Here is a 57,671-nt window from a genome sequence, read left to right on the forward strand (position 1 = left end):
TGTTATATTTCCGGCTGGCTCGGCTCACGCCATATTTCTCCACATACTTCATTAGGGATTGTCTGTACTTCATGTCTTGTGTTATGCTGTTCATGAGAGATGAGGTCTCCTTTCGGCTTGTTAGGTGTGGTAACTCAACAATAACCGATTTCTCCTCATCTTTCATCTTTTTTTATCTACTGTCCAATATGTATTGTAGTCCTACACCGCTCAGATTGGCCGTACTGATGGCTTTGCAGAAAAGATGAAGGCCTTCCCAAGCTGGAAAATGCTTGACAAGCAGACCGGTGAATTCACACAGGATAAGGGCCAAGAGGTTATGGAGTCCTTCCTGAAGTCCTATAAAGATATCGATGTTGTTATTGCTGAAAACGATAATATGGCGTTTGGCGCCATCAAGGCCATTAAAGCTGCCGGTAAGACCTGCGGACCTAAGGGCGATATCACCATCGTTTCTTTCGATGCTGTTAAGGCTGCTTTTGAATCCATGATTGCCGGAGACATCGATGTTGATGTTGAGTGCAACCCGTTGCACGGCCCCCGTGTTGCCGGTATTATCGAGGCACTTGAGGCCGGTAAGTCGGTAGATAAGATTGCGTATGTTGAAGAAGGCACCTTCTATGCAAAAGACGCGAAAGAAATTCTACCTAAGCGTGCTTACTAATCATAAGAAATAAAAGAATCATATTACTCAGCTACAGAACCGCCGGAGAGCCAGACTACAGTTGGTTCTCCGGCGAAACTTTTAAAGGGGTGAGCATAATGGCCTCTGGTCGTGAGATTTTGACAATGCGCCATATCAGCAAGAATTTCCTTGGTGTACGTGCGCTGAATAATGTCGACTTTACACTCAGAGAGGGAGAAATTCATGCCCTGATGGGCGAAAACGGTGCAGGGAAATCAACGCTGATCAAGGTACTTACCGGTGCCGAGGAGTTTGAATCGGGTGAAATACGCATCACCGGTATTCCCCGCCCGATTATCAACCGCTCGCCTCAGGAAGCACAGCAAAACGGCATTAGTACCGTGTATCAGGAGGTAAACCTCTGCCCCAACCTTTCTGTCGCAGAAAACCTGTTTCTTGGCAGAGAACCCAAAAGGCTTGGGACAATTGATTGGAAAACTATGAATAAAAAGGCTGTTGAAGCCTTTGCCGCGATGGATATCGACATAGATGTTACCCTAAACCTCGAAAACTACTCGGTTGCAATCCAGCAGATGGTGGCGATAGCCAGAGCGGTAGAAATCTCCTCTCGGGTGCTTATCCTTGACGAACCAACCTCCAGCTTGGATGATTCCGAGGTTAATAAGCTATTCTCTATTATGCGCAAACTTAGTAAAAGTGGTATCGGCATTATCTTTGTTACCCATTTCATCGAGCAGGTATACGAGGTTTGCAACCGTATTACGGTGCTTCGAAACGGTGAGCTGGTTGGTGATTATGATGTTGAATCGCTTCCCCGTCTGCAGCTGGTAGCAAAAATGTTGGGGAAGGACTTTGACGACCTGGCCGAGGTAAAACGGGAGGGTTCGGATAACACGAGTGATGATACCGAAGTTGTAATTGAAGCCGAGAGCTTGAAAAGCACCAGCAGAATCAGGCCCTTTGACCTTGCAGTGAACAGGGGTGATGTTATCGGGCTTTCCGGTCTGCTTGGTTCGGGGCGCAGCGAACTTGCCCGTGCAATATACGGTGCGGATGCTGCCAAGGGCGGCAGGCTTAAGATGAAAGGCAAACCACTGAATATACATAAACCGCTTGATGCGATGAAGGCAGGTATGGCATTTCTGCCCGAAAACCGTAAAGAGGAAGGCATTATTGCCGACCTTTCGGTGCGGGAGAATATTATTCTGGCGTTGCAGGCTCGAAAGGGTGCTTTCAGGCAGCTTAGCAGGAAGGAGCAGGAAGAGCTTACCGACCGATATATTGATATTTTAAAGATTAAGACCTCAAGTCGCGATACCCCGGTAAAACAACTCAGCGGCGGCAACCAGCAAAAGGTTATACTTGCGCGCTGGCTGCTGACCAACCCGGACTTTTTGATTTTGGATGAACCAACCCGAGGGATAGACGTGGGCACTAAGGCAGAGATTCAAAAGCTGATAGTGAACCTTTCTGATCAGGGGAAAACCGTGATGTTTATCTCTTCAGAGATTGAAGAGATGTTACGAACCTGTAACCGTATGATTGTTATGAGGGATTGTGTAAAAATCAGCGAACTGAACGGTACCGATATCACTCAGGACAATATTATGAAAGCGATAGCGGGAGGTGGCGTAGAATGAAAACGCTTTCTTCAGTATTTAAACGTATTACTAGTTTCCGGTTATTTCTGCCACTGCTTTGTCTGGCGCTGGTACTGATCGTAAACTTAATTCAAACGCCCTCCTTCTTTGAAATAACCATACAGAACGGGGTATTTTATGGCTTTATCATTGATATTCTAAATCTCTCCAGCCGCCTGATCATCATGGCTGTTGGCATGACGTTAGTCGTAGCCTCCTCAGGCGGAACCGATATTTCGGTAGGCGCTGTAAGCGCGCTTGCCGGTGCGGTTTGTGTGGCGGTACTGGGTACCGGTGAAAGCTATCAGATGCCTTACTATGTCAGCATCCTGTTAGCCCTGCTGATAGGTGTAATATGCGGAGCCATGAACGGTTTCTTGGTTTCATACATGAAGGTTCAGCCAATGGTGGCAACACTGATTTTGCTTACTGCAGGACGCGGAATCGCACAGCTTGTAACAGGCAGCTTTATTCTCTATGTTAAGCCTGCGGAATTTGGGTATTTAGGCGCCTTCCTTCCGGGGGTACCTATCCCGACACCCTGTTTTGTTGCGATATTCGTGGTATTGGTAACCTGGCTGATTCTAAAGAAGACAGCATTCGGTATGTACATTGAATCTATTGGAATCAACCGCAAGGCCAGCCGCCTTGTTGGGCTAAATTCCAAGTTGATTATGTTTTTAACCTATGTGTTCTGCGGAGTATGTGCCGCATGCGCCGGATTGATCTCTGTTTCACGCACATCCTCTATCGATGCGAATAATGTGGGAAAATACGCCGAACTGGATGCAATTCTTGCGGTGGCAATAGGCGGTAACAGCCTGGCGGGCGGAAAATTCTCGCTGATGGGCAGCGTTATCGGCGCTATAACCATTCAGGCGCTTACCACCACCCTTTACGCAATGCATGTTTCGGCAGACCAGTTGCCTCTATATAAGGCTGTGGTAGTAATAATTATTGTTGCATTGCAGTCACCGGTATTGATCAAATGGGTTCGTTCCTTTACAGGCAACTTTCTGCCTGCCAAAGTCGCAAAGGAGGCGAACTGAATGAGTAAGACCGCAACTGCACCACGCAGACTAGACACAATAAAAAAGGTTAACCGTGTAAAAGATATCCTATTGGGCCATAACTTCTTACTGTTTGTTACCATCGTACTTTTCGTTTTAATGTACATCGGAGGGTTAGCCGCTTACAGCGGAAAAAACTTCGGGAATCTGCAGGTACTGCTGAATCTGTTTATCAGTAATGCCGGCCTGATTATCACCTCGGTAGGTATGACAATGGTGCTGATTATCGGCGGTATCGACATCTCCGTCGGTTCGGTGGTTGCCGTTACTTGTATGATGCTTGCTGCGATGATGGAAAAGCTGCATATGGACGCATTGCCGGCAATGGGTATTGTACTGTTGTTCGGTATTGCATTCGGGGCCGTACAGGGGTGGTTTATTTCATACCTGCGCCTGCAGCCGTTTATTGTAACACTCGCAGGTATGTTTTTTGCGCGCGGCCTTACGGCGGTTATCAGTCTTGATATGATCACCATTACCAACAAAACGTTTCTTTCTATCGCCCAACAAAAGATATACCTGCCCTTTTTCGGTGTACTCAATAAAAGAGGCGTAATGGTTTACCCTTACATATACCCTACGGTTATCATTGCGCTGGTGGTTCTTGTGATAGCATTTTTAATGCTGAGATATACCAAGTTCGGCCGCTCAATCTACGCGGTGGGTGGCAGTGAGCAGTCGGCGATGCTGATGGGGCTGAATGTAAAGCGTACAAAATTAATGGTATATATCATTAACGGCTTCCTTGCAACGCTTGGCGGTATCGCATTCTGCTTCAATACGTCAGGTGCCTTCGTAGAGCTTGCAAAGGATTTTGAGATGGATGCCATCGCGGCAACGGTAATCGGTGGTACACCGTTAACCGGCGGCGTAGGCAATGTATTTGGCACCCTGTTCGGTGTACTGATCAAGGCGCTCATCGAAACCTTTGTATCGTTCCAGGGCAATCTTTCTTCCTGGTGGTCAAAGATTATTATTGCGTCACTGCTTGCCTTCTTTATTGTTTTGCAAAGCCTTCTGACAATGCGCAAGAGTAAAAACGATTAAAGTTTTATCTTGAGCAGTCAATTCTTTTATGTACCCCAAAGAGCCTCTGCATTTGCAGAGGCTCTTTGGGGTTTATATAATGTTAAATTATCAGGTCAAGTGCACCACTTTATATAGGAAAACTTGAATAGACCTGCCCTTTCAATTTAAATCTTTGATAATTAATATCTCGGCTTTGGTGCTGTTCCAAAAACATTAGAGGCACCGAACATATTGGCTATACCAAATATATTGGATGCCGCTCCGGCAACATTGGAGGCACCTGAAGTACTAGTGGTACCTGCTGCGTTTGGCGTTCTTGCTGTGCCTGCTGCATTAGAAGTACCGGCTACGCTTGGCATGCTCATCCCGTTGGTTGCGCCTGAAACGTTAGTGGCTCCAGCTACATTAGGTACTTTAGGAGTGGTTGCTGTCGTGCCTGCAGCATTAGAAGCACCGGCTACGCTTGGCATGCTCATTCCGTTGGTTGCGCCTGAAACGTTAGTGGCTCCGGCTACATAGGGGGTTCGCAGCGCGTTGGCGGCACCTACAACATTTGCTGCACCTGCTGCATTAGAAGCCCCAGCTATGCTCGGGGTAGTCGTTGTGTTGAGAGTACCGGTTCCTGCAGTATTCTGCAGGCCAGCAACATTCATAGCTCCCGCTACACTTGGCGTTCCCATCATATTACCTGCCCCTGCAACGTTGGCGATATAGGGGGTATTACTGGGTGCCGCGCTCTTTACCTTGTCAAAAGCGGGGTTAAACGCGTAGAAGTTCGCTGAATTCAGATGATCCTGTGTTATGCGTAAGCCCTCACCGAACCTTTGAAAATGCACAATCTCACGCTCACGTAAAAACTTAATGGCATCACGAACATCGGGGTCATCGGCTAATCGCAGGATATTGTCATATGTTAACCTTGCTTTTTGCTCTGCAGCCATATCCTCATGAAGATCCGTTAGTACATCTCCGGAAGAATCAAAGGTGCTTGCATCAAAGGGTACTCCGGAGGCCGCAATCGGATATAAGCTTGTGGTATGATCTACAAAGTAGGTATCGAAACCACTGTCCTTAATCTCCTTCTCCGAAAGGTTTCTGGTAAGCTGATAAACGATAGCGCATACCATTTCTATGTGGCCAAGTTCTTCGGTACCGATATCGGTTAATAGGGCTTTTAGCTCGCCGTAAGGCATGACATAGCGTTGCGAGAGATAACGGTTGGCGGCACCCAACTCACCGTGCGGCCCACCAAACTGCGAAATTACAACCTTTGCAAGCGCCGGGTTTGGCCTTGCAATCTTTACAGGATATTGAAGCTTTTTTTCATATGTCCACATATACTACACCTCACTTGCCCTTTCCCACGGCCACGGATTCTCTACCCATCTCCATACAGGGCCTCCGTCATACTGCCCCGCGCTGATAGGCCCAAACCGTTTAAGATACTCATCCATTGCCTTACTTCTGAGGTCAAGAAACTTGCTGTAGTAAGCCAGGGCATCTTTATCGGTAGGATGAGTATCAAGGAACAGCTGAGTTTCGAACAAAACGAAATCGCAGATCTGTATCCTTCTTATCAGTGTATTTTTATCTTCCATTAGGGGTTACCTCCTCACCTAAAAAGGGCTTATCCAGGCTTGGAAAGATGGTGGCACGCTCGAAGCCAACCTCTGGCTCATAGGGCCTTTCCCACGTTTGATACGCAACATATGCGATAGCATAGGAAATCGGTTGGCTGGTGAACGCATCGCAGCTTATTGCGGCTTGGGCACTGCCTTCGTTTGCATTGTTATACCTAATCACGTTCTACCTCCATCGCTTTCATGTAAGATTCGGAAGACATAAAGTCTTCAACACCATCCTATGCTTTAAGGAGGCATGCTGTTACATAATTATACAAAAAAGGCTTTGCTTAACATCCTAGCTAAGGAGGTTTTGTCGATTATATACTAATCTCTTGATAAAACCTTTCTGAGTAATTCTCGCAAAAAGCCATGAATTAAAGCTTTTGGCTTGATTTTTAGAGGTTTTATAACCGGGATAAGTACAAGGCGGTTGGAGTAATTGTTCTGAAGCAACTACATACAACATAAAAAGCCTGCGGATAGCAGGCTTTTTGCTTAATCATTTTTCTTTTTAATGATTGAAAGTATAACCCTGAGCAGGATAATCAAAATTAACACTCCGGCCGCTGTACCGATGATAATCTCCATGCCAAGCGGTAATACATCGCCGGCAAAGGCGGTACTTTGCACTGTTTCAGCAAACAACACAGGTGAAAGCGCCGATAGTATCATAAGGATAGCCAGTATAATGCAGAATATTATCACTATTCTGCGCTTCATAATATGACCATTCCTTTCCCCGTCAGGAATTTAAGCTTTAGTACCGCTTATTATTAAAGATTTTCAGTAGGTCGATATAATCCTTGTCCTCTTCCTCAGTCTCTTTGGGAGGAATCGGATCGGAATTATTATTAAACGAAAAATCCATAATAGGGCTGGAAATTTTTTCGTTATCAAAGCCTGTGGCAATTACAGTAATACGCATCTCGTCATCTAAAGAATCATCAAACGCCGCACCCCAAATGATGTTGGCATCCTTGTGCGCTGCGTTGGAGATCATGGTGGAAGCCTTCTCAACCTCATCGAGCTCTACCTCTTTGGAGGAGGTAATGTTGATGATTACACCGCGGGCCCCCTCAATGGAGGTTTCCAGAAGCGGGCTGGAGATAGCGGCAGCGGCGGCCATCTCGGCCTTATCCTTACCAGAAGCCACACCTACACCCATGTGAGCATAACCTGCATCCTTCATTACGGTACTGATATCGGCAAAGTCAAGGTTTACAAGGCCAGGGATATTGATAAGATCGGAAATACTTTGAACACCCTGCCTCAACACATCGTCGGCTGCGGCAAAGGCAGAAAGCAGACTGATTTTTTGCTGGGAGATAAGCTTTAAACGCTCGTTTGGAATAACCACAAGAGCATCAACCCGTTCACGAAGGTTGGCAATACCCTCCTCGGCCTGTGCCATACGGCGCTTGCCCTCAAAGTCGAAAGGCTTAGTAACAATACCAACAGTAAGGATACCCATATCACGGGCGATCTCGGCAACCACGGGTGCAGCGCCTGTGCCGGTGCCTCCGCCCATACCCGCAGTAATAAATACCATCTGCGTACCCTTTAAGGCCGCCGCTATCTCCTCACGGCTTTCCTCGGCGGCGCGCTGCCCCTTTTCGGGGGAACCGCCGGCGCCGCGGCCCTTGGTAAGCTTTTCGCCAATCTGAATTTTATGGGGCGCAAGAGAGCAGGAAAGTGCCTGCTGATCTGTGTTCACAGACAGAAACTCCACGCTCTTGATGCCGTTCTCAATCATGCGGTTTACGGCGTTACCACCGCCGCCGCCTACACCGGCAACCTTTATATTGACTACCTTTTCAAAATCCTCGTTAAACACGAATTTCATCGGCATGAAAGCTTCCCCCTACGTACTCATATACACAATTCGGCAACCGCCAACTCATATATACTTATAATTATAATTTATCAGATTTTAGATAAAAAAACAACATATCAACACTAAATTTATGAAAAAAAGCCCTGTTTTTTATCCAAAAAGCTCTATATTTAGTGTTTAGGCCTATCATGCAGCCATTTGCAGCCGTTTCTGCTGCTTTTAGAAGATGGTACGGATGCAAACGCTAACAATGGTCAGGATGAAGATGCGGAAGCGGTAGCGGAGCCCGCCTCTTCGCTTGTTTGTGATTTTGTGCTTTCAGCCTGTTTGGAAGAGGATTTGCTGCTGGAAGCATCAGCCTGTCCGCCTTGCTTTGAGGAATCAGCTTCCTCATTTGAACTGCCCGGTGGCGTGGAACTTGTATCTGTATAGATGGTTGTTGCCGGTAAAACGCTTACGTAAGGGTGCGCCTTGCTGTCGAGTGTCTGAGCGTTAATGGTTAATCCGCCCGTGTTATTCGACTCTGCGTTTTTATTCAGCACCTCTTTCACAAACCTTATTTTATATGTCAGTTGGCTTGGTCCACCAAGTAAAATCTTATTCTCATTTCCATACTTAAGTGAGATGTTGGAGATATCGGAGATATCAATCAGCTTTACATCTGGGAAGGTATATTCCGCGATTGCATCGAAAAGTTCTTGAATTACGGTGATGTCTTCGCCTTTTTCAGCCTTAAACAGCTCTCCCTGCTTTACCTCTTTGGGTTTTAGGCCTCGGATAATCGGCACATTTGCGTCTGCCATCGGCGAACCGGCCTGCAGTATCTTGAATTTATCGCTTAGCAGGATATACCCGTCGGCGGTTTCTAGCGAGCAGGCCACCGAAGCCTCCGATACCGTTAGAATCACTGTTGAAGGAAGCTGAAAGCTGAGCTTCGCCTCGCCAATATAGCTGAGCTTCTGCTCGATAGCTCCGGTTACGGCACTGGGCTTAATTTTAAACATCTTATCCCCCGCCTTAAGCCCTGAAGCAGACAGTATCTCATCTGTTTGGTAACGCGTGGTGCCCTCAACGAGAATAGTTTCAACCTTCAACAGGTTGTACAATAATACGCCAAGAGTGATAGTCATGAGCAGCGCTATGGGAACCGTATAAAAAGCCAGGCCATGACGGCGCCTATGGCGTTTTTTTCGATTGTCCGATGCGCTTTTTGTTCTCATGACATCCTCCGGTAAGTAATGCTTTATGTGCTAAATTCATTCCACACGCCTAATCTGTGCCCCAAGTGAAGCCAGCGTGTCTTCCATCTTTTCATACCCGCGGTCGATATGCCTTACTCCGCTTATTTCGGTTGTGCCCTCGGCCACCAGAGCGGCTACCACCAATGCGGCACCTCCGCGAAGATCGGTACATTCTACACTGGCGCTGTATAGCCTTGGCGTACCCTCTACCACCGCTACCCGCCCTTCCAGCTTCACCTTTGCGCCAAGCCTTATCAGCTCGGTAACGTGCTTAAAGCGGTTTTCAAAGATATTCTCTACAAAGATGGTAGTGCCATCGGCAATAGCGGCAACCGACATGATAGGTGCCTGTGCGTCGGTTGGAAAACCAGGATAGGGCATTGTTCGAATTGTCTGCATCGCCTTCGGCCTTCCGCAGCTTAACAGATGGATGCTGTTGTGAGAAAGGGTTATCTTACATCCGGCCTGCTCCAGCACGGGCACAACCGCGCCGATATGCCGTGGGTGAATCTCGTTGAGCCAAATTTCACCGCCGGTAACCGCCGCGGCACTCAGAAAGGTTGCGGCCGCAATACGGTCCGGTATCACCGCGTGATGGGTGCCGGTAAGCTCTTTGACACCTTCAATAAATATGGTACTCTCGCCTGCGCCCTTGATTTTTGCCCCACAGGCATTAAGGTAGTTTGCAAGATCAACGATTTCCGGCTCTCTGGCGGCGTTGGCGATAGAGGTTTCGCCCTTGGCCAGCGTTGCGGCTATCATGACATTCTCGGTGGCACCAACGCTGGGAAACGACAGGTTGATGTGCGCCCCCTTAAGCCCGTTGGGAATGGTGCAGTCTATATAACCGTGATCCTCGGCAATCTCGGCGCCTAACTGCCGCAGGCCGTAGATGTGCAGATCTATTGGGCGCGGCCCTAGCTCGCAGCCGCCCGGGTAGGATATTCTTGCCCTGCCGGTTCGTGCAAGGATGGCGCCTAAAAAAACGATGGAAGATCGCATTTCACGCATGAGGTGTGTGGGGATATCACTTCTGGACAAGCCGCCGGTATGTATGGTAATTACATCGCCGGCAACCTCTGTGGTGCAGCCGAGATAATCAATAATATTTCTAGCTGCGTCGATATCTGAAAGGCACGGGCAGTTCTCAATAACGCTGCTTCCGGTGCACATAATACTGGCGGCTAATATCGGCAGCGCGCTGTTCTTGGCGCCTTGAACCCTGATTTCGCCTGAGATACGCCTTCCGCCGTCTATCAAGTATTTATTCATATCTTCGCACCCCTCTAAATAAGCACAGAAAGGGAACACTCCCTCACAAGTCATACTATGCTTACCAGAACGGGTTTGTGAAAAAACGGATAATATCCTCAATTTGATATATCAAGAGTTAAGTATTAAATAATGGTCACAGAAGTTTTTTTATTTCACTGTAGATCCGTTCGTTGGCATCTATGATGGCAAGCTCGCCGGCGCGTTTTGCAATGCAGCGGATGGTTTCGGGTGTTTCGATCAGTTCAGATACTGTTTGAATAAGCTTGTTACCGGTTAGGTCCTTCTCCTCAATCACAACGGCGGCATTGCGCCTGCCAAGCACCATGGCGTTGTGATACTGGTGGTTTTCCGTTACATTGGGCGACGGAATGAGGATGGAGGCCTTGCAGGAGGCCTGTATCTCGCTGAGGGTGATAGCTCCTGCTCTGGAGATTACAAGATCGGCGGCTGCGTTGCAGCGGGGCATATCGTCTATGTATTCCCGCACGATGATTTGGGGGTTTTCTGCAAGGGTTACGCCTCTATCCTGGAGAAGCGTTAAAAAAGGTTCGTATCCCTTCTTCCCCGTGCCATGAATATGGTAAACCTGCTTGTCCTTACTATGCCAAGCCATCAGGTCTGCCACTGCCTCATTGATAGCACGGGCACCCAGACTGCCACCAAAGGAAAGAATGCACAGTCTGTCATCCAGTGAAAGCTCCTTGCGGGCAACCGCTTTATTATAGAAGATAATCTCCTCGCGGACAGGGTTACCGGTAACCACAAAATTGCATCTGGGACTTAAGAACTTCTTAGCTTCTTCCACGGCCAGAAGTACGGTATCTACATGCCTGGACACCAGTTTAGTGGTGATGCCCGGGAAGGCATTTTGCTCGTGTGTGAGGGTATGAACCCCCATGGAAGCAGCCTGCATAATCACCGGCGCGCTTACATAGCCGCCGGTACCGAGCACTAGATCCGGCTTAAACTCGTTTATAAGTCGTGCAGCCTCCCTGCGCCCTTGATACAGCTGTATTACCGCGTCAACATTCTTCTTTATCGCAGACAGACCACTTCTTCTGATAATGCCACGGGAATGGATACCCTCAAACCGAAAACCTGCGGCGGGCACCAGCCGCGCTTCCATGCCGTCTTTGGAACCGATATAGAGTATCTCGGCCTCGGGGTGGCGCGCCCGAACATAGCTTGCTATCGCCAGTGCCGGGTTAATATGCCCCGCGGTACCTCCGCCCGTAAAGATGATACGCATCTGATTAACCATTCCAATCGTTGAAGGTATTTCTACCAAAATCTAAAACGAGATATCCCACTATGTTTTTTCATATACAGAGTATCGTGACACCGAAAGGATAACTCCCATCTGCAAAAGCAGCATAACCAGTGAGGAACCGCCGGAACTGAAGAACGGCAGGCTGATACCGGTATTGGGGATGGTGTTGGTTACAACGCCGATGTTTAGAATCGCTTGTATACCAATCTGTGAGCTGAGCCCCAGCACCAGCATGGAGCCAAATTTATCTCTGGCGCGCATGGCAATAACAAAGCCGCGCCACACAAACAGCGCAAATATGATGATAATCAGAGAAGCACCGATGAAGCCAAGCTCCTCACATACTATTGAAAAGATAAAATCGTTTTGCGGCTCGGGAACATATAGATATTTCTGCCTGGAGTTACCCAAGCCCTGCCCGAGCAGCCCACCGGAACCGATGGCATAGAGTGATTGCAGGGTTTGGTGGCCCTTATCACTGGGGTCAGAAAACGGGTCTAGCCATATCTTGATACGGCTCATGGCGTAGTCCACCTTGCCGCTGAACAGGATATAGGCAGCACCCGCGCCGCCAACCGTACCACCTGCAAGTGCAAACCAGCGAAACTTGGTTCCGCCGATAAACATCATGACAAATGCCATCAAAACAACCAGAATTGTACCGGAAAGGTGCGGTTCTATTGCTATTAACCCAACAACCGGCACCAGAAAGATGGCAAACGGCAGAACACCCTTTTTAAAGGTGCCCATCTCTGATGCGTTAAGTGAAATCATGTGGGCAAACATAAGGATTATTGCAAACTTGGCAAGCTCCGACGGCTGAAACTGCCTTCCCGCTATCCATATCCAGCGGTGTGCGTCATTAACCGGCTTTGAGAAAAGTGCCAACACCAGCAGCACAAGCGACAAGCCATAGAGCGGCAACGCAAGCTTATGCAGCCAGTGATAATCGAAGTAGGAGACGATAATCATCCCCGCAAGACCGATTACCGCAAAGACCAGCTGGCTTTTAATAAAATGAAAGCTGTCATCGTAATAATGAAGTGCATAAGCATAGCTGGCCGAGAAGAGCATGATAAGCCCAATACCCAACAGGGTAACGGTAAGTACGAAAAAGGTTATGTCCATGCCGCCACGTTTCGGCTTCTCTACTGCAACGCCCTTGTTTTTCAATGGACACACCCCAATCCGGCACGAACTGCTTACACTAATATCCGATCAAAAAGTATATAGAAATTAAATTGAGACCTTTCGTATATGGGCTTTGACACGGATTTTATCGGAGATTAGTATTAACTATACAAGTGCTGTCGCCCATAGGGACAAGGCACCCCCCACAACGCCAACCAAGGAGAATACTAAAACAATCTTTACCTCGCTCCAGCCGCTCATTTCATAATGATGATGAATCGGGCTCATTTTGAATATCCGCTTCTTCGTCAACTTAAAGCTGATAACCTGAATTACCACCGAAAGTGCGTCGAGCACATAAACAATGCCTACCAGTGCCAGAAAAGCCGGCATATTGATACCGAAGGCAATTGCCACAACCGAACCGCCTAAAAACATCGAGCCGGTATCGCCCATGAACACCTTGGCCGGGTGGAAGTTCCAGATTAAAAACCCGATGCAGGCAGCAGCCAGCGAGATGGCAAACAGCCCCTCTTTATCCTGGTGCAGCACACCGCACATCAGCATTAAAAAGATTCCGCAGACAAAGGTAACAGAGGCACACAAACCATCAATCCCGTCTGTAAGATTTACGGCGTTTACCATGTAGTAAATAATCAATGCTGCAAAGGGATAATAGAAGATGCCCAGATTCCACTGGCCGATAAACGGCAGCACCAGTACAGTGCTGTGGTCCCCCGCAAGGTAGATGGTCATTAGATATAATATGGCCACCACAAACTGCATTATTGTTTTTTGCGAAGCAGTAAGGCCAAGATTTCTTTTCTTAACCACCTTGATATAGTCGTCGGTAAAGCCGATAAATCCGTAGGCCAAAGCCATCACGCACCCGGCAAGCAGCTTGATGTTTTCAAGCCTTGCTGTCTCGGGAAAGGCATCCGGCTTGGTAAACGAGAGCACCAGTATGCCCACCGCAAGCGCCGCCAGAGTGCCGACAATAAACATAATACCACCCATGGTGGGGGTACCCTGCTTGTTCTTGTGCCATGTGGGGCCGATATCGTTGATAGTCTGCCCGTATTTCAGCCGCTTTAAAAAGGGAATGAGCTTTTTACCGAGTAAAGAGGATACTACAAAAGCTGTTAACGCGGCTACGATTGTCGCAATTCCACTCATTGTTGTTCCACAGTCCTTCTAACCGTATTCGGGCAATGCTGATACTTATACCCGATTAAAGTATATAAAAATCAAATCAAGACCTTTTGTATCTGGGTTTTGATGCAGATTTTTATAACGATGCCAGCGCATCGTCTGAATACATTTTATCGGAGATTAGTACTATCTGCAAGCCCCGCGTAAAACTGCTCCATCATCTCTTCGAGTTTCATACCGCGGCTGCCCTTAAAGAGTATTATATCATCTTTCTGGGCGAGTGCCAGTAATTTTTCCCCAGCTGCGTGTTTATCCCCAAAGCTGTATACCTGTTCAATACCGGCACGATTGGCTGCCCCTGCGATATATTCAGCCTTTTCACCATAGGTGATTAAGATATCGGTGCCGCTTTCGCCCACCATCTGCCCTACCCCCTCGTGCGCCTTCCGGGAGTAATCACCAAGCTCCAGCATATCTGCCAGCACTGCAATGCTTCTGCCGTTTTTCTTCAGTGTCTGCAGGGTGGCAAGCGCAGCTCGCATGGAATCGGGGCTTGCATTATAGCAGTCTTCTATCACCGTAATGCCGCTTTTGTGTACTACACGCTGGCGCATACCGGCAGGGGTATATTGTTTGAGTGCCTCCGTTCCCTTGTGCAGGTCGAGCTTTAACGCCACTGCTGTAGAAAAGGCTGCGAGGGCGTTTAGGATATTATGCCTGCCTACACATGGGATGCAGGCCGGATAGAGGTTATTTTTATATGAGATATCAAACGCTGTTTCATCTGCGGTTTCGCGAATATTCAACGCACGAACCTTCGCATGAGAATTGATGATGCTATAGGATATTATATCAAAGCCGCAATAGTCTTTTATGTCGCAAAGCAGGTCATCATCATAATTCAGTACCAGTGAGCCGCCTGCGGGCAGGCCTTCGGTAATCTCCAGCTTCGCTGAAAGGATATTCTCGCGGCTGCCAAGGTTCTCAATATGTGATACCCCTATATTGGTGATTACCGCAACCGAAGGAAGCGTTGCCGCCGTTAACACCGAAAGCTCACCCTTGTGCGTCATACCCATCTCAATCACGGCACACTCGTAGCTTTTATCCAGCCGTAAAAGGGTAAGCGGAAGCCCAATTTCATTGTTCAGGTTTCCCTCAGTTTTAAGGGTTTTTAAGCAGGAACCTAAAACACAGGCAATCATCTCTTTAGTGGTGGTTTTCCCCACGCTGCCAGTAACCGCCACCATGGGGATATTGTATTTTAAACGGTACGCGCAGCCGAGGGTTATCAACGCGCGCTGGGTGTTTTTCACCATGATGACGGGCTTATCCGTCGCTTCTATCGGCTTGTGGCATATTGCAGCTACTGCGCCCTTTTGAAACGCCTCTGTTACGAAATTGTGCCCGTCAAACCGTTCACCTTCAAGAGCCACAAAAAGGCTGTTCGGTGTAATCGCCCGGGTATCGGTGCAGATATTTTCAATCTCTGCATCGATGGGCAGCTTTGCGCCGAAATAACGTGCAATATCACTGAGCAGCCACTTTTCCAAAACCTATTCCTCCATTTTTTCAGCAGGGCTTTCGTCCTTGTACTCCTGCCGTTTTTTGTCTCGCTTAGCAATGAGCTCTTTTACAATGGTATGCTCATCAAACGCTATGGTGCCGAAATTCAATACCTGATAGTCCTCATGCCCTTTTCCGGCTAGCACGATGATATCATCCTGTTGAGCGTTATCCAGTACCCATTTGATTGCCTCCATACGGTCAGGTATTACCCTATATTCCGTATCCAGCCCCTCAAACCCCGGAACCGCATCGTCTAATATCTGCATAACGTCTTCATCGCGTGGGTTATCGGAGGTTAGCACCGCTAGGTCGGAATACTGCGCAGCCATATGCGCCATCTTCGGGCGCTTGGTACGATCACGGTTTCCGGCACAGCCGAACAGCACCACCACACGGGCGGGGGCAAATTCGCGAACGGTGGAAAGAACCTTTTCCAAGCCATCCGGCGTATGGGCATAATCACAGATAACGGTAAAATCGTCACCGGAATAGAGCACCTCGGTACGTCCCTTTACACCCTTGCAATCGCTAAGGCCCTTTGCAACCACCGACGGTTCAAAGCCCAATTCGATGGTACAGACAGCAGCCGCCATCGCATTGGAAACCGAAAAGCTGCCCGGCATGCCGAACGAAACACGCTCAATGATGCCGCTGCCAACCAGCGCGAAGTTTACGCCATCTCGCCGTTTAACGATATTCTTGGCTGTGAAATCAGCCATATCGTTACCAGCCGAGTAGGTAACCGCCTTGCAGGGAATCTCACTCAACAGCCTTTTGCCGTACTCGTCGTCAAGGTTGATGATAGCTATATCACTCATATCAAACAGCTGTTTTTTTGCGCTGTAGTAGTTTTCCATCGTGCCGTGATAGTCCAGATGATCCTGCGTAAGGTTGGTAAAAACCCCAGCCACAAAGTGACAGCCGTCCAGCCGGTGCTGGGCAAATGCGTGGGAAGAAGCCTCCATAACCACATACTCACACCCGGCGTTCACCATGCGTGAGAACAGACTGTGCAGCTCTGCGGGATCGGGCGTCGTATGCTTTGCGGGGATGCACATATCGTCAATCTCTACCTGAATGGTACCGATAAGCCCTACACTCTTACCTGCAGACTCTAAAATCTGCTTGAGCAGATAGGTGATGGTGGTTTTACCGTTGGTACCGGTTACCCCGATAAGCTTGAGCTTCCTGGAGGGGTGCCCGAACAGTGCTGCATTCAAAAGAGCATAGGCACTGCGGCTGTTTTTAACAATAACCTGTTTTTCCAGGCCTAAATCTCGCTCGGTGATTACTGCAGCCGCACCCTGAGCGACGGCCTGTTGCGCATAATCGTGCCCGTCAAAGCGCTCGCCCTTTACGGCTACGAACACCGCATCGGGGGTGGCGGCGCGAGAGTCGCAGGTTACCTTACCCACCTCGGCATCCGTAATAGGTGGGAGTGACAAGATCTCTATTTCATTCAGAAGCTCTAATAATTTCATAATCTGCCCTCCTGAGATGCCATACAGCGTAAAAGCTTATTGTACCGCGTCGTTTACGCCGAAGGTCACCTCAACTACCGTGCCATGCTCAGCCATGCTTCCAGAAGCCATAGACTGTGAGATAGCAATAATACCACTTTGGTTGATACCGCCGCCCACTATACGCAGGTTAAAGCCTGCATTGGTAAGAGCCTTATTGGCCTGCTGCGGCGACATACCCACGACATTGGGTACGGGCGAGGTTTTGGTCGCCTCCTCCGCCGTAGTATAGAGCAGCACCCTTCCTCCCCGTGGTACGGGCTGGCCCGCCATTGGAATCTGCTTGATTACCTTTTCGCCATTGCCCACAATTTCAGCCTGCAGGCCCTGCTTTGTAAGCTTCGCAGAGGCCTCATGCGGTGCAGCCCCGACAACACCCTCTACCGCGATATCCATCTTTTCTTTTTCTTCGTCGGTATAGGTTGGTTCGAAACCAAGGTAAGAGAGTGTTTCGGAAAGTATAGCGCCCGTAACAGGGGCCGCGATAGTGGAACCGTATGCGCCGGAATCCTTTGGCTCGTCGAGGATTACCAGCACCGCAACCTGAGGCTTATCGGCCGGAGCAAAACCAAGAAACGAAAGGATATGCTCCTTTACACCGCTTTGGGCGGCACTTTTATCCAGCTTTTCGGAGGTGCCGGTTTTACCGCCGATACGATAGCCTTTTATGTACGCACTGCGTCCGCTGCCCTCGCTTACAACCTTTTCGAGCATAAGTGCCAGCTCGGAAGAAATCTTTTCGGAGATTACCTGACGTTTTACTACCGGGTCGATGGTTTCCACAACATTGTTTCCGGAATCAATAATCTGCTTAACGATATGCGGCTCGTATAAATACCCGCCGTTGATAGCCGCCGATACGGCTGTAATCACCTGTAGCGGAGTTATTTTGAAGCTCTGGCCGAAGGAGCTTACTGCGAGGGTATCCGGCTCCTTCTGCAAAACCGACAGTGCGTGGTAGATACCGCTGGTTTCACCCGGCAGGTCAATACCTGTTTTTTCACTGAAACCGAAAGCCTTATAGTACTTTGCTGTTCTTTCCGGCCCCAGTGACAAACCGACGGCCATAAATACAGGGTTGCAAGAGTTTTTTATGCCGTCTACAAAGGTTTCAGGGCCGTGGCCAACCGTCTTCCAGCAACCGATAGAACGACCATTTACCACGAGTGAACCGCTGCAGAAAAAGCGGTCTTCCGGATGAACTACCCCTTCCTCCAGTGCCGAAGCGGCGGTGATAATCTTATAAACCGAACCGGGCTCGTAGGTATCGGAGATAGCCTTGTTTCTCCACTGAGCCTCTCTTGCGGTCTGGAGGGCCGCTTTGCGCTGGTTCTCATCGGTAATGGCATCAATCGACGCCTGAAGTGCTTGATCCTGCAGTGTAAACGGTGAGTTCGGGTCGAAATCCGGCTTGGTGGTCATGGCTAGAACCTCGCCGTTGGTAACATTCATTACGATACAGGTGGCGCGGTTCTTGATGCCATATTCCTTTACCGCTGTTTCGATATTCTTTTCAGCGATATGCTGAATCACTTCGTCTATGGTAAGCACCAGCGAGTAGCCGTCCTGCGCCTCGTTGCGCGTTTCGTACTGAAACAGCGGCATATCCTTGCCTACCGCATCCTTTGCCGAAAAGATACGCCCGTCGGTACCCTTCAGATACTTCTCATAGTAGGCCTCTATGCCGTTTAACCCCTGATGGTCGTTGCCGGTAAAGCCCAACACTGCGGATGCAAAATCACCATAGGGATAATAACGCTTGTAGTCTTCGTTGAGTACGATGCCCTTGATTTTTTCATCTTTAACAAACTGCTTAATCTGGTTGGCCTCGGCATCCTCTACCTGTCGCTTAACAAGCTGATAATACTTATCCTTTTTTTTAGCCATTGCAAGGACCTTGCTTGCATCAACCTTTAAAATCTCCGCGAGCTTGTTTGCAATTTTTTCCTCGTCTCCTTCGGAGATGTTGGTGGGGTTGAGGCTTACCTCCCACACGCTGGCGCTGGTTGCAAGCGTATTCATATTGCGGTCGTAAATTGAACCGCGTTTTGCCTTAATAACAGTTTCGCGCATCTGCTGATCGATGGCTCTGGTTTGGTAGCGCTCGTTGTCAACCAGCTGCAGGTATGCAAGCCGCCCGAGCAAAATGGTAAAACAAACAACAGTCAGGGCAAGTACGGTAAAAAGCATCTTTTTGAGCATCGCGTTGCTTGGCCCTGCCGGCATATCGGTAACCATTCCCTTCTAAAGAAATAATACTCATCCTTATTAAAAAAGTGATATCACTTTTTAATCTCCGCCTTCAGCGGAATGCAAAAACACATGGCGTTTCTGAAAGACGAATATTGTTTAGCTTATTCAGCGTCATCTACCGCCGCCACACACTTCACGCCTGCTATAGAAATGCGCCTGATTGCGTATGTCTATAGAATAATAGTATAAGTTTGAAAGATATTCCTTTCAAACTTATTATCTTCCCTAAAACTATGCGGGGAACAACGGTATTCATTTAATTGTATTGCTGTATCAATTGATGTATTCCACCAGTTTATAAAACAAATCGTTAATATTCAAACTTAATTTCGGCTTTTCTTCTGTCTTCACTTGTTCTGCAATCTGGTCACTTCCGGCGAGAGCGATATAGGTTGTCTGATATTTATCCATACGGCTTAAGCCCAGTTGGTTGGTGGCATATTCCTCAATATTCTTTATTGAAACCTTTTCGTCAAGCTCCATCGTCAAACGGGTTTGTTCGCTTTGCAGCTTCGCAAGCTCTTTATTTGCATTCGTAATGCTATTAACCGTCTCGGTAAGAATAGCCCGGTTGTAAATACTAACCGAAATAATGGCGCCAACCAGCAAGGCAACAATTAACCTTCCGGCAAGCATGGCAGCAACCTGCAAACGCGGCTGCCTTTTTACAGAAGGGAGCTTTTTAAGCTGTACCCGTTCCTTTTTTGCGCGTTGTTCAAATAGCGATAGATCGTATGCTTCGTTAGCGGCCATATCTACATCCTTGCCTTTCCGCTGCATCATGCCCCACTTGATTATGAGTGGTACTTATCTCGATAATGAAACCTCTGAAAAATCGAGCGAATAGCTTTACTATTGCGAGAATTTTTCAGAAAGGTTTTAATAAGAGATTCGTATCAGGCACTGCACCTGTTACATCAATCTGAAAATCCATTTTCAAATCCAGAGCCTCTTTACAAGCATCCTGCTACAAGAGGCTACAGCTTTTCAATCACCCTAAGCCTCGCGCTGCGGCTTCGCGGGTTTTGATCAAGCTCCTGTTGTGAAGGCTCTATCGGTTTCTTATAAACCAATCGCCCTCTGGGAGTTTTGTGGCACACACACACCGGAAAGTCCGGCGGGCAGGTGCAGCCCTTTGTAAATTCAACAAACCGCTGTTTTACAATACGGTCTTCAAGTGAATGGAAGGTGATGATACACAGCCTGCCACCCGGAGCAAGCAGATCAAACGCATCATTTACGGCTTCTGCTAGCTGTTCGAGTTCTCCGTTTACGGCAATGCGCAGCGCCTGAAAGCTTCTGCGGGCCGGGTGTCCCTCACGCATAGCCGCTGCGGGCATTGCACTTTTGATGATATCCACCAGTTCAAAGGTCGTTTCAATGGGCTTTACGGCCCGGCTTTGAACGATGGCATCCGCAATCCGGCGGGAGAAACGCTCCTCCCCGTATTCCCAAAGAATCTTTGCAAGCTGCTCATAGGAGTAAGTGTTCACGATATCCTTGGCAGAGAGGCCCTCTCTGCTCATACGCATGTCCAACGGCGCATCCTTGTGAAAGGAGAAACCGCGCTCGGCAGTGTCTAACTGATAGGACGAAACACCCAAATCCAGCAGCATTCCGTTAATGTGCTCTATTTTTAGCGATGCAAGAATCTCTTTAACCGAGGAATAATCCCCCCGAACCACCTGTGCGCAAGTATAAGGAGCGAGCCTTTCGGTTGCGGTTTGCACAGCGTCGGGGTCTTTATCTATGGCAACCAGCCTGCCGCTTGCAAGCTTTTTTGCAATTTCTGAGGAATGCCCGGCGCCGCCCGCAGTGCCGTCGACATAGATGCCGTCAGGCTTTATGTCGAGCGCCTCGATGCACTCGTTCAAGAGCACCGAAATATGCGAAAACTCCACGCGCCGCACCCCTTTATCTCTTTTCTTGGGTTAGCTGTTAAAAACCCAGTTCGTCCATCACGTTTTCGATTGTTTCAGCGGTAAGACGTGCGCTCTGCTCCTGCCACTTGGTCTTGTCCCATATCTCCGCGCGTACAGAGGCACCAACGATGATGATGTCTTTATCCAGCCCCGCATACTGCCTAAGGTTTGCGGGAATCAATACACGCCCCTGCTTATCGCTTATAGCCTCGCTGGCCCCCGAAAAGAAGAACCGCTGCAGAGCACTCGCTTTAGAGAAAGGCAGGGCGTTAATGGAATCCTGCAGGCGCTGCCATTGTGCTGGTGGGTAAACAAACAGGCAATTATCAAGGCCCTTTGCTATGATGAAGTTGTCGCCGAGGTCTTCCCTTAGCTTGGCCGGAAAAATCACACGCCCCTTGGGATCCAGGGTATGCTCATATTCGCCCATTAGCATCTTCACCACCGCCTTTCAAAAAGCAGCCGTTTCGCTCACCTTTGCTCCACTTCTCACCACTATTAACCACTTTTTTATTATAACCGTGAATTATGTAAATTGCAATAGGCTTTACCCAACTACCTTAGCTCAAAAAAAGATTTATCATTTTGCACAAATATAACTAAAAATTGCCCCATTTCTATGACGCATACTTGTCGAAAAACACACATAAACCCATCGGTTTGGTTCCATAATAATTACTATTTTTCATATATTACCTTGATTTTATGTCTGTTCCTGTTTTTGAATATTAATATAAAAAACCCGTGTTCTTTCTGTTGAAAAGAACACGGGCTTACGGTTATTTAACTGTATGTAGGGTTTACATGCCGGACCTCTGAGGCTGCTTCATCTGTTGTTTAATAGAACGCACGTCATTGAGGCTGGCCGCAAGGCACTCTTCGGTGGAACGAACAATGTTCTCTACATATTCGTTGGTTGCAAGCCGAATCTCTTTGGAACGCTGCTGTGCGGCGGCCACAATCTCCTGCGCGCGTACCTGAGCCTGCTTGGTGATCTCGTTGGCGTTCACCAGCGCCTTGGCCTTTTCCTCAGCTTTGGCAACAATCGTTTCAGCCTCATGCTTGGCATCACTAATGATATCTGCCCTGTCGGATACGATTGCCTTCGCCTGCTTGATCTCGTTGGGCAGTGCTAACCGCACATCGTCCATCAGCTCGCGCAGCTTGACCACATCAATAACGCACCGCCCGCCCGAAAGGGGCATTGCCCATGAATTATCGATGAGTTCGTCCATCATGTCCAAAACCTCGTCAATGTTCATGCTCATCTGTAAAACCTTCTTTCACTCTTCCATTCGTTTTCAAATAACAAAAGGCATAAATCTGCCTGAAATCATGATACTTTACCTGCACAATGACGCCCAAAAGCAAAAATACAAAGAAGTTTTACACGTAACAACTAATACAAATCTAATATGTTCTTGGGCTGAGGCGCTGCTCAATCTCCTGCAGCAGCACTGAAGGTACAAAGCCGGAGATATCACCGCCGAACATTGCCACCTGCTTAACGATGCTGGAGCTTAAGTACATATTCTCTAAGCTGGTAGGTACAAATACGGTCTCGGCCTCGGGGTAAAACTTTTTGTTGGCTAATGCCATCTGAAACTCATATTCAAAGTCTGACACCGCTCGTAAACCCTTAACAATGGCGCAAGCACCCTTGAGCTTTGCATAATCGGCCAGTAAGCCCCCGTAGGTATCCACCTCTATGTTTTGAAGGCTGCCGGTTACCTTTCGTATCATATTAATACGCTCATCCACCGTAAAACTGGGCTGCTTGGCGGGGTTGTGCACCACCAGCACGATAACCTGGTCAAACAAGGCCGCCGCACGGGTGACAATATCCAAGTGTCCTTTCGTAACCGGGTCAAAACTGCCCGGACAGATTGCAATACGCATTAAAAATCCATATCCTTTCCAATGCCATGGCACAAACCTAAGCTTCTGATACCCCGAAATGGCAGAAAGGTTTATGCCATAACAGAATCTTCACGATAAGCTCAAGCTGTGCCTGACTAAGCTCCGTACCTGTTTATTCGTTCTCTCGCGGCCTGCGGTATACGCTGAGCGCCGCAATACCATATTGATAAACTCTTTTCTGTGTAAATTCGCCCAGTGTCTCTGGGGTTTGAACCTTTTTGGCAGTCTCACAAACCAGCACACCGGTACTCTTTAGCCTTGCCGAGGCAAGCGAAAGAACTTGCTCAAGCCCTTCCATGGCATAGGGCGGGTCCATAAGAATGATATCAAACTGCTCCTTGCAGTTCTGAAGGTAGGAAACGGCATCCATCGCCGCAACGCGCGACTGTTTGTTCAGGCCGGTCTTTGCAAGGTTTGCCTTAATAACATCGTTGCTGATTCGGCTTTGGTCTATAAAAACACAAAACGCAGCGCCCCTGCTTAAAGCCTCTATGCCAAGCTGACCGGTACCGGCGTAAAGATCAAGCACACTGGCCTGTTCCACCTCAAACTGTATAATCGAAAACATCGCCTCTTTTACCTTATCGGAGGTTGGGCGGGTATCCTGCCCCTCGGGCGCTGCAAGCTTCATGCCTCTTGCCTTACCGGTTATTACACGCATCTATTTTTACCATGCCTTTCACATCAGGATGTTTTATTTTGAAGGGCCGCTGAAGAAAATGGTGCGAATTGATTCTATTATGTGGCATGTTGCACTTTCTGTCAAGCAGACCCCCGTGTTGTTATTCTGTCTCGTGGAAGGTGCGGTATACCCTCTCGGCGGCCGGGCGCGTCATACCCGGCGCCTGCAAAAGTGCTTCAACAGAAGCCTCCTTTATAGCGTGCATAGTTTTAAAATGGCGCAGTAGTTTAGCAGCTCTGGAAGGCCCAATACCATCTATCTTTGTAAGGGAGGATTCCATGCCCGTTTTTTTATGCTTGGCACGCTGATATTCGATAGAAAAGCGGTGAACCTCGTCCTGTATGCGGGTTATAAAGGTAAAAGCATTTCGATAGGCCGATATGGCTATCTCGCCGCCGTTGGTAGCAATAGCACGGGTGCGGTGGCGGTCATCTTTCACCATGCCGAAAAGCGGTATATTCAGCCCGCTTTGCTCAATAATCGGCTGGATGGTGGATACGTGCCCCTTGCCGCCGTCGAGCAGAATTAAATCGGGTAAACGTCCGAAGCCCTTGCCGCTTTCCTTCTCTTCAAAATACCGTGCCAGCCTTCGGCTTAGCACCTCACTCATGGCTCCGTAGTCGTTCTGTTCTGTGAGCGTCTTAATAGAGAAACGCTTATAGGCCGATTTAAGGGGCCGACCATTTTCAAACACCACCATGCCCGCAACCATATCGGAGGAGCCGATGTTGGAAATATCGTAGGCCTCGATATACTCGGGCGTTTTGGGCAGGTTCAAAAGCCGTGCCAACTCGTCAAGAGCGGCGACCTCACGCCCTGATGCTCCGCTATGCTGGCCAAGCAGTTCGGAGGCATTGGTTTTAGCCATCTCTACCAGCCGTGCCTGCTCTCCGCGCTGCGGCAGATGCAGCAGACATTTTCGTCCCGCCTTATCGGTTAAAAAGCGTTCGGTGAGCTCTAAATCCTCCACCTCGCCGTCAAGCGAGATCTGCTTTGGTATCTCTCGGTCACCGGAATAATAACGGATAATAAACTCGCTGCGTGCGGCGACAATACTTTCAATCTCGCCAAGCATAAAGCTTTCCTTATCTACAAGGCGGTGGTTTCTGAACTTGATGACCACCGCGCTGGCCTGTGAGGTATTCTGCGAAAGTGCGATAACATCCTGATCGGGGGTATTGGTGTATATTACCTTCTGGTGCTCGTTAATGCGCCGGATGGCCTGTATACGGTCACGCAGCTGCGCGGCGCGCTCAAAGTCCATCCGTTCGGAGGCGGTCTCCATCTTTTCGGTGAGAACCTTAATGGTATTGGCACTGTCGCTGCGCAGAAAATCCAGTGCCTGAGAAAGGTTTTCGGCATACTCCTGTTCCGAGATTTTTCCCATACACACGCCCATGCAGCGTTTGATATGAAAGTTTAAGCAGGGGCGGCCCTTTTTAAAATCCTGCGGGAACTTGCGGTTGCAGGTTGGCAGACAAAAGGCGGTGTTGGCCTCCTCTACCGCCTGCATTACGGCAAACGAGCTGACATACGGACCGATATAGGTAGCACCGTCGTCCACCAGCTGCTTTGCGGCCGAGATACGGCCCCAACTCTTGCCTGAAATTCGGATGTAATGGTAGCCCTTGTCGTCTTTCAGCAGAATATTGTATTTGGGGGAATTCTGCTTGATGAGACTGCATTCTAGCACCAACGCTTCAAACTCACTGTCGGTTACTATGTAGTCGTAGTCATAGACATGTGAAACCATCTTCTCTACCTTGGGCAGATGGTCGGCATTCTTGCGAAAATAACTGGTTACGCGTTTACGCAGGTTTTTTGCTTTGCCGATGTAGATGATCTCACCCTGCTTGTTTCGCATAATGTAACAACCCGGCTCGATGGTGAGGGTTTTTGTCTTCTCTCGCAAGTAGGGCAGGCGCTCATTCTCCATAATGATTCATCCTATATCTCATACTGTTGTTTCAAATCAATTAGGGCTATGCGTAGTTGGTAATGTAATCAGTATATCATAACTGCTACCTTTTTGAAACGCAAAAAAGCGCGCCGCCAATCAGGCGACGCGCAATCAACTGCTTCTTTACTCTGCAAAACCGGATTCTACAAGCTTGTACAGCCCCTCGGCAGCCTGCTGCTCGTCAGCGCCGTCTGCGATTATTCTAATCGTAGTGCCGCCTACAATGCCAAGTGAAAGAACTCCTAAGAGGCTTTTTGCGTTTACTCTGCGCTCTTCCTTCTCCACCCAAATGGAAGACTTGTACTCATTGGCTTTTTGTATAAAAAAAGTAGCAGGGCGCGCATGCAAACCCACCTGATTCTGGACGGTTACATCTTTTACAAACATAAGGCCTTTCCTCTCTTGCAGTGTTAATTTGGTTTTGCAATAACCATAAGCATATTTTCTTTGGTTCATCATTACTTTACGTAAATTACATACTCTATATTATAGCAGTTTTATTTGAGCCGTCAACGAAAAAACCTTGTTTCGGTAGTATTCGTGCATAAATTCTGCGTGTTTTCCAATAAACAGACAACGCGCCACTGCCCCATTGTGCACTATAACCATAATGTTTTCAACATCATCAGCAGATTATACACCACAGGAACCAATAATGAGGGCAGCATGCTTACTGTTTTAATCTTTCCAATTTTCATTAGGTTTATACCGATACATAATACCAGCGCAAAGCCCACAAGGCATACGGAATTGATAACCTCAGAGGTAAAAAAGCCGGTAAGCGCACCGGCGCCAATACTGATTGCTCCCTGATAGAGCAGAACCGGTATGAATGAAAACAATACGCCGATACCAAGGGTGGCTGTAAGCACCACGGCACTGATGCCGTCCAGCGCGCTTTTGATAAGCAGTACCGTTCGGTCGCCAAGCAGGCCGTCGTTTAACGAGCCTACGATCGCCATAGCGCCCACGCAGTAAAGCATGGTAGCAGCAATCAAGCCTTTGGAGAAACCCTCGCCGCCGATACGTTTTTCAAGCTTAAGCCCCGCCTCGGTAAGGCGCTCCTCAAGCTTAAGTGCCTCACCGATTACGGTGCCGATAGCAAGGCTTAGAATGAGCAGCATGGTTCCTTCGGTGGAAATTTTACCGTCTGTGCCCACTGTGACCATGGCCTGCAATACCCCGGAGATGCCCACGACTACCACTGCAAGACCCAGCGCGACCTGAACACTGTCTGAGATGCGCTGCGGAATCCCCTTTTTGAGCAGCAATCCAACCAGTGAGCCTGCAATGATAGCGCCCGCATTTATTAATGTACCAATCATGTAATATATCTTGTCCTTCCTATGGAGCGTCTGGTTGTAGGAGAATAACATCAAGGCTCCTGCTGCCCCTGGGCGGCTTTCTGTGCAAGCTGTTTCTTGTAGCTTTGCAGAAACTTAATATCCTTTTCGCTCAGCTGGGCGGACTTGAGCATATCCTTGCGCTTATCGTAGGTAAGCATGAGCATCTGCTCCCTGCGCCACTTTTCAATGTTAGCGTGATGACCGGTGAGCAGTACATCGGGTACGGTCATGCCCTCCCATTCCGGCGGGCGGGTGTACTGCGGGTACTCCAGCAGGCCGGAGTAATGGCTTTCCTGCGTGAAACACTCCTCACTGGAGAGTACACCCTCGCACATACGGGCAACCGTATCCACCAACACCAGTGCGGGCAGCTCTCCGCCTGTTAGCACATAATCGCCGATGGAGATTTCTTCGTTAACAATCTTATCGAGCACACGCTGGTCTACCCCCTCGTAATGCCCGCAAAGGATAAACAGATTCGGCAGCCTGGAAAGCTCCGCAACCCTCTGCTGTGTTAGACGTGTACCCTTAGGGGACATATATATCACATGCGGCCTTTCACCCAGCTGCGCCTCAATATCCAAAAAGCAGCGGTAGATTGGCTCTGCCTGCATCAGCATGCCCATGCCACCGCCGTAGGGGGTATCGTCCACACGGCGGTGCTTATCCTGAGTGTAGGCGCGGATATCGTGACAATAGCACTCCATCAACCCCGCACGGATAGCACGGCCTGTGATGCTCTCGTTCACCACTGTTTCGCACATGGCGGGAAACAGGGTGGCTATATCAAAACGCATACGCGTCACATCCTAATCTGGATTAAAGAGGCCCTCGAGCGGCTTGATGCGCATAATCTCGCGCTCGGTATCGGTATCGATGATTACCTGAGGAATGGCGGGAATAAGATATTCCAACTCGCCGTTTTTAATGGTGTATACATCGTTGGCTCCGGTTTGAGATACATCGGTGATAACGCCGTATTCCTCGCCCGTATCATCGTCGATTACCTTTATGCCGATAAGGTCCTGCACAAAATACTCACCCTCGGCAAGCTTTACGTCGGAACGGCTGATGTAGAGCACCTGCCCACGCAGCGTAACCGCTCGTTCAATGGTATCGTACCCCTCAAGTTTCATAATCACAATGTTTTTGTGCACGCGCGCATCTTCCACCGTCAGCTTGATCTCACCCTTTTTCAGGTAGACGTGCTTAAAGTCGGTGAGAAAATCGGGGGTGTCGCACCATGGGTAAACGCGCACCTCGCCTTTGATGCCGTGCGTGGTAACAATCTCTCCGGTTTCTAAAAACTGTTTTTTCATACAGTACCTCTGCAACTTGATTTCGCTGAACCAATACCAAAAAAGCAGGAGCCGCCCCGAGGCATGGGCCATGGATTCCACGCCCGTCCGCCTTGAAACAGCCCCTTTTACAGTCATTCGGTTAGTCGATTTCCACCGCTACCTTTTCGCCGGTGCGGCTGGCGGCGGCACGCATAACCGTGCGTATCGCCTTGGCTATTCTGCCCTGCTTGCCGATTACGCGGCCCATATCCTCGGGGCCGACATGAAGATGGTACACGATAACGCCCTCGGCGTCGGGAGCATCTACCGTAACGCTTACGGCAGACTTATCCTCTACCAGCCCGGAGGCTAAGGTAATAAGAAGCTTCTCCATCCTGCAGCCTTCCTTTCTCTGTAACAAGCATTACAGCATTACTGGCCGATTTTTTTGAGCAGTGCCTTTACGGTATCGGTGGGCTGAGCGCCATTCTTAATCCACTTGTCTACCTTCTCGGTGTCTACGTTGATTACGGAAGGCTCCTTGGTGGGATCGTAGTAACCAAGCTCCTCAATGAATCTGCCGTCGCGGGGGTAACGGGAATCTGCAACTACTATGCGGTAAAACGGGGCTTTTTTAGCGCCCATTCTGCGAAGTCTGATCTTAACAGCCATCGTCTTTTTCCTCCAATATCTCTGTGTAAAAAATTTATGTTTACGGCAAACCAGGTGGTTAACCGCAACGAACAAGATTAAAAGGGCATTCTGCCGGGGAGCATACCGCCGAAGCGGCCTTTGCCGTGCTTGGGCGCGTGAGAAAACTGTTTTACAAGCTTCTGCATCTGCTCAAACTGGCGCAGCAACATATTTACATCCTGCACCGTGGTGCCGCTGCCAGCTGCAATGCGGCGCTTGCGGGAAGGGTTAATAATGGCGGGCTTTTCGCGTTCCTTCGCCGTCATGGAATGGATGATGGCCTCAATCCTTGCCAGACGCCTTTCGTCAATATCGTCGGGCGAAATCTGGTTGCCGCCCGGCAGCATCGAAAGCACCTGCTGCAACGAACCCATATTCTTTACCTGCTTCATCTGGTCTAGCAGATCGTTTAAATCAAAGGAGTTTTTCTTTAGCTTTTCCGCCATTTTCTCGGCGTCTTTTTGGCTAACCTCGGTCTGTGCTTTTTCGATTAAGGTGAGCACGTCACCCATGCCGAGAATTCTTGATGCCATACGGTCGGGATAAAACGGCTCAAGGTCGTCGAGCTTTTCGCCCATGCCCACAAACTTGATGGGCTTGCCCGTAACCGCGCGCACCGAAAGCGCCGCGCCGCCGCGGGTATCACCGTCGAGCTTAGTTAGGATGACACCGTCGATGCCCAAGGCATCGTCGAATGACTTGGCTACGTTTACGGCATCCTGACCGGTCATGGAGTCTACCACCAGCAGGATATCGGAGGGCTCCACCGTCGATTTGATATCCTTCAGCTCGCCCATCAGCTGCTCGTCGATATGCAGACGGCCTGCGGTATCGAGTATTACATAGTCGTTGCCGTAATCCCTTGCGTGCGCCAGCGCCTTTTTGGCAATCTGCACGGGGCTTGCGGTGCCCATTTCAAACACCGGAGTATTTGCCTTGGCGCCTACCACCTTCAGCTGCTCGATGGCGGCTGGGCGGTAGATATCGCAGGCTACCAGCAGCGGGCGGTGCCCCTGCTTTTTAAGCATGTTGGCAAGCTTGGCGCTATGAGTGGTTTTACCGGCGCCCTGCAGCCCGCACATCATTACAACAGCGGGGGGACGCTTGGGCGATTTAAGCCTTACCTCGCTCACACCCATGAGTGCGGTAAGCTCCTCGTTTACAATCTTGATTACCTGCTGTGCGGGGGTGAGGCTCTCCAGCACCTGCGCACCTATGGCCTTTTCGCTTACCTGCGCAACAAAATCCTTTGCTACCTTATAGCTAACATCGGCCTCCAGCAGCGCAAGGCGCACCTCGCGCATGGCCTCTTTAATATCCGATTCCGACAGCTTACCCTTCGCCCGCAGGCGCTTAAACGCTGCCGAAAGCTTATCTGAAAGCCCTTCAAACGCCATGGCTGTTCATCCCTTCCCAAACAAAAGCTTTACCGGTTTTGAAACCGCTATTCCGAAAGCTCGCGCGCAAGCCGGAAGATGGTGTCTGCCGCCTGTGCAACCTCGCGGGAATAGCCGTGCTTTGTATTATAATCCTCAATAGCCTTGGCATTAACCATAATCTGCTCAAGGCCCTCCTGCATACGCCCAAACCGTGCGGCAATGCCCAGCTTATTCTCAAGCTCCTGCATAATGCCCTCGCCGCGCTTGATACTGTCGCGCACACCCTGACGGGTGATGCCCTCGATTTCGGCAATCTCGGCTAGCGAAAGGTCTTCGTTATAATAAAACTCAATAGCCTCGCGCTGCTTTTCGGTGATAGCATCCCCGTAAAAATCAAGCAATACCGAGATATTCAGATTCTTTGGCACGCGTGGTCACTCCTTCACAGATACATGCCGATGCACGTTTGCTCTATGTAAAGTAAACATCTTTACATATTTTATAATAAAAATAGCTGTCTGTCAAGGCTTTTTTCTTTACAAACGCTAATGTTTTGCAACAAAGTGTCAAGTAATTTGGTCCATTAATAGGGTTTCCCCCTTTCCTAGTGCGGAAAGGGGGAATGGGGGTACAAATATATCAGCAAGTTTTCTGAAATGCTTTAATTACATTAAAACCTTTCGCATATGGGCTTTGATGAAGATTTTCATAACGACGCCAGTGCATCGTCTGAATACATTTTTCAAGGATTCGTATTACTCGTGCTTGATGGCTTCCAGCGCGCTGATTTTAACCGCGCGGTTTGCTGGGTAAAAACCCGAGGCAAGGCCCACAAAGGTGGCAAACGCCATACCCAGCAGCACCAGCCAGAGCGGAATAATAGATATCTGTACCGGGGTGCTGCCGTCGCCCATACCGCCGCCGAACATACTTGCCATGATGCCATTTGCAAGCACCTGATTCATGATAAAGGATGCAAGATAACTGATACCCACGCCGGCCGCGCCGCCCATAACGCCGATGGCGCCCGCCTCCATAAGGAAGATGGAGCGGATATTGCCAAGGTTGCAGCCAAGCACCTTCATTACACCAATCTCGCGGGTACGCTCGTAGATGGACATAACCATGGTGTTGGCGATACCGAGCGCCGCAACCAGGAGCGAGATACCGCCGAGGCTGCCGAGGATAATCTGTATTACCATCGTCTGCTGCTTCATGGGCTGGCGGTAGGTTTCGAAGCTGTAGGTTTCAAAGCCCAGCGACTTGATATATTTATCCACCGCCTCGACATTGTTCATATCATCGACGCGCACCTTCACATTTTGGTAGCCGTTATCTTCGTTGGGGTTGGTGCGGATTTTATTGAGCTTATTATACTGGGCGTTTAACTCCTTGGCAAACTCTATATCCATGAAGATTGCGCCCATGGTGTTATAATCCTTGAAGTTGCCTAGCAACACGCCTGTTGGCTTAACCTTGTATTCATACTTTCTGGTGGGGGTATCTTTATCCTTATTGCTGTTGTCATCCGAATTACTGCTATTATTGCCGGTCTCGCCGGATATCATTACACCACCGCCACCGTAGGAAAAGTATTTCTCTCCGCCGCCGTTGTTTTCTTCGTCGGCCTTAACCACCCTCATGGTGAATTTATCCTTCATGGGGTTTACAAAGGGGTCCTGCACCTTTCCGTTTTCATCCGGGTCCGGGCCAACCCATTTGTTCGGGCGTTTGGGATCGATAAAGCTATAGGCTGCCTGCTCGCCAAATATCAGCGCCTGCTTGCCGTCACTTTCGGTGGGAAGCAGACCTTCCTTTGTTTTGTAGCCGAATTTGTCCAGCTGGTCGAGATACACACCGACCAGATTATTCTGGTAAACATACTTTCCAGAGGATAGCTGAATCTGGTTGTTCCATACCTCAAAAACCGGGGTGACACCAACAACATGGGGCTGAGCGGCAAAGTCTTTGAGCACACTGTCGTCCAGCTTCTGCGCCTTGGTGCCGTCCTCCCTCATGCCGCCGTAGTTATAAATCTCAATCATGGTGAGGTCCATCATGCCTTCGATCATCTTGGTCTGCGCCGCATCCATCCCCACACCAAGCGAGATGGTGACGATGATGGCGCAGGTGCCGATGATAACGCCCATTACGGTAAGCAGGGTTCTTACCTTTCTGCGGAAGAGATTGCGAAAGCACATGGATATAACATCAAATATCCTCATCTTCGCGCTCTCTCCTCTTTTTCTTTACCACCTTCACGATGATGACCGTAATAATAATAGCTACGAGCACCCCGCCGCCGATAATGCCCCACAGGATAAAGGGGTTCTGGGGCTTTTCTTCACCGGGCATTGATTCACCGGGAACGGGCGTGTCTATAATTGGGGGTTTCTCGTCGGGCATGGGTTGTATTACCGCCTTAAAATCCTTGGAAACCTCGGAAACCTGCAGCTTATCGTTTTCGTATGAGAGGACAAACTTCAGGTTCTTCTCGCCCGCTTCGGGGAAGGTAAGGTATAAGTCCGGGCTTGATACGGCTTTGGACGGCTCGATGCTGCCGACATAAACATCGGCGTACTCGGTGCCTGCCTCGTCAACCACCTTAATCTCGGCATTATACAGGGTAGCAAAGCCCGAGTTGATTACCGAGTAGGAAACCTCCTGTTCCTGATTGGGGAAGATCATATCGGGCAGCTTGATTTTCTGTATCTTTACACGCTCCACCGTATCGGCGGCCATTGAAATGGTAACCGTATCACCGCCCGCAACCGCGTTTTCGCCGTCGATATCAAAGTATTCAAAGGTGGATGTCAGTGAAACGGATTGTACCTCATCCTTAGCCGATGCGGTAAGAAAGAATTTTAAAGATTCTGTTACGGTCTTTCCGGGGCTAAGGCTATCTATGTAGATAGTATCCGATGCGCTTTTGATACGCAGATCGCCCGAAGGCTTTACCGCCAGCACAATATTGCGCATAATCTTGTTTGTGCTGGTGTTTTTGAGGGTAAAGGAGAGCGGCACATCCTGCCCCGCAATCGCCTCGCCGTAGGAATAGCTGTCTACAATCAGGTGGGGCTTGAGTGCGGCAATCGGTTTGCTGGTAGTGTCACTGGAGCTGGTATCCGCACTGCCGCCGCTACTTGGCCTGAATTTCCTGTTAGTTGTTAAATCATAAGTCAAGATTTCTTTTGAATATGAGCCATCGGGGTTTTGGTGGAGAATAGAGAAAGAAATATTGTTTCCTGTATGATTATCTTTAAGATTCGCAAATTTAACAGTAAAACGACACCCAAGTGTTATTGAACTATCTGGTTTAGTAATTGATTGAATATCTATAGGGTCTGTACTCATATAACCATCTATTGAGTCATTTACCGGCACTAGGGTACAACTCTCTAAAAGAGCAGTTTGATTATCTACTACGTCAGATCCACCAATAACTGTCAATGTAATATCATATCCCCCACTTCCTGAATTGGAGAGGTCAACGTTTGCCGTAGATACATAGCTACCGCTAAAAGCGCTTAAACTAACTGTTGAAATTTGTATTATACCAAAGAACATTGTGAATAAAATTATAACAGTACAAACTAATGATAAAAGTCTTCTATTCATGTGCAACCGCTCCCTGCTCGTCTTTTTTCTGTTCATCGGGTGTCTGCTGTGCTGCCGAAGGTTCGCTCGGCTCCCCGGCCTTTAATTCAACCTGAACCGTTTCAGGCTGCGGATTCTTGCTTTTTCTAAAAAGCCCCTCAAATAAACGTTTCTTGAGTTTACCGCCTTGCGCTTCGGAAGGCTCTTTGCCCTTTTTCGCTTTTTTATCTGGCTTTGACTTTTTACCTTTTCCCTTTTGTGCCTCGGCTTTGGCAGCCTTGCGCTGTTCCTTTTCGGCGGCCTCTTTTTCGGCCTCCGCTTCCTTTTCGAGCCGAATCTTCTCCAGCTCCTCCTTCAGGACGGCGCGCTGTTCCTCGGTAACCCGCTCGTCGCTTTCAATATTACCGTCAATAATGCGGATTACCCGATCTGCAAACAACGAGATTTCGCTGTCGTGCGTAACCAGTATGAAGGTCTGGCTGTTTTCGCGCGACATCTTCACCATCAGGTTCATCACCTCGTAGGTGGTTTTGGTATCAAGGTTGCCGGTTGGTTCGTCGGCAAACACTATCTTGGGCTTTGCCACAAATGCTCTGGCTATACCCACGCGCTGCTGCTGCCCGCCCGACATCTGGGTAGGCTTATGCCGTGCCCGGCTTTTCAGCCCTACCTCGTTTAACATCTGCAAAGCAAGCTTGTTGCGCTTGCTTTTGCCAACCCCTTGGAACAGCAGCGGCATGGCCACGTTCTCGATAGCCGTTAACGCGGGCAAGAGGTTGTAAGACTGGAACACAAACCCGACATTCTTCTGGCGAAATCTCGTGAGGCGATTTTCTGATAGCTTGGTGATGTCGTACTTGCCGCCAATCGTTACTGTGCCGCGGCTTGGCTTTTCCAAGCCCGCCAGCATATTCAGCAGAGTGGATTTACCCGAACCGGAGGTGCCCAATATACAAAGTATCTCGCCACGCTCAATATCGAGATTGATATTGTTCAGCGCCACTACCTTTTCGGAGCCTATGCGGTATACCTTGCGAAGATTACGTATTTCAATGAAGCTCAAAAGCAGGCCTCCTTCTATTTTGTCTTTGACGCAACACGGTACAGTATATTTTTCTGCTGTTATAATTAGTGCATTGGAATAAGAAAATTATTGCAGACATTTTAACAATTATTTCGAGAAAATAACTGTATTATTCTGAACCATACAGTTATGAGTATAATCCTTTATTCTATTTACGTCAACAATATTTTTACAGAATAAACCAATATTCTGGCGAAATGCTTTAATATATGATATAATACCAGTAAACTGTTTCCAAATAGTCTGGAATATTCAGGCCAACCGCAGCCATAGTCTTTAGAGGTTAAATTAATCAGCTTTCATTACGACAACACTTTGAAAGGACATCAGACTATGATAATCGCACTCTGTGCAGGAATGGGGATATCCTTGGCAGCCTACCTACAGCGCAGCTTGAAGGGAGGCTATGTATCTCAGCAGATGACGAAAGCCGTAACCAGCCTGTTTTTTATAATGATAGCCTTGGCCGCATATAACCAGCATAAAGGAGATATCTACTATTTCTCGCTTGTACTGCTGGGGCTGATCTGCTCGCTTGTGGGGGATATCTTGATTCAAACGCAGAAGGCCGATGTGCGGTACGATAAACAGATGCTCGCTTGCGGCATTGGCGCGTTCTTTGTGGCACACTGCTTTTACATTGCGGCATTCATACACCTTGCTCCCTTTCGGTTATGGGATATTGTTATCTTCGCTGCAGCCTATGCCGTACTGCGCTTGATATTTATCCTTGCGAAGCTTAACTTTGGCAAGCTGCTTACGGCAAGCTACATATACCTTGGGGCCATTATGCTGATGTTTACCAAGGCACTTTCGCTTACCCTTTCGGGCGGCAGGTTTACGACGCTTTCCATACTGCTGCTCACAGGTGCAAGTTTGTTTGTAATCTCTGATTTCATACTGACGTTTTTAAACTTTTACCCTCCCTGTAAAAACAACCGGGTTGCTTCCTTGGCGGTAACGGTTACCTATTACGTTGCGCAGGCGCTGTTTGCGTTGAGTATCCTGCTTGTATAATAGTCTGCCTTTCATTACAAAAGAGCCGGCTGATGCCGGCTCTTAGGCTGTTGAAAAAGTATAAATTGAAATAACATTGTTCAGGCGGACATGCGCCGCCGGAGCAATACCCCTAAAAATGTCTGCGGTGAGCAGACATTTTTGCTTGGGGGTGTTCATGTTACTCACTATAGCAGTGTGCAAGCGCAAGTAACGTGTCACGCTCGTTTAAAAACGGGTTGCCGATACAGCAATCAAGCAAGAACCTCAATACCCGCCCTACCATTCGGGGCTCGAACAGGCCAAGCGCAAGAATGTCGTTTCCGTTTACGGCAAGGTGCGCAATACGGTATGGCTCGCCGGAGAGCTCAATACGGCGAATCTCCATAACACAGTCAAGCACGGTATCGTCATTATAAAGTGCCTGTTTTACCCGCACCGCACTGAGCAGCTCCTCTGCCGAGTGATTCTGCAGCAGGCGCTTGAGATGAACGGTGTCGGCTATCATCTGCTTGCCAAGAGCGTCGGTAATGGAATGTATCACCTTTTTTTCGCGATTGGAAAGACGCAGTGCCTCCATGGTAAAGCTTAAATCCTGCGCACAGAGCACAAAAAACGCTGCAAGGCGTTCATAAAGGAACTGCGGCAACTCAGCAATCTGCGTAATCCGCTCGGAGGCGGCAAGCCCCACATGCATAAGCCCATTCGCCATAAGGATGATATTAAGCATATCCGGCCTATCACTCATAACGGTTTTTACAACCTCGTCACGAATGCGCTCGCCGCTGATGTGTTGCAGCAGGCGGGCGTTTTCTATCATGCTCAGCAGGGTAGCGCTCTCGGCCTCAAAGCCAAGGGTGGCACAGAACCGCACCCCGCGCAGAATACGCAACGCATCCTCGCGAAAGCGTACATCCGGCTGCCCTACCGCGCGGATCAGCCCTGCGGCAATATCCTCTGCGCCGCGGTAAGGGTCGTACAATCCCTCCTCGGGGTTATAGCAGATGGCGTTTACCGTAAAATCGCGGCGTGCCAGATCATCCTCAACGCGGGCGGTATGTGTCACCAACGCGGGCCTTCGGTTATCGTGATATTCACCGTCGATGCGGAAAGTGGTAACCTCTACACTGTTTTTACCTATTATAACGGTAACGGTGCCAAAGCGTTCACCGGTGGCAATAGTATGCTCAAACAGAGCATGAACCTGCTGCGGCAGTGCATCGGTAGTCACGTCATAGTCGCTGGGGGTGCGCCCCATCAGAGAATCGCGCACACACCCGCCCACGGCATAGCCCTGATACCCTGCGCGCTTGAGCGTATGGATGATGGTTACAACATAATGCGGCAGTTCAATCGTCATATGTTCTATCACAGCCATTCATCTGTTTCTTGTGGGGGGTTTATACGATTATACCATAACCGCTTTGCGGTTATTATTCCATAGGGAATTCAATGTAAACAACAAGGGCCGCGAACGCAAAAGGTTCACAGCCCTTCCTATACATATCAGCCTTATTCAACCTGCCTTGCGCCCGAATTCTTCACCGGCGATTTGGGGGCTTCATACGGCTTTTCACCGTCACGCAAAAGCCTTGCCATCACCACAAAGCGGCCGGTACCGTCGCTTCCGTACTTCACCGAGCAGGTTGAAAGGGTAAGAATCTTATCGCTGCCTGTTACGTCGACATCATAGTTATACAGCGAGCCTTCCCTGGCCTTTTGTATCATGCGTTCGAACTGGGTATCACTTGGGTTATTTTGAATATAATTAAACGTTGTTTTAGTGTAAAACGCCGCAAACACCCGCCACACAAGGTCCTGCTGCGCAGTGGAAAAATAAACGTTCGGCGTGGCTTTAGCAAACGCCTCGTCGGCAAACTTAAACAGCTGTGAAAATCGCTTTCCATCCGCGCTGTCTTTTAAATCGCTGTGCCCGTAAATGATGGTATTACGGGCAAGCTCCTGTGCGGTGCCAACCGGGCAATCGCAATCTACAAAGTAACAGCCGTACACACTGTTATTCCGCTGTTCATCCCGCCGGATATAATAGCTGTTATCAAACGACTGCAGCACACTGTTATCGATATCGGTGGAGGGAATATACAGCCACCCCACCGTGTCATGATTTTTATCGGCTGCCTTTGAAACATTCTTTAAAAAGCTGTTCCCGGTAAAAACATTGCTGCTGGGTACACTGGAATCGGGCTTCTTATTCAGTTCTCCTTCAATACTTTGCTGAGAAATTGTTTTCACCGTGTTGGTGTAAAACATGGAGCAGGAGCATAGGTTTAGCAGCACAGCCGCCGCAAAGGTTGCAGCAATAAGCCTTTTTAGTGTCATAACGAATCTCCATCTTGCCCTTTACGGTTAGTACATAAGGCCAGTATCCGGGTTTACCTTTTCGGCATCACTCACCGTAACGTTGACCTCTCCCGATTTATCTGCGGCGTTTTTAACCACCTTGCCAGCTAGGAAGTAGGTAGAACAATGGTCAATCTTAAAAGCAACCGTGCCGCGTGAATTGGTTGTAACCTTGCCGTAGTAATCATTGCGTTTCATATCCAGGTTGTAGTAATGCAGGTACAGCGCCCGGCTCTTATACTTCGTGCCAAGGTCAACCATCAGGGTGGCTTTGCCGGGTAATGCCCCGTGATATTTAAAATACATCGTGATAAGAGGGGTGTTGGACTCGCTGCCCATCAGCACGCGAAGATCGGCCTCATCGGGTGAGGTAAAGCTCATTGAAAAGTTATAGCTTTCGGCAAACGGCACCACCGTGCTGAGATCGGAACCCTTGAATGACAACGAATAGTCGTTGCCTTGGAAGATGATGGTCGTATCAGGATACTTCTTGAGCTCGACAAACACCTTGGAGGATACGGTTGCGTACTTGGTGATATCTACATAAATCACCTTTGACTTCTTAAAATCAATCTGGTCGGTGCTGATTGGCTTAAGCGTACCCTGCTGACCGTTTACACCGCGGTTAATATTCAGGCTATAAGCTTTTTTGGTTTTTCCGTCGTCTGCCGTTACCTCTATGGTAAACTTATTGGCCCCCGATTTAATGGCTTGAGAGTAGTTTCCATTGTAGTCCCCTATCTCTTTTGAGCCCTGTTTTACTACTATCTTTGCCCTTGAATCGGCCGGTACGGGGAAAATATCAATGTAATCCACATCGTTTTCAACCGGTACATTATAGGCGGTTATGGAGCTCTTGAAAACCGGCGACATATCGCCTTTGTCGACCTTCAGACTCTTCAGGTCGGCATTAGAGCTTTTTACGCGAAGGTCGTCATTGGTAACGGTTACGGTATAGGTTCGCTTTGTAACCTTATCCTCCGCAGTACAAACAACGGTAATAACGGTTTTTTCCGCAAGCTTTATTGCTGCGCTGGCCGATCCGCTCTTAACCGGGACACCCTCCACCGTAACGGTAGCTTTCTTGTGGGTGGTTGTAGGTGTTACTGTAACCGTTGTGGTGGTACCGGTTGCAGTGGCAGTATAAATCTGATTGGTGGGAGAGAATACCGGCGAAAGCGTAAGAGAACCTACCGTCAGATCTGAGAGCGAGGGGTCGCTGCTGGGGAGCTGGCGCTTTACCGAAAGTGAGTAGGTCATGGTATCGTGCCCGTTTTCGGCAAGCACCGTAACCATGATAGACTTAGTGACATTCACGTCAAGATCTATGCGCAGCCCTTTTCCGTATGCAACCTCGGTTGAGTTTACCTGAACGGTTGCATATTTGCTTTCGGGCACAGGATATACCGTAATAAACCGCACATCGTTACTCAGAAGTATAGTATCGTATTCAATGGTGTATTTATCAAACGGGTAGCTGACAAGCTGGGTGGTGTAATCCTTGATGTCCAGCGAGGCCAGCAGCGCGTTTGTATCCGGCGGCTGACGGGTAATATTCAGATAGTATGTGCTCTTACTAACGCCATCCTCGGCGGTAACCGAAATAGCAACCTGCAACGTATCGGTGCTGATGGCAATATACTTGTTCGGGTCGAAGATGTTTAAATCGTCCTGCGGCTCCGGCGTAATGGCAACTGTAGCCTTTGCGTGGGTAGTTGGCGTTTCTAGCGTAATACGCTTGATGTTGTAGGGAAGGCTCATATTATAGGTTTTCACGCCTGGGTCGAAGGTTTTGTTATTGGGGTCGCTTAGCCGTGTATACGGGTGCACCGTACCGGTATCATCCTTTACCACAAGGTTTGAAAGCGTTGAATCGTCGCTGGGGGGAAGCCTTTCAATATTGATTCGGTAAACCGATACAGTAGTATCCTGTGCGGTAACCGTCAATTCAAAAGTGTATAGTTCCACGTTTGCATCGTTAATAGAAAACAAGCTGCTTTTACTTCCCGAATGAACAGAAGCGGTGGCGGCATTGTCCTTAACATTGTCTTTATACACATTGATAACAACATTAGAGGACGCTTTTACGCTGTTTTTTGTTGGTCTGAAGCTTAAAGACTGTATCCAGTGACCTACAGAAAGGTTATAATTCTTGGTATCGGGCTTAAAGGATATGGCTTGTACGGCACTGTCGCCGGTGGCATCAATACCGAATACCTCAAGATTGCTGAGGGTAGAATCCTTATCCGGCGAGGTGTCTACTACCTGCAGGTTAAACTTCAACTCAAAGATTTTTCTGTCGCCGCTGGAGGCAGTAACGTAATACTCAGCGGTAATGGTGGTAATGCCCACCTGCTTGGGGAGGAACTGAATTTGCACCGGATCCTCTACGAGTTCGTTTCCTCCGGGGTTTTCAAGCTTCGACTTCCAGGTATAGACGTTTGTAACGCCGTCTCCGCTAAAGCCCTTTAAAGCATCTACAATACCGGTATTAGACGAGGTAATGGTGAAATAATCGGCACGACCACCCTTTTTACCCAGTAAAAATAGTATGTTCAGCGGGTTATAAGAACCAGTCTGCTGAGGAAAACCCGATATGTTTCCCTTATTAATATCAAGCACATTGGTAGGCTCTATAGGAACAGAGTCTGACGGGTCTGCTGTTTTCTGGATTCGGGCTGAAGGGGAGGTACCGCTTCCCTTTATCACCAAGCGCAGCGGGCACACCTCATCTACCTTATCCGCTTCCGGTGCGCCGGAAGGCCAATAGATAATGGTTGCCGTTAACTTTCCTTCAACATCATCTTCCTGCCGCTTGACTCGGACATTATCAAACAGTGAGAAAAGCGGTTCATTAATGGTTATTGCGCCTTGGTATGCCGCGTTATTGGCCTCCCATAACCATTTTAAATCTACATTAACACCGTAGACTTCCACACGTTTGGCAACGGTGAAGTCGCTGGTGATAAAGTCCAGATCATCATATCCAGTTAACTGGATATAGGGCTTTCTCTGGTTTGGATCCATAATGGCCTTCTTTACATCCTCCACCAGCTGCTGTTTGGTCTTGATTACGAGAATCAAGCTGTCGGACTTTTGGGTAGCAAAGCTGATTCTAAAGCTGCTGTCCTTGGTAATCAGATGCTCAGTAATCAATTGGATGGTAAGCTTTGCGGTGGTAGCAGAATTGTAGAAGCCCACCGTATAGGTAAATTTGTCGCCTGTTGTGGCGGTAGGTTTTGAGGAGGATACTAGATTAAAATCTTTAAATACACCAACTGAGGTGCTGGTATTCATCACAAATTTAGGCGCACCGTCCGGCGCAATGTCCGTAACATCCAGATACACATAACTATCCTGTTTAATAAGATTATTCTTATCGCTGGTTACCTTCGCAACATAGGGGAAATAAATAGGCCCGCTGGCGCCCACAGAGCAGTAGTTTTCTTGCGCGTCACCCACGGCATTCAGAGTGTAGAAATCGCCCATAACAGAATAAACGCCGTTGGCTCCTACCACCGCGTTAAGAGTATCGTTACTCTGGTTGATGGTGCAGACCGTGCCCGGTTCAACCTCTGCATTGCTGCTGTCGCGAATAATCAGGCGGCTGAGATAATAACCGGATGGTGCGGTATTTTTAACATGTATACCACGCCCCTCGACAATAATAGCCTGAGAGGTATCACCGGTTTTGTCAAATTGAAGCCACTTGTTTCCAAGTTCTTCAGAATAAACGGGAAAGATTTCAACCAGCAGAGAAAGTACCATAATAAGCATGATGATTTTATAAGTATGCCTTTTCATATTCCCGTTTTACCTCCATATGCAGAGAAAACAATAAATCTATTAATTAATTCGGAATAACTTGTTTAAACTTTATACTTAATTGTATTATAGCATAACATAGAAATAAATAGTACGGAATTATGCAAAATAAAGGGGATTTTCTGCCTATATAGTAGAAACTAGCTTCCTTTGCATATAAAACTGCATTTATCTTATAAAAAAGCGCATCAATTTACAACAAGGTACTATATTTTTAAAATATTGTCGGTTATAATTATTTGTAGCATTGATTGCGATGAAGCATTCCGCTACAATAGTAATTTTATATATGGCCGCAACAATTCAGCGGCGTAAAATGAATCCGGAATGAAGAGACATTACGGATAAGGCTGAACAAAGGAGGTGCCGAAATTGAAAGTGGTTTCTTTCCTGCTTGCATTGATAATTCTGTTGAGTGCTCTGACTGGCTGCCAGAAGGCTAATGCCCAGTATACCCATACACCCGGATTTGAGCTTTCGAGCGAAGCGGTTTTCGTGATGGATGTGAATACCAACGATATCATCTACGAAAAGAACGCCGACAAGCTGATGTTTCCCGCAGCACTCACCCAGATGCTGACCGCGCTGGTTGCAATGGAGAAAACGCAGGACCTGAATAGTGAGGTTACTGTACCTGACGGCTTTTCACCCCTTCAAGGCAGCGAAAGCTCTCCAATCGGAACCGCCTCGGCCGGAGAAACATTTATAATGCAGGACCTTTTGCACTGCGTTATCATGAACACCGACAATACGGCAGCTACCCTGATTGCACAAGCAGCTGGCGGCGGGGACATTAACAGCTTTATCTCCCTGCTAAACGAAAAAGCCAAGGTACTAGGCACCAAGTCAACCAACTTTATTAATCCTACGGGAATTCACGATACCCATAACTATACAACTGCCAGAGATATGGCTGCCATTGCGGCTGCTGCGGTGTCTAATACTGCTTATATGGAGATTGCCTCAAAAACCGCCTATACGTTTGCTGCCGATAACCAAAGCTCCCGAAACGTAACCAGCAATCTCAGTATTCTAAGCACTGCGGGAGAATACCCGGCTGGTACAAAGGAGATTAAATTCAGTGCCGGCGAGGATACCGGCTCTAGCTTGGTATGTGTATTGGAGCAGGACGGCTTAAAAATCGTCGCGGTCTTAATGGGAGCTCCCTATTCTGTGGACGGCGCCGCCGTTTATGCGGATATGAAGAAGCTGCTTGGATGGGCGTCCTCTACCTGTGTGCTGGCGATTCCCCCAAAAAGCGGAGATACAATTCTCACTATAGGAGTTTCCGGCAACTTTAACATAAAGGAGCTTCCGTTAAAAACAGAAAAAAATCTTAGTGATTTGTTGCCCAAGAAAGCACAATTAAAGGATATACAACTGTTCTGCTGTATCCCTTCAGGTATTAATAAGCCCGTAAACTCCGGTGAAGTTCTGGGAAAGGCTGATATTATTTACAATGGCAAGAAAACAAATTCGGTAAACCTGTTGGCCGTCGGCAGCGTTACCGAGGCCGGTAAGCAGAGCTCTGTACCCGATATACTTTTGACGGTTGGAATCGTATTTCTGTCGTTGTTTTTGCTGTTGCTGATCATACGCCAAATTAATATTATACGTTATCGTAAAAAGCGCCAGAGAGCGCTTGAACAGCGCCGCCGGCAGATGCGGCGTGAGCTTGAGAAGGGTACTGCAAATTCCTCTGTAAGAAGAAAATAGTTACTTAAAGGGTTTACTGTATTGCAAGGCTTTTATGATATTATAAAAGCCTTGCTTTTTTGAAGCCAGTTTTAGGGTAGTCTCGTTTATAAAGTAAGGGCTTAACTAATCTGGTTTCAGGTAGTGTTTTGCTCCCCCGGAGAACTAGCCTTAGTGAGTATAGCGATGGCTAACAGTAAGTAAAATTTTTATAAATTATTCCGGTTTTATTTGCTACTATAAAAAAACTGCTATATAATTAGATAATTATTCTTAAAACCTAATAACTAAAAATGCGATAAATTTATTTATTCAGAAAGTGGTGGTCGTTTTGGCGAAGGAAAAGAAGACAAAAAAAAGAGTAAGGCTCATTGTCACCCTTGCAATAATTGTTGCCTTGATTGGCGGATCTGTGGTTTATAATATATTTTTTATGGATAAAACTACGCATGTAACAGCCGCAACCGTAACCAAGGGCGATATAGACCAGTTTGTTACCCTTACCGGTACTGTAAAAACCTCGAAGACCGGAACCTATTTTGCACCCGCCCAGGTTAAGGTGGAGAAGCTGAATGTAAAGAAGGGTGATGTGGTAAAAGCAGGTGATCTGCTAATTGAATATGACCTGGACGACCTAAAGAAGTCGTATAATGAGGCTGTACTCCAGTATAATAACGCGAAGCTCGCTTATGAGGACGCCCTGCGTGAAAACGAAGAGAATAACGCTAAGGCTTTAAACGCTCAAAAGCAGATTGATTGGACACGTGATGAAATAAATGGCCTTAACGCGCTCAGTGCCAGCGATTCCAACAAGCTTAGTGAGTTGCAGGGTGACCTTGCTACATATAAAAGCCAGAAAGAAACGGCTACAAACTCTATTTTAAGCGCAGAAAAGCTTGAACAGTATAAAAACACCATGAACCTGAACAGCATTGCGGTAAACGCAGCGAAGAAGTATCTCGATGAAGGTAAATCTGGTATTGTTGCGGGTATTACCGGTGTTATCACTCAGCTTAACGTAGAAGAGGGTGCTACCGCTTCCCCCGCTGCGGCCTGTATTGTAATCGACTCGTTGGAAAACCCGGTAATAAGCTTTTCGTTAGGTAAATATGATGTTAATTCCGTTGAGGTTGGCCAAACCGCGACAATTAAGATAGGCGACACAGAATATACGGGCAAGGTGTCCCGCATCGATTCCACCACAACACAGGAAGGTACCTCTTCGGTAGTAAAAGCCGAGGTTTCGTTTGATAAGGTACCCGAAAGTATTGTGCTGGGCATTGAGGCTGACCTTACTATCCTTGTCTCTCACAAGGCGGGGATATTAACGCTTCCGCTTGAGGCTGAAAAAACCGATCGTGACGGAAGCTATTGTATGGTAATAGAAAATGGTATCGCCAAAAAGGTATATATCAAGATCGGCAGCAGTTCCGAAACCCAAATGGAGATTCTTTCGGGTGTGCAGGAGGGCGATGTGGTAGCAACCAGTTCACCTACCACTTTGGAAGAGGGCGTAATGGTTACGGTGGATAAGCAGGCAGCAACCTATTGATGAGCAGGGACGCGGAAAGGTACGGTCAAGGCTATGAACCTTTTTGACAATGTAAAAATGGCACTTAAAAGCATTTTCTCCAACAAGATGCGTTCCGTATTAACCATGCTTGGTATCGTAATCGGTATTGCGTCGGTTATCATGATTATCTCGGCTGGAAGCGGTGCACAGAATAAGCTTGTGGGTGAGATTTCCAAGGTGGGTAAGGCCGCGGCGTTTATTTCGGTAAACAACAAAAAGGCCTCCACCGGGGATTATATCACCCTAAAGGATATTGAGGCTATTCAGCAGGGCATTCCTTATGTGGTTGCGGCTTCGCCAGATTTAGAGATCACAGGCTCTGTGGTGGGAAAAACAAAGGATTATGATGCCATGTTTGTCTGTGGCACGGAGCAGCTTCCCAATCTGGCAGGGCTTCAGATGATATCGGGCCGCTACTACAGCAAGAGTGAATACGAGGAAGGGCGCAACGTATGTATCATCGATGAAGGCACCGCCACCAAGGTATTCGGCAGCACCGATGTGTTGGGGCTTTCTGTGAACATATCCATCGGCCACCACAATGCCAAGCTTCGTATTGTGGGTGTAAGCCAGAACAATATGTTTGCAGGCGGTATGTCTGTCGTTTATGTTCCATATTCCGCCTACCTGAGTATTACGGGTGACTCGCCGGATATCTATGGTATCTATGTGCTGGCTGAGAGTGACAAGCAGGTAGACAGTATGTGCAAGGCGGCGTTAAATATTCTTGAGCGCAGGCACAACAACAAGGGTGACGAAATTTACAGCGCCGAGAACATGAACAAGTATGTGGATACGCTCAATACTGTTCTTAACCTCTTCCAGACCTTTGTGGCTGCAGTTGCGGGTATCTCACTGCTGGTAGGCGGTATTGGTGTAATGAATATTATGTTGGTGGCCGTTACCGAGCGCACCCGAGAGATTGGTATCCGCAAATCGTTGGGAGCCAGAACCAAGGTTATTATGTTCCAGTTCTTAACCGAGTCGGCAATTCTCACCCTAATTGGCGGTGCCGCCGGTGTTTTGCTGGGTACGCTCGGCGCACTGCTGGTGTGTACGCCGCTTGGCGTAACGCCCGTACTTACCCCGGGATCAATTCTTTTAACGATGTTGTTCTCCTGTTCGGTGGGTATCTTCTTCGGGCTCTACCCTGCCCGCAAGGCAGCAAGGCTCAATCCGATTGAGGCGCTGCGGCACGAGTAGTTATCTGCTTAGGTTTGCTGATTACATATTTTGATAATGAATATTTAAGGAAGGTGCTGTGCGGCACCTTCCTTGTTTTTTAGAGCCGGCCTGTCATACTTTTCACGGTTTCAGCAGAAAGGAAACAAGTTTCTTTGCATATCTGTTAAATCGGATTCATCTCCGGCGTATACTGCGGCAAAGGAAAGATTTCAATATTGTCGGGAATATGATGATAAAGACTCTAGAATCATAGTTTTCAACAGAGTCAGGGCACAGAAACTGTATTGACGACTTTAATATGCAATTAACCAGTGTATCCCTAAATACAACGAAACCACCATCAGCCGGAAGCCTATGGTGGTTTGCTTATGTTCAACTACCTAGTATTTTATGGGTCTATAATAACTGGTGCGGGGAATTGCTTATCATCATAGATGATCTTGCCGGGTTGCCCGTGAAGTGTAATATTCTTGGCATTTGCGTTTAATACATCAATCTGTTCGGCGCCAAAGATAGTTATGGTGTTGTTTGCGATGAACCGTCTCACACGAGTGAGCATTGTACCGTCATCCAGTATCACTTCACTCTCAGAGTCGACAATAACAGTTTCACATTTAGCTCCGTGCACCTCAAGCTTTGTTGTAAAAGGGGCTGACCGCTCAATGGTGATTACACTGTAGCCCGAATAACTGTTTCCGATATTGTACGCATATAAAGCCGCATCGGTGCCCTTTAGGTAGGTGCCCATGATCGCAGAGTCTCCCTCAAGGTTTACCGTAATCTTTGCTCCGGAATAAAGGTAGAGCGAATTGGCAGTAACATCTATGAGTTCTATAGTGTCAAGATCGCCGTTAACCGTTAGTTTACCGTCTATCTTACAGTCTTCCAGCGTAAGAGTACCATAAGTACCATCTTTTACAACCAAATCGCCCTTGATGTATTTATTCTTGAGTATAATATCAGCCCCAGAAATCTCTACATTACCCAGAACCTCCTGTTTATCATCGGTTTGGGCGGCCTTATTGTAATTCGTTGTTTTAAGGGCCTCGGATGATGTACTTGAAGAGACTGCTGAAGATGATGCTGAAGATGATACGGATGCACCCGGCGCGGGTGCGGTTGCCACTACCGCCTTGGGTGGCTTGCCCGTTTTAGGCTTCTCCGGGGTGGCATAGGTACGGGTTTGATTGCCGCTGCTCGTTTCAGCCTCCTGCGGTGCGGTAGAAGCCGAAGTTGGCGCAGCAATATAGTTCTGCGTAAGATAACCATCCGGTACCCTTTGGGCAACAGAACAGCCTGTAAGCGCTACAGCCGCCATGATGAAAACAGATATCATAAAACTGTATTTTTTAAGCACGACAGAAACCGCCTTCCACAAACAGAATACCATTAATGTAAGATTAATTATACAACACCATCCTGTTTTTGGCAAGATTTTTGTGTGAATTCTAAGGAAAACCACCAAAATAAATGAGCCCCCGTTTTTACCGGAGGCCCATTACTTAGATTATTTTAGAAAGGACCGATAGCCAGGGCAATAATCTTATTGCCATCGCGTCCGGTGTGGCAATCCCCTCGGGTGAGGCAATGCCGCCGTCTCCGCCCGCAGCTGCATTAGTGCCGATAATCAAGCCGAAGCTTTCAGGCAAGGAAACAAGAGGGGTATCGGGAGCAGAAGACTGATACAACTTACCGGAATAACTGCAGGTATCAGCGTTTACAATGCCTGTGTTATATCCGCATATACCACCGACATTGCTTGTTCCTGTTACACTGCAGGAGGCGCCGGGAACAAGTGAGCAGCTGCTAATTGTCCCCGCATTTCTGCCGGCAACCATGCCGACATTGCTGGCGCCGATTACATAAGAGTTATTGTCAATTTTGATGTTTGTTATGGTTGCACCCGAAGAAACTAATTTAAACAAACCGATATCATCTGTTCCTGATTGCCCAATAGTTACTGTAATAGAATAGCTCGTTCCGTTGCCATCGTAGTTGCCTTGGAAATTACTAATCGGATTGGAAACGGTAAAACTGCCAGTCTGTTTGAAAAATTTACCGGCTGGTACAGTACCAATGTTACTAAATTGAGCTGCGGTTTTTACCTCATAGGGGCTTGTTTCAGTCCCCAACCCCGCATCAAACTTCAAATCATCAAAGGTAACCGTCAAGTTGTTGCTGGACGAAGGAGTACTGTCGGAAAGACCAGTTGCACGGGTTTTCACGGTGGCAGTGTATGTGGTACTTTCTCCGGCAGACAACGATGGAATTGTATAAGTGCCAAACCCATAGGATGTACTTGATACAGCAACATTGGTTTCGACTATAGCCCCATTATTGCTCAATGAAACAACGTAATCTGTTGCACCTGTAACGGTTGACCAACTTAGAATTAATTTGTTATTATTGCTCCGCGTAAGTGTTACATTAGAGGGGGCTGTGGCAGCAGGCGTTGCAGTTTTGGTTACCGAGTAAGTCGCAACCGCGGAATCCAGTTCATTTCCGACAGAACCGATTTGTTTAACCGATACGGTATAGGTCGCCCCCATGGGATAGGTCGTGTCATCCAAAACATATTGGTTGCCAACCGTTGTTTCAGAAACCCCGGTTTTACCGGACTTATAGTATGTTGCTGTGGCAGAGCCAGCCCAAGTTAGGGTTTTGGTATCGGCGTCATAGCTGAATCCGCTCGGTGTTTGAGCAACAGTTACCGTAAAGGTGCCGGAAGCTGAAACCTGCTTAAACGGGGTTTTAGCAGTAACTGTTACCGTATAGTCACCGGCAACAAAATTGGCTGTACCCATATCGGCACGGAGATCAGTCATTTGGGTTGCGGAATTGGTAATCTCCTTATTGAGCTTCACCACGTTACTGCTGTTCTTAACGATAACGTTATAACTGCTCGCGTTTGTAGAAGTCCACGAAAGGATGTACTTTGTTCGGTCACCGCTGCTGAATGTCAATCCCGAAACAGTTGGAGTTGTCGTACTGCCGGAGAAATAAAGCGTCAGCATATTGCTATAGGAAGATTCACTCTTTGAGGCGGTGGCGCATACCTTTACTCGAACCTCGTAGTAGCCGGCAGGAGCACCTTGGGTGGTAAGAAAACTTTGCAAGTCTAAAGTACGTGACTCGGAGGGGCTAAAGTAAAGCGTGGTGTAGGCAGTGGAGCCTTGCAGGTTGATGCGTACTTCATACCCCAGCTCGGCGCCCGGAACTTGCGTCCAGTAAACATTGGTGAGCGAACCGCTCAAATATGGTGTACCCAGCGTACCGGTACTGCTGCTGGAGAAGGACGAGCTGCTACTACTGTTTATGATGGTTGGGGGGTAATATCCAACACCAGACTTACTAGTGATGTAGCTTGGCGAGTAGTCCACCGTGATATTCTTGCTGTTGCACTCCAAGGTGCCGATAGCGCCCGCACCCTCTATATATGCGGGAGAGTTTGCCGTAAGGTAACTTATGCTTGTAGTACCCTTTAAAAACAGGTTGGTATCATCATTAATAATCAGCGAGTAAACACCGATGTTAAGCAGCTTAAGCACCGTTAAAAACTGTGAGGTCTTTACTGTTTCAATTTGACTAAAGCCCTTCGCGTCATAGGACAGACCGTCGCATTCCAGCAGGGTATCGTAGCGCACCTCGGTTTTACCGATGCTGGTGTTATACTGTGCCACAATGCGAGGGCGCGAAACGGTACTGGCCGAAATCAACTTTGCAGCTTTTACGCTTTTCAGGTAGATTGAGTTTTCGCCGCCGCCGTAAACATAGATGGTTTTACCTACCGATACATTCTCAAGCGTCACCTTTCCATTGGCAACACCTTTATCAATAATCAGATCGCCGGTAATAGTCTTATTGCTAAGGTAAACGCCGTCGGCCGTAATCTTTACCGATTTCAGCGTCTCCTTTTTTGAATCCGTTACGGCTTTGGAGTAGGTTCTGCCGCTGTATACAGTAGAACCCGAACCGTTTGTGCCGCCGGCAGAGGTGCTTGTGGACGGAGCCGGCTTTGATGAGGAAGCAGGCTTAGAGGAGGACGAAACCTCCGAAGCAGTGGTATTGGAGCTTTCTGATACAGGGGCCGCAGAACTCGACGAGACAGGCGGCAGCGACGAGCTTTGCGGTACGCTTGGTACCGAAGCGGGAATATTATTGTCTCTGCAGCCAGTGAGTGTAAAGGTACTGAGAGAAACGAGTAATGCCACACATACTGTCAGGCATAAAAGCTTATAAGTACTGCGCATGATATACTCCATTCCGCCGCTTTGCTCCGGCAATCATAATTATTAAACCGCCCCTATCCGCAAAGATTGAATAAGGGCCGACTATAACAGTTTTTACATAACAGGTTGCTTTCTTATCAATGGGGTCTCAACCTGTTTTCGCCTATTTACCGAAAGTTTAAAAATAAGTAGTTTGTCCTATAAGAGCAATTTTATTATACATTAATATTCTACCAAAATCAAATAATCTTTGCCAAAAATATGGTGTATGATTTTATGCATTTTACTGCAAACCCATATAATTATTTTTATTGTAATCGGATAAATACCTGTGCGAAGTTGTCGCGGCCAGCTGCAAACTGAAATGGCCCTAAAAAACAAAAAGTACTTCATAAAAGAAAACCTGATGCAATGTTAGCTGCGACACAAACATGATCGGTTTTTAGTTATGAAGCAACAAAATTGTAACACAGAAAACAGAAAAAGAAGGCACAAGTGCCTCCTGATTTTACTCTTTCCACAAAACTTAAAGCTTTCGGAAATGCCGGTTGTTTAATAGTGCAATCTTCAAAATGAAAAAGTATAAGAATTTAGCCATATTAAGCATAGAAATCAGCATGTTATCATTTCTTTGCTTACTAACATAAAATATTCTATACAAATCACGTAGCGGGAGGGCTTGCGCATGAAGGATAGCGCAAAGAGAAGAAAATGCTGTCCCTCTCCACAGGAGGTTTTAACCGTTGCTACTGCCCTCTCTATCCTACTGACAGAAGACCTGAGCGCCGAAGAGGCAACCAACCTATCCAACTTTTTAAACCTGCTCAGCGTACAGGTTGCGGTTGTGGCCGAGCAGAAAAAGTTCTGCGGTGAAGAAGAACCACAGATTCTGATTTAAGCAGTTGTGTTGTTGCCGATTACTATGGCAGAGTCTGGTTATAAAGATTATAAATCAAGGTACTACTATAAAAGCCATTCAGATGCTGAAACAAGGTGCATTATTGTTATTACTTTACCCTTTATATGAAGCAGTACTGCGCTCAACATTTAAAAAATCAGTGCCTTCGTAACTGAGTAGGGTTCGCACCTCATCGGGTGAGCAACAACTGCCAAAATGCTGCAAAACTGATTTTACAAGCTCACTGCCCTCATTGTTTCCCATAATACGGATAAGCTCCTGCCCCATGGTATTATACATATGGGCTGAAAGATACTCCCACGAATATACACAACTGCCGCCCAGTTTATCCTGTAATGCAGAAAGCCTGCGCAGACTTTTAATGTTAAACGACAGCCCGTTATATACAAATACGCAGCTATGGCTGCCGGTGCCGATGGTTCGGGGGAGCTTTAAATCCAAGTCCAGATTAAATCCCTGCACCAGCGAAGCTTCGAATACCTGACAGTAGACACGGCAGTAATCCTCAAGCCCGAAATCCTTCCATGTGTCATACCACTCGCAGGAGGATATCTCAACTGTATATACCGGAAATACCGGAACAACCTGCGCCTCGAAGCCGGAATAGGCTGCGGGGCGCCAGTCGGTATAGGCCAGAAAAGCAATAAAATCGTTGCCGTCACCTGCCAGCTGCGCGCGCCTTGCCATACGCATACCACGTTCGAAGCCATAGCGGCGGGTACAGCTCTTTAATATATCGAAGGAATTGGGCTGTTTGGAGAGCAGAATCTGCTTCGCAAATGAGGCATATAGCAGGGCGTACTCCCGAGCAGTAAACGCCATATTGATCACCTCACAAAGAAATTGGGGTAAAGCGGTAACTTACCTGCTAACCTGTTGAGCAAAGCCAGAGAAATTACCGGGAAGTTCACTTATTGTTTCTTGGATGAAAGAATCACCAAAAGCGTTCCACTTTTCACGGTAATCTGGGCGGTATCCTCTCGGAACTCATTGCTAACCCCAATAGGAAAGCTGTTCACAACATGTGCATCCACCAAGGGATAACGAAGCCCTTTAAGCGTGACACCGTCGGAGAAAGGCGAAAGTGAGAACACCGATACGAAGTAATCCTTTTGGGCCTGCATTGTTTTCGTTGTATTGACGATGATAAATGCAGAATTCTTTACCCCTGCAAGCACGGCTTCTACCCCGTGCTCGGCACAATAAAGCAACGTTTGTATGTTGGCAAACAAGTGATCCAGCCTGCCGCCGACACCGCCAAGAATAGTGATAGCATCAAATCCGCGTTCAATCGCCAGCTTTACAGCCAGCATGGTATCGGTGTCGTCCTTTTCAGCAGGCACCGGGATAATTTCTACGCCGCTTGGCAAGGCAGCAATACTGTCCATATCCCCTACCAGAAGGTTCGGCTGCAGCCCAAGCCGCAGGGCGTTATCATAGCCACCGTCGGCACAGATAATATATTCATCGCCGTTAATATAGTCCTGCTTGTTTAGATCTTCTTCCAGCCGTGACGCTGAAACGACAATACACTTTTGCATAAACGTTACCCTTTTTGCTGAACACACAACCCCCGTCAGCGCCTTGCTTCCTGTGCCCATTCCTTGATTTGCCTAGCTTCTTCATACATCGCCTTGTAGCTCTCGTGGCGACTTTTGGGGATTATACCCTCCTCCACAGCCCGCAGCACTGCACAGCCGCGTTCGGAGGTGTGGGAGCAGTCTTTAAATTTACACTTATCTATATAGTCTGCAAATTCCCTAAAACAATATTGCAGGCGGTCTTTAAAGATAATATCCAGCTGTACAGTTTCCAGCGACGAAAAACCCGGTGAATCAGCGATATACCCGCCTTCCGGCAGTTGGTAAAGCTCCACACTGCGGGTGGTATGCCGGCCCCTACCCAGCTTTTGGCTGATATCCCCTGTTTTGAGGGCAAGCGCGGGGTCAATGGCGTTGAGCAGGGTGGACTTCCCTACGCCGGAGTTTCCGCTAAAGATATTCAGCCCGTTCTTACAACGGGCCCGAATAGCTTCGATGCTTGCGGGGTTATCGTAATCGGCAATCAGTACCTCAAAGCCTGCCTTGAGGTAGATGTCGTAAAGGTCGGCAAACTGCTGCAGATCGATTTTAGTAATGACAATCACCTGAGCGATACCCTTGTATTCTGCGATTGCTATCAGCTTATCCAGTATCAAGGTGTTCGGCACCGGCTCGGTGGTGGATACAATCAAAAAAATGGTGTCGGCATTGGCTACGGGTGGGCGCACAAGATAGCTTTTTCGCGGCAATACCTCTTCAATTACGCCTTTTTGTGTACCGGCCTCGGTGATGATACGCACGCGGTCACCCGCCACGGGGCGGATTTCCTCCTTGCGCAGTACCCCACGCGCCTTGCACTCATAAACCATACCGGCGGTCTCTACATAGTAGAAGCCGCCGATACCCTTTAAGATTAAACCTGTCAGTGCCTGTTCATTCATCTGAGAAAACCAAGTCCTATCTTATGCGTTAAAAGTTCTTGGAATTATCGGTAACAACACGCTGTGTGCCGCGGGTGAAATCGAGCTGTATCTCTTGATAGGGCTTATCATCAAGAGTGATTTTAATTAAAATGGTACCCGAACCACTGAAGGTCGGCTTCCACTGCGGAGTTTCGGAAGGATTTACACGCTCCTCGTGCTTGGGGACGGTACCGTCATCAACGTATGCTCTCATAGTAACCATTTTATTAATCTTAGTTGGCAGCGGCACCGTAATATTATAGCTGTCTATCGTAACACCGGAGCCTGCGGCTATCTGGAAGTTTACGGTGCTGCCCTTGGTGCTCTCGGTATCACCCAACGGGTCCTGCGCAATAATCGTACCTGCGGCAAGTGAGCTTTCAATCGGGGTAATGTCGCCCACCTTTAAGCCGGCGGCCTCCAGCAGGCGCTTGGCGTCGTTGATATTCATACCCACCAGCGGCGGAACGGTTGCAGGTGCCGTTTCGGAGCCCTTACTGATATACAGCGTTACTTCGGTATCCGCACTGATTTCGGTATCCTTCGGCGGATCGGTTTTTACGATACGGCCCTCGGCGTAGGTATCGCTGAAGATCTGCTCCTCTTTAATCTTGGTAATACCCTCGCTGTTCAGTCTGGCCCGTGCCGCTAGGGCTTCCTGATTATATATGTCGGGAACCTTGAGCTTCTTGATGCCCTTGCTCACCTTGAGATTGACAATCGTGTTAGGCTTCACGCCGCGGCCCTCGGTAGGTACCTGCTCGTAGATAATACCCTCGGCGTATTCGCTTGAATAATCATAAGTAACCTTGTATTGAAAACCGTGGGACTGATACTCGGCATTATTGGTAACATCACTGAAGGTAAGCCCAACCAGCTTTGGCATAGGAATATCCTCTACCTTGGCGAAAGGGTTGTTTAGAATAAAGATGTACACAATAAAAACCACGGCCGTAATCACAAATGCAAACGCTACACCTGTCATAATCGGCATAAGTGGAGATTTAAAATCTTCTTCCTCTTCGCCGGCTACTGCCACGGCCGCGCGTCGGCCCTTTCTATCGGGCTTCCGGGCAGGGGCAGCATGTTCGTCTGCGCCCCGTGCCGCCACACCGGTATTTACTTTTTTGGTGTCGTAATAGATTGTGGGGCTTTCGTTGGTAAAGTATTTATATGAAAACTGTATACTGGGGTTCTTTTTAAACTCGTCGATATCCTTTAGCATCTCGGCAGCGGAATGGTAGCGCTTGCTGGCATCCTTCTGCATGGCGCGTACTACAATTTCCTCCAAGCCCTCTGGGATATCCACATTCAACTCACGCGGGCGCTTGGCCTGTGCGGAAATCTGCTTAATGGCAACAGAAACAGGGCTGTCTGCCTCAAACGGCAGCTGCCCCGTAAGCATTTCAAACATCATCACGCCAACCGAATAGATGTCGGTTTTGGCGTCAGTTACATCGCCTCGAGCCTGCTCGGGGCTGATGTAGTGTACCGAACCAAGTGCCTTATCCGTCATGGTGCGGGTTTCACTTCTTGCAAAGCGGGCAATGCCAAAATCCATCACCTTAATGGAGCCATCAGGCAGCAGCATAATATTCTGGGGCTTGATATCCCGATGAACAATGCCTCTATCATGCGCATGCTGCAGTGCGCGAAGCACCTGAATAGTAAAATGCACACATTCCTTCCATTTCAGGGTATGCTGCTGGTCGATATATTCCTTTAGCGTAATGCCGTCGACATACTCCATTACAATAAACTGGATTCTATCGGTAAAACTGACGTCGTATACCTTTACGATGTTAGGGTGAGAAAGAACGGCAATCGCCTTGGATTCGTTCTTAAAGCGACGAACAAACTCCTCATTTTCAAGGAACTCGTCTCGCAAAATCTTAACGGCATATTCCTTATGCTCAACAATGTCGTTAGCACGGTAGACATTGGCCATGCCGCCAACGCCGATAAGCTCAAGGATTTCATATCGGCCGTCAAGCCGCTTTCCAATGTATCTGTCCATCTCGTTCACTCCTGATCATTCTCGCTGCGCCATGAGCGGCATTAGCTGAATATCGCTACGATCGTGATATTATCGGTACCGCCCCGCTCATTGGCCATATTGATGAGTGCCTCCAGACATCCGTCCGGGCCAGCCCTCCTGACAATCTCGGCCATTTCGCTCTCTTCCACATAGTTGGTAAGGCCATCGGTGCAGATCATGAGCACATCGCCTTCCTTGGCCTGCACCTCGCAATAATCTATCTCTATACCCTGTTCAACCCCTAAAGCACGCGTGATGACATGCTTTTGGGGGTGGTTTTTTGCCTGATCGGAGGTAATCTCGCCACGTTCCACCAGTGCCTGAACCATTGTATGGTCTTTGGTAACCTGTTCAGCCATATTGCCCGAGATGAGGTATACGCGGCTGTCGCCCGCGTAAGCAATATGCGCAGCCCCGCCCGCAACCACGGCAGCCACCACAGTGGTGCCCATACGGCTTAACAGCTCGCTGCTCATTGCCTTATCGTAAACCCGTATATTTGCCGCGCTGATTGCTGAGAGAAGCATAGTTCGTACTGAATTTGCCGTCATATCACTGCGGTAGCCGCGGGCTATGCTCTGGCTGATACTATCGACCGCAAGTGTGCTTGCGACCTCTCCACCGTTTTCGCCGCCCATACCGTCACACACCACCGCCCAGACCGAACCGTCGCCGAGTGTTCCGTATTTATAGCTGTCCTGATTTTGTTTGCGGATCATTCCGATATCCGTTTTGCCTATAGCAATCAAGACCTACACCTTCTCTCGATAATGCGGGAAAGCCATACCATCAAAAACCACAGCGTGTTCCGTGCTGATAAAAGGCTGCCCTTCATTGGATGTCGTATAAATATAATTTTAATTTCAATTAACAACGGAAATGGTATATTTGCCCGTTCCCAATGGCATTCACCTATTAGCGAATAACATGTTATTAGTTAATTGCCCATGGCCGTAGGCCGGGCATTGGAAATAAACCGGTATAACAACCGCTTGCGGCTATTATACCATATCTTGCGAATAATTAAAAATAATATTGGCAAGTTTTTTTTATTTTATAAAAATTGTTAAATTGAAAGCGCTATTTTTGAAGATTTTCACGTCTCAGCTGGCCGCAGGCGGCATTGATATCCGCACCAAGCCTTCGGCGAACAGTAGCTGTGATACCCGCATTCTCTAAAATATGCACAAAATTTTCGGTGGCCTCCCGCGAGCTTTTTTGAAAGCTGC

General features: G+C 48.1%; 50 protein-coding genes and 1 pseudogene (1 of these 51 running past the window's edge). 9 read left to right on the forward strand and 42 right to left on the reverse strand.

From position 1 onward, the window contains the following. The first annotated feature begins 214 nt into the window (after nt 1-214). The 4 genes from BLR50_RS01795 (at nt 215) to BLR50_RS01810 (ending at nt 4,403) form a co-directional block, all read left to right on the forward strand. The gene (locus tag BLR50_RS01795) at nt 215-664 is read left to right on the forward strand and encodes a substrate-binding domain-containing protein (RefSeq protein ID WP_423230275.1); all 450 of its coding nucleotides are present in this window, start codon (nt 215-217) and stop codon (nt 662-664) included. Between the two features lie 98 nt (nt 665-762). Beyond that, nucleotides 763-2,286: a sugar ABC transporter ATP-binding protein gene (locus BLR50_RS01800; protein ID WP_092637900.1), complete on the forward strand. Its 1,524-nt coding sequence runs from the start codon at nt 763-765 to the stop codon at nt 2,284-2,286. Then, nucleotides 2,283-3,335 (forward strand): ABC transporter permease, encoded by a 1,053-nt coding sequence (locus tag BLR50_RS01805; RefSeq protein ID WP_092637902.1) that lies wholly within the window; start codon nt 2,283-2,285, stop codon nt 3,333-3,335. Before BLR50_RS01800 ends, BLR50_RS01805 begins: the two co-directional genes overlap by 4 nt. Next, entirely contained in the window at nt 3,336-4,403 is a 1,068-nt protein-coding gene (locus tag BLR50_RS01810) for an ABC transporter permease subunit (RefSeq protein WP_092637904.1), read from the forward strand. A gap of 725 nt (nt 4,404-5,128) precedes the next feature. Here BLR50_RS01810 and BLR50_RS14650 read toward each other — a convergent pair. From BLR50_RS14650 to BLR50_RS14805, 31 genes and pseudogenes are all read right to left on the reverse strand, one after another. Further along, nucleotides 5,129-5,722, reverse strand: a pseudogene (locus BLR50_RS14650) (manganese catalase family protein); the annotation flags it as partial. A gap of 3 nt (nt 5,723-5,725) precedes the next feature. Continuing rightward, the gene (locus BLR50_RS01820) at nt 5,726-5,983 is read right to left on the reverse strand and encodes a spore coat protein CotJB (protein WP_092637908.1); all 258 of its coding nucleotides are present in this window, start codon (nt 5,981-5,983) and stop codon (nt 5,726-5,728) included. Continuing rightward, entirely contained in the window at nt 5,973-6,188 is a 216-nt protein-coding gene (locus BLR50_RS01825; protein ID WP_092637910.1) for a spore coat associated protein CotJA, read from the reverse strand. The genes BLR50_RS01820 and BLR50_RS01825 overlap by 11 nt, the downstream gene beginning before the upstream one ends. 317 nt (nt 6,189-6,505) lie before the next feature. Continuing rightward, the gene (locus BLR50_RS01830; RefSeq protein WP_092637912.1) at nt 6,506-6,730 is read right to left on the reverse strand and encodes a hypothetical protein; all 225 of its coding nucleotides are present in this window, start codon (nt 6,728-6,730) and stop codon (nt 6,506-6,508) included. 37 nt (nt 6,731-6,767) lie between these two features. After that, entirely contained in the window at nt 6,768-7,859 is a 1,092-nt protein-coding gene (gene ftsZ, locus BLR50_RS01835; protein ID WP_423230273.1) for a cell division protein FtsZ, read from the reverse strand. 239 nt (nt 7,860-8,098) lie between these two features. After that, nucleotides 8,099-9,064 carry a cell division protein FtsQ/DivIB gene (locus BLR50_RS01840; RefSeq protein WP_092637916.1) on the reverse strand — a complete coding sequence of 322 codons (966 nt, stop codon included), beginning with the start codon at nt 9,062-9,064 and terminating at the stop codon, nt 8,099-8,101. A 36-nt stretch (nt 9,065-9,100) separates the two neighbouring features. Then, nucleotides 9,101-10,357, reverse strand: a complete 1,257-nt coding sequence (murA, locus tag BLR50_RS01845; RefSeq protein ID WP_092637918.1) for a UDP-N-acetylglucosamine 1-carboxyvinyltransferase — start codon at nt 10,355-10,357, stop codon at nt 9,101-9,103. A gap of 136 nt (nt 10,358-10,493) precedes the next feature. Next, complete coding sequence (gene murG / locus BLR50_RS01850) at nt 10,494-11,609, reverse strand: undecaprenyldiphospho-muramoylpentapeptide beta-N-acetylglucosaminyltransferase (RefSeq protein WP_092637920.1); 1,116 nt, start codon at nt 11,607-11,609, stop codon at nt 10,494-10,496. A gap of 60 nt (nt 11,610-11,669) precedes the next feature. Beyond that, nucleotides 11,670-12,803, reverse strand: a complete 1,134-nt coding sequence (gene ftsW / locus BLR50_RS01855; protein ID WP_242871665.1) for a putative lipid II flippase FtsW — start codon at nt 12,801-12,803, stop codon at nt 11,670-11,672. 123 nt (nt 12,804-12,926) lie between these two features. Continuing rightward, nucleotides 12,927-13,937: a phospho-N-acetylmuramoyl-pentapeptide-transferase gene (mraY, locus tag BLR50_RS01860; protein ID WP_092637922.1), complete on the reverse strand. Its 1,011-nt coding sequence runs from the start codon at nt 13,935-13,937 to the stop codon at nt 12,927-12,929. Nucleotides 13,938-14,083: 146 nt separating this feature from the next. After that, a complete protein-coding gene (locus BLR50_RS01865; protein ID WP_092637924.1) occupies nt 14,084-15,466 on the reverse strand; it encodes a UDP-N-acetylmuramoyl-tripeptide--D-alanyl-D-alanine ligase in 1,383 nt (460 codons plus the stop codon). Between the two features lie 3 nt (nt 15,467-15,469). Next, entirely contained in the window at nt 15,470-16,963 is a 1,494-nt protein-coding gene (locus BLR50_RS01870; RefSeq protein ID WP_092637926.1) for a UDP-N-acetylmuramoyl-L-alanyl-D-glutamate--2,6-diaminopimelate ligase, read from the reverse strand. Nucleotides 16,964-16,999: 36 nt separating this feature from the next. Then, complete coding sequence (locus tag BLR50_RS01875) at nt 17,000-19,240, reverse strand: penicillin-binding transpeptidase domain-containing protein (protein ID WP_092637928.1); 2,241 nt, start codon at nt 19,238-19,240, stop codon at nt 17,000-17,002. A gap of 288 nt (nt 19,241-19,528) precedes the next feature. Further along, nucleotides 19,529-20,038, reverse strand: coding sequence for a cell division protein FtsL (locus tag BLR50_RS01880; RefSeq protein ID WP_143008019.1), 510 nt, complete (start codon nt 20,036-20,038; stop codon nt 19,529-19,531). Nucleotides 20,039-20,232: 194 nt separating this feature from the next. Continuing rightward, nucleotides 20,233-21,156 (reverse strand): 16S rRNA (cytosine(1402)-N(4))-methyltransferase RsmH, encoded by a 924-nt coding sequence (rsmH, locus tag BLR50_RS01885; protein ID WP_092637932.1) that lies wholly within the window; start codon nt 21,154-21,156, stop codon nt 20,233-20,235. 37 nt (nt 21,157-21,193) lie between these two features. Further along, nucleotides 21,194-21,613, reverse strand: coding sequence for a division/cell wall cluster transcriptional repressor MraZ (gene mraZ / locus BLR50_RS01890; protein ID WP_092637934.1), 420 nt, complete (start codon nt 21,611-21,613; stop codon nt 21,194-21,196). A gap of 364 nt (nt 21,614-21,977) precedes the next feature. After that, nucleotides 21,978-22,445, reverse strand: coding sequence for an ATP synthase subunit B family protein (locus BLR50_RS01895; protein WP_242871666.1), 468 nt, complete (start codon nt 22,443-22,445; stop codon nt 21,978-21,980). A 142-nt stretch (nt 22,446-22,587) separates the two neighbouring features. Then, nucleotides 22,588-23,076, reverse strand: coding sequence for a pantetheine-phosphate adenylyltransferase (coaD, locus tag BLR50_RS01900; protein WP_092637936.1), 489 nt, complete (start codon nt 23,074-23,076; stop codon nt 22,588-22,590). Nucleotides 23,077-23,209: 133 nt separating this feature from the next. Then, nucleotides 23,210-23,758: a 16S rRNA (guanine(966)-N(2))-methyltransferase RsmD gene (gene rsmD, locus BLR50_RS01905; RefSeq protein WP_092637938.1), complete on the reverse strand. Its 549-nt coding sequence runs from the start codon at nt 23,756-23,758 to the stop codon at nt 23,210-23,212. Nucleotides 23,759-23,879: 121 nt separating this feature from the next. Next, nucleotides 23,880-25,715, reverse strand: a complete 1,836-nt coding sequence (uvrC, locus tag BLR50_RS01910) for an excinuclease ABC subunit UvrC (protein WP_092637940.1) — start codon at nt 25,713-25,715, stop codon at nt 23,880-23,882. 147 nt (nt 25,716-25,862) lie between these two features. Beyond that, the gene (locus BLR50_RS01915; RefSeq protein ID WP_092637942.1) at nt 25,863-26,126 is read right to left on the reverse strand and encodes an HPr family phosphocarrier protein; all 264 of its coding nucleotides are present in this window, start codon (nt 26,124-26,126) and stop codon (nt 25,863-25,865) included. Nucleotides 26,127-26,338: 212 nt separating this feature from the next. Then, nucleotides 26,339-27,064, reverse strand: coding sequence for a DUF554 domain-containing protein (locus BLR50_RS01920; RefSeq protein ID WP_092637944.1), 726 nt, complete (start codon nt 27,062-27,064; stop codon nt 26,339-26,341). A gap of 50 nt (nt 27,065-27,114) precedes the next feature. Beyond that, the gene (trmD, locus tag BLR50_RS01925; protein WP_092637946.1) at nt 27,115-27,882 is read right to left on the reverse strand and encodes a tRNA (guanosine(37)-N1)-methyltransferase TrmD; all 768 of its coding nucleotides are present in this window, start codon (nt 27,880-27,882) and stop codon (nt 27,115-27,117) included. A gap of 12 nt (nt 27,883-27,894) precedes the next feature. Beyond that, nucleotides 27,895-28,404, reverse strand: coding sequence for a ribosome maturation factor RimM (gene rimM / locus BLR50_RS01930; protein WP_092638089.1), 510 nt, complete (start codon nt 28,402-28,404; stop codon nt 27,895-27,897). 121 nt (nt 28,405-28,525) lie between these two features. Next, a complete protein-coding gene (locus tag BLR50_RS01935; RefSeq protein WP_092637948.1) occupies nt 28,526-28,759 on the reverse strand; it encodes a KH domain-containing protein in 234 nt (77 codons plus the stop codon). 38 nt (nt 28,760-28,797) lie between these two features. Beyond that, on the reverse strand, nt 28,798-29,037 hold the full coding sequence (rpsP, locus tag BLR50_RS01940) for a 30S ribosomal protein S16 (RefSeq protein WP_092637950.1): 240 nt from the start codon (nt 29,035-29,037) through the stop codon (nt 28,798-28,800). A gap of 77 nt (nt 29,038-29,114) precedes the next feature. Further along, the gene (gene ffh, locus BLR50_RS01945) at nt 29,115-30,455 is read right to left on the reverse strand and encodes a signal recognition particle protein (RefSeq protein WP_092637952.1); all 1,341 of its coding nucleotides are present in this window, start codon (nt 30,453-30,455) and stop codon (nt 29,115-29,117) included. A 47-nt stretch (nt 30,456-30,502) separates the two neighbouring features. After that, nucleotides 30,503-30,865, reverse strand: coding sequence for a sigma factor-like helix-turn-helix DNA-binding protein (locus BLR50_RS01950; RefSeq protein ID WP_092637954.1), 363 nt, complete (start codon nt 30,863-30,865; stop codon nt 30,503-30,505). A gap of 327 nt (nt 30,866-31,192) precedes the next feature. Next, nucleotides 31,193-32,662: an ABC transporter permease gene (locus BLR50_RS01955; protein WP_092637957.1), complete on the reverse strand. Its 1,470-nt coding sequence runs from the start codon at nt 32,660-32,662 to the stop codon at nt 31,193-31,195. Next, a complete protein-coding gene (locus BLR50_RS01960) occupies nt 32,649-33,620 on the reverse strand; it encodes a COG1361 family protein (protein ID WP_092637959.1) in 972 nt (323 codons plus the stop codon). Before BLR50_RS01960 ends, BLR50_RS01955 begins: the two co-directional genes overlap by 14 nt. 427 nt (nt 33,621-34,047) lie before the next feature. After that, nucleotides 34,048-35,097 (reverse strand): ABC transporter ATP-binding protein, encoded by a 1,050-nt coding sequence (locus BLR50_RS14805; protein WP_092637961.1) that lies wholly within the window; start codon nt 35,095-35,097, stop codon nt 34,048-34,050. 354 nt (nt 35,098-35,451) lie between these two features. On the opposite strand from BLR50_RS14805, the gene BLR50_RS01970 reads away from it, so the two are divergent. Beyond that, entirely contained in the window at nt 35,452-36,135 is a 684-nt protein-coding gene (locus BLR50_RS01970) for a lysoplasmalogenase family protein (RefSeq protein WP_092637963.1), read from the forward strand. A 160-nt stretch (nt 36,136-36,295) separates the two neighbouring features. Here BLR50_RS01970 and BLR50_RS01975 read toward each other — a convergent pair whose 3' ends face one another. The 3 genes from BLR50_RS01975 to BLR50_RS01985 form a co-directional block, all read right to left on the reverse strand. Beyond that, the gene (locus BLR50_RS01975; RefSeq protein WP_162840288.1) at nt 36,296-37,474 is read right to left on the reverse strand and encodes a CCA tRNA nucleotidyltransferase; all 1,179 of its coding nucleotides are present in this window, start codon (nt 37,472-37,474) and stop codon (nt 36,296-36,298) included. A gap of 152 nt (nt 37,475-37,626) precedes the next feature. Beyond that, nucleotides 37,627-38,454, reverse strand: coding sequence for a class B sortase (locus BLR50_RS01980; protein WP_092637968.1), 828 nt, complete (start codon nt 38,452-38,454; stop codon nt 37,627-37,629). Nucleotides 38,455-38,481: 27 nt separating this feature from the next. After that, complete coding sequence (locus BLR50_RS01985; RefSeq protein ID WP_092637970.1) at nt 38,482-42,279, reverse strand: cadherin-like beta sandwich domain-containing protein; 3,798 nt, start codon at nt 42,277-42,279, stop codon at nt 38,482-38,484. 399 nt (nt 42,280-42,678) lie between these two features. On the opposite strand from BLR50_RS01985, the gene BLR50_RS01990 reads away from it, so the two are divergent. The 3 genes from BLR50_RS01990 (at nt 42,679) to BLR50_RS02000 (ending at nt 46,771) form a co-directional block, all read left to right on the forward strand. Next, entirely contained in the window at nt 42,679-44,016 is a 1,338-nt protein-coding gene (locus BLR50_RS01990; RefSeq protein WP_242871670.1) for a D-alanyl-D-alanine carboxypeptidase family protein, read from the forward strand. A 310-nt stretch (nt 44,017-44,326) separates the two neighbouring features. Next, complete coding sequence (locus BLR50_RS01995; protein ID WP_092637974.1) at nt 44,327-45,547, forward strand: efflux RND transporter periplasmic adaptor subunit; 1,221 nt, start codon at nt 44,327-44,329, stop codon at nt 45,545-45,547. Between the two features lie 33 nt (nt 45,548-45,580). Beyond that, nucleotides 45,581-46,771, forward strand: coding sequence for an ABC transporter permease (locus tag BLR50_RS02000; RefSeq protein ID WP_092637976.1), 1,191 nt, complete (start codon nt 45,581-45,583; stop codon nt 46,769-46,771). A gap of 370 nt (nt 46,772-47,141) precedes the next feature. Here the strand turns inward: BLR50_RS02000 and BLR50_RS02005 are convergent, their stop codons facing one another. Continuing rightward, nucleotides 47,142-48,110, reverse strand: a complete 969-nt coding sequence (locus BLR50_RS02005) for a hypothetical protein (protein WP_092637978.1) — start codon at nt 48,108-48,110, stop codon at nt 47,142-47,144. Between the two features lie 145 nt (nt 48,111-48,255). Beyond that, nucleotides 48,256-51,036, reverse strand: coding sequence for a phage tail protein (locus BLR50_RS02010; protein WP_092637980.1), 2,781 nt, complete (start codon nt 51,034-51,036; stop codon nt 48,256-48,258). 631 nt (nt 51,037-51,667) lie between these two features. Between BLR50_RS02010 and BLR50_RS02015 the strand changes: the two genes are divergently transcribed. Further along, nucleotides 51,668-51,880, forward strand: a complete 213-nt coding sequence (locus BLR50_RS02015) for a hypothetical protein (protein WP_092637982.1) — start codon at nt 51,668-51,670, stop codon at nt 51,878-51,880. Between the two features lie 114 nt (nt 51,881-51,994). Here BLR50_RS02015 and BLR50_RS02020 read toward each other — a convergent pair whose 3' ends face one another. The 6 genes from BLR50_RS02020 to rlmN form a co-directional block, all read right to left on the reverse strand. After that, nucleotides 51,995-52,723, reverse strand: a complete 729-nt coding sequence (locus BLR50_RS02020) for an L-2-amino-thiazoline-4-carboxylic acid hydrolase (RefSeq protein ID WP_092637984.1) — start codon at nt 52,721-52,723, stop codon at nt 51,995-51,997. 89 nt (nt 52,724-52,812) lie between these two features. Beyond that, nucleotides 52,813-53,442, reverse strand: a complete 630-nt coding sequence (locus BLR50_RS02025) for a thiamine diphosphokinase (RefSeq protein WP_162840289.1) — start codon at nt 53,440-53,442, stop codon at nt 52,813-52,815. 35 nt (nt 53,443-53,477) lie between these two features. Then, nucleotides 53,478-54,383, reverse strand: coding sequence for a ribosome small subunit-dependent GTPase A (gene rsgA / locus BLR50_RS02030; RefSeq protein WP_205408650.1), 906 nt, complete (start codon nt 54,381-54,383; stop codon nt 53,478-53,480). 28 nt (nt 54,384-54,411) lie between these two features. Continuing rightward, nucleotides 54,412-56,421 (reverse strand): Stk1 family PASTA domain-containing Ser/Thr kinase, encoded by a 2,010-nt coding sequence (gene pknB, locus BLR50_RS02035; protein WP_092637988.1) that lies wholly within the window; start codon nt 56,419-56,421, stop codon nt 54,412-54,414. A 41-nt stretch (nt 56,422-56,462) separates the two neighbouring features. Continuing rightward, nucleotides 56,463-57,191, reverse strand: a complete 729-nt coding sequence (locus BLR50_RS02040) for a Stp1/IreP family PP2C-type Ser/Thr phosphatase (RefSeq protein WP_092637990.1) — start codon at nt 57,189-57,191, stop codon at nt 56,463-56,465. 331 nt (nt 57,192-57,522) lie between these two features. Beyond that, a protein-coding gene (gene rlmN / locus BLR50_RS02045; RefSeq protein ID WP_479714954.1) for a dual-specificity RNA methyltransferase RlmN crosses the window boundary here: on the reverse strand, nt 57,523-57,671 show its 3' end. 901 nt of this gene lie beyond the right edge of the window; 149 of the gene's 1,050 nt are visible here — the last part of the coding sequence; the start codon falls outside the window, past its right edge — the gene reads right to left on this strand; the stop codon is at nt 57,523-57,525.

Origin of the sequence: Acetanaerobacterium elongatum, assembly GCF_900103835.1 — a bacterium.
Taxonomy (GTDB): domain Bacteria; phylum Bacillota; class Clostridia; order Oscillospirales; family Ruminococcaceae; genus Acetanaerobacterium; species Acetanaerobacterium elongatum.

What these genes read in the sequence shown, in the direction of transcription:
- BLR50_RS01800 (WP_092637900.1), top strand. Translation starts at nt 763, where the DNA reads ATGGCCTCTGGTCGTGAGATTTTGACAATGCGCCATATCAGCAAGAAT.
- BLR50_RS01805 (WP_092637902.1), top strand. Translation starts at nt 2,283, where the DNA reads ATGAAAACGCTTTCTTCAGTATTTAAACGTATTACTAGTTTCCGGTTA.
- BLR50_RS01810 (WP_092637904.1), top strand. Translation starts at nt 3,336, where the DNA reads ATGAGTAAGACCGCAACTGCACCACGCAGACTAGACACAATAAAAAAG.
- BLR50_RS01820 (WP_092637908.1), bottom strand. Translation starts at nt 5,983, where the DNA reads ATGGAAGATAAAAATACACTGATAAGAAGGATACAGATCTGCGATTTC.
- BLR50_RS01830 (WP_092637912.1), bottom strand. Translation starts at nt 6,730, where the DNA reads ATGAAGCGCAGAATAGTGATAATATTCTGCATTATACTGGCTATCCTT.
- ftsZ (WP_423230273.1), bottom strand. Translation starts at nt 7,859, where the DNA reads ATGCCGATGAAATTCGTGTTTAACGAGGATTTTGAAAAGGTAGTCAAT.
- BLR50_RS01840 (WP_092637916.1), bottom strand. Translation starts at nt 9,064, where the DNA reads ATGAGAACAAAAAGCGCATCGGACAATCGAAAAAAACGCCATAGGCGC.
- murA (WP_092637918.1), bottom strand. Translation starts at nt 10,357, where the DNA reads ATGAATAAATACTTGATAGACGGCGGAAGGCGTATCTCAGGCGAAATC.
- murG (WP_092637920.1), bottom strand. Translation starts at nt 11,609, where the DNA reads ATGCGTATCATCTTTACGGGCGGAGGTACCGCGGGGCATATTAACCCG.
- mraY (WP_092637922.1), bottom strand. Translation starts at nt 13,937, where the DNA reads ATGAGTGGAATTGCGACAATCGTAGCCGCGTTAACAGCTTTTGTAGTA.
- BLR50_RS01870 (WP_092637926.1), bottom strand. Translation starts at nt 16,963, where the DNA reads ATGAAATTATTAGAGCTTCTGAATGAAATAGAGATCTTGTCACTCCCA.
- BLR50_RS01875 (WP_092637928.1), bottom strand. Translation starts at nt 19,240, where the DNA reads ATGGTTACCGATATGCCGGCAGGGCCAAGCAACGCGATGCTCAAAAAG.
- BLR50_RS01880 (WP_143008019.1), bottom strand. Translation starts at nt 20,038, where the DNA reads ATGATGCAGCGGAAAGGCAAGGATGTAGATATGGCCGCTAACGAAGCA.
- mraZ (WP_092637934.1), bottom strand. Translation starts at nt 21,613, where the DNA reads ATGCTAATGGGCGAATATGAGCATACCCTGGATCCCAAGGGGCGTGTG.
- BLR50_RS01895 (WP_242871666.1), bottom strand. Translation starts at nt 22,445, where the DNA reads ATGAGCATGAACATTGACGAGGTTTTGGACATGATGGACGAACTCATC.
- coaD (WP_092637936.1), bottom strand. Translation starts at nt 23,076, where the DNA reads ATGCGTATTGCAATCTGTCCGGGCAGTTTTGACCCGGTTACGAAAGGA.
- rsmD (WP_092637938.1), bottom strand. Translation starts at nt 23,758, where the DNA reads ATGCGTGTAATAACCGGTAAGGCAAGAGGCATGAAGCTTGCAGCGCCC.
- uvrC (WP_092637940.1), bottom strand. Translation starts at nt 25,715, where the DNA reads ATGGAGAATGAGCGCCTGCCCTACTTGCGAGAGAAGACAAAAACCCTC.
- BLR50_RS01915 (WP_092637942.1), bottom strand. Translation starts at nt 26,126, where the DNA reads ATGTTTGTAAAAGATGTAACCGTCCAGAATCAGGTGGGTTTGCATGCG.
- BLR50_RS01920 (WP_092637944.1), bottom strand. Translation starts at nt 27,064, where the DNA reads ATGATTGGTACATTAATAAATGCGGGCGCTATCATTGCAGGCTCACTG.
- trmD (WP_092637946.1), bottom strand. Translation starts at nt 27,882, where the DNA reads ATGCGTTTTGATATAGCCACCCTGTTTCCCGCCATGTGCGAAACAGTG.
- rimM (WP_092638089.1), bottom strand. Translation starts at nt 28,404, where the DNA reads ATGAAAAAACAGTTTTTAGAAACCGGAGAGATTGTTACCACGCACGGC.
- BLR50_RS01935 (WP_092637948.1), bottom strand. Translation starts at nt 28,759, where the DNA reads ATGGAGAAGCTTCTTATTACCTTAGCCTCCGGGCTGGTAGAGGATAAG.
- rpsP (WP_092637950.1), bottom strand. Translation starts at nt 29,037, where the DNA reads ATGGCTGTTAAGATCAGACTTCGCAGAATGGGCGCTAAAAAAGCCCCG.
- ffh (WP_092637952.1), bottom strand. Translation starts at nt 30,455, where the DNA reads ATGGCGTTTGAAGGGCTTTCAGATAAGCTTTCGGCAGCGTTTAAGCGC.
- BLR50_RS01955 (WP_092637957.1), bottom strand. Translation starts at nt 32,662, where the DNA reads ATGAGGATATTTGATGTTATATCCATGTGCTTTCGCAATCTCTTCCGC.
- BLR50_RS01970 (WP_092637963.1), top strand. Translation starts at nt 35,452, where the DNA reads ATGATAATCGCACTCTGTGCAGGAATGGGGATATCCTTGGCAGCCTAC.
- BLR50_RS01975 (WP_162840288.1), bottom strand. Translation starts at nt 37,474, where the DNA reads ATGACGATTGAACTGCCGCATTATGTTGTAACCATCATCCATACGCTC.
- BLR50_RS01980 (WP_092637968.1), bottom strand. Translation starts at nt 38,454, where the DNA reads ATGACACTAAAAAGGCTTATTGCTGCAACCTTTGCGGCGGCTGTGCTG.
- BLR50_RS01985 (WP_092637970.1), bottom strand. Translation starts at nt 42,279, where the DNA reads ATGAAAAGGCATACTTATAAAATCATCATGCTTATTATGGTACTTTCT.
- BLR50_RS02000 (WP_092637976.1), top strand. Translation starts at nt 45,581, where the DNA reads ATGAACCTTTTTGACAATGTAAAAATGGCACTTAAAAGCATTTTCTCC.
- BLR50_RS02015 (WP_092637982.1), top strand. Translation starts at nt 51,668, where the DNA reads ATGAAGGATAGCGCAAAGAGAAGAAAATGCTGTCCCTCTCCACAGGAG.
- BLR50_RS02020 (WP_092637984.1), bottom strand. Translation starts at nt 52,723, where the DNA reads ATGGCGTTTACTGCTCGGGAGTACGCCCTGCTATATGCCTCATTTGCG.
- BLR50_RS02025 (WP_162840289.1), bottom strand. Translation starts at nt 53,442, where the DNA reads ATGCAAAAGTGTATTGTCGTTTCAGCGTCACGGCTGGAAGAAGATCTA.
- rsgA (WP_205408650.1), bottom strand. Translation starts at nt 54,383, where the DNA reads ATGAATGAACAGGCACTGACAGGTTTAATCTTAAAGGGTATCGGCGGC.
- pknB (WP_092637988.1), bottom strand. Translation starts at nt 56,421, where the DNA reads ATGGACAGATACATTGGAAAGCGGCTTGACGGCCGATATGAAATCCTT.